3 protein-coding genes are annotated in these 54,812 nt (G+C 59.5%); all 3 read right to left on the bottom strand.

The genetic code is table 11. The features are described 5' to 3' along the window. Positions 1–53,747 (bottom strand): Ig-like domain-containing protein (locus tag ACFTOW_RS17435; RefSeq protein ID WP_379918076.1); only part of this gene is annotated, 53,747 nt, incomplete at its 3' end. Between the two features lie 42 nt (positions 53,748–53,789). After that, complete coding sequence (locus ACFTOW_RS17430) at positions 53,790–54,572, bottom strand: SapC family protein (protein ID WP_379918074.1); 783 nt, start codon at positions 54,570–54,572, stop codon at positions 53,790–53,792. A 26-nt stretch (positions 54,573–54,598) separates the two neighbouring features. Further along, the coding region (locus ACFTOW_RS17425) for a hypothetical protein (RefSeq protein WP_379918072.1) at positions 54,599–54,812 on the bottom strand (214 nt) is incomplete at its 5' end.

The raw sequence follows: 54,812 nt of genomic DNA, 5'->3' as shown, positions 1-54,812 counted from the left end.
GACCGCATGGTCCCGGTGCCCAGCGTGATCGACAGATCAGCCCCCGCCGTCACTGCCGTCTCACCCGCCAGCACCACGTCACCCGTGACAATCTCAAGCAAGAGCGTCCCTTCGAGCGCTTCAAGCGTGCTTGTATTTGTTAAACGGATATCTCCATCGTGGACCGCCAGCGACACATTTGCGCCCGCGCGTATATCGGTCACACCAGAAGCCGCAACACCGCCCGATGCGTCGAGCTGAAGCCCAGATGCCGCATTCATTATGCTACGCTGGCTCAGGGTGGCTGTGCCATCCAGCAGGCGGATCACGATATCGCCGCCCTCGGTCTGGAATTGCGTGGCCCCTCTCGACGTCAGATCGCCAGAGCCCAGCATCAGCGCTATATCTTCGCCGGCATTGAGTGTCGTGGCGCCGGCTACGCTGACATTGCCTTCTTGTATATCAAAGGCCACATCGCCCGACAGTGACCTGAATGTGCTGACGCCCTGAAGAGATACATTGCCCAGATCGTTTTGTGTAAGGGACAGATCACCTTCAGCTGTCAATGTACTGACGCCGGACGCTGCAAATGTGCCACCTTCCTGCACAAGGCCAATGTCGCCACTGCGCGCTGTGATCGTCGTGGCACCGGCCATGGTGAACGCCCGCGCGGCAGTCTCGAGGAGTATATCGATACCCTCGGCTGCGATCGTCGTCGTTCCTGACATTGCCAATGCACCATCGCGCAGGCGCAGCGAAACGTCGCCAGTCTCCGATGTCAGGCTTGTAGTGCCAGAAACGCGCATTTCGCCCTGCGCCAGATCAACTGCGATGCCCGCATTCCCTGACAGGGTGGTGCCCCCGGAAGCTGACAAACCACCACTCGATGTTGCATGGACCAGGATTTTCCCGGTCTCGGCCGTGATGCTGGTCGTGTCGGTCAGTGTCAGCCCGCCTGAAAGCGTGATCTGCACATTGCGTCCTGCCTGAATGTCGGTGGTACCACCCAAGATGACACTGCCCTCAGAGGTCAGCACGACATCTTTTCCTGCCTCCAAGGTGCTGCTGGCAGTCCCTGCAACGCCACCATCACGTAGCTTAACGAGTAGGTCGCCCGAAATTGCACGCACTGTGCTGTCAGCCAACAATGTCAGTGACCCGCTCGACAGTTCGATTTCAACAGTGTTTCCTGCGGAAACAGTCTGTGCATCCAGCACCTGCGTTGCACCGGAAATGACAAGGCTTACATCCCCTGCAACGGTAATGGCAGCAAGATCAAGGCCGTCCTTGTCGAACAACTCGGCATTTGCAGCTGTCAGAACAGTCAGCGTATCGAAATTATTCATCGCGTTGGTTAAAACGATGTCGCCGCCCGCAGACAAAGTGGTTATCGCTCCGGCCCCGTTTGCAGTGATCCCTTTATCCGAAATCTGCGTTATGTCGCCCGTTGTCGCCAATAGCGTGAGCGCGCTTTCAGCGGTGACATTCCCCAGTTCAATCCCGGTATCTTCATCTATGCCCGCAGCACTTACCGAAACATTCCCAGCGGCAAGAACCTCGCCCAGCCGGACACCGCCGCGGGTCACATCAAGGCGCAGGTCTGCGCCTTCGGATGGCGCACTGAGCCTGTCAATCGAGGCCACAGCCCCGTCAACACCAGTGAGAGTGACGAAACCGCCGCCAGCCTGTGCCGAAATCACACCGACATTCTGCGCAGCAACGCCAATTGCACCGCCCTCGAAACGCGTTCCGATCGTCTGACCTGACAGAGTGATTAGCTGACCATCACGGACCAAAATGTTTTCTTGCCCGTCGATACCTGCGGCAGGATCCATCGTGCGGCCGTTAACTATTCTGCCCAGTGCGCTGTCAACCGACAGATCGCCCCGCCTCACATCTACCCGCGACAGGGTGATATCGCGCAACGCCGTGATTTCCGAAACGTCGCCACTTTCGGCTAGGCTATTGAGAGTGCGGCCATCCGACTGGGTCAACCTCCCAAGGGCCACTGACAGACTCACGCGGCCCGCAGACTGGTCAGCAAAGAGTGTCAGATCACCCTCGTCGACATCGACTTGCAACTCGCCGGTGATGTTGATTGCGCCTATACCAAGCGCGCGCTCCGAGCGCAGATAGACTCCGTCAACGCCCCCCGAAATACCCGATACAGTTCCGATATTCAGGTTGATATCACCTGCGTTGGGCGAACCCACTATGATCTCGGAAATGTCAGAACTCGTGCCATTCACAAGCGCGCTGCGATCCAGCGTCATGACCGGCATCGCCCGATTTTCCAGACTGCCGCCGAAAGTCACCGCCCTGTCCGATACCGCGAATGCCGCCCCGAAATCGGCAAGTGTCTCTTGCTGACGGGTTTGGGAATTGAAGTGCGATGCTGCAAGAAGTGCGGCAGCAATCGTCGCATCATCAGCGTCCCAAGCGATACCTGCTGTCGTATAGACACGGGCATCCACAATAACGTTCAACCGGAAAGTGCCGCCCGTCACGCTGGTCAGGTTGATCTGTTGCTGGGCGGATGCAGGTGTTTTTGTCCCGACAGCCTTCGCTGTCAGCACAACCTTGCCCGCCCCACCTGTGTCGGAGATATTCGCCGTCTCTGCTGCGGTCACGTCCAGAATACGGCCATTTTCGCCTGCATCCAGTGTGACGGTCCCCGTCGAGGTGACCAAACGCGACAGCCCGATATCGCCATCTGCGCGCAAGGTCAGATCGCCCAAAGTGGTCAGGCTTGACCCGTCCCGCATCATGATCGTGCCCGCGGCAACATCAAGACGAGCGCTTTGCGCGGTGTTGGTGCCCTCAATCACCAGATCGCCCGTCCCAATGGTCGCATCCAGCGATTGGCCTTGCATATTGATGCCACGCAGCAAAATGCCCGTTTCATGCGCGGTTTCATCAAGGCGAAGCCAGACAGCCCCGGTCGATGCCAGCGTGTTTACCGTCCCCACTTGCAGCGCAACGCGCCCGTCAGTGCCGGAGCCTATACCCGCCGCATTGATGATCGTCTGCCCCGGCGCCACAAGGTTCCAAACCGTTGCATCCGAAAGACCATTCAGGATGCGGCCAGAGGCAGCCAGTCGCGCAGTCCCATCAACAGAACTGACACTTGCCTGCGTCAGTGTCAGATCGCCACGACCCGCAGTCAGCGCAAGCAACGTCTGGGCAGCGACAGTTGCGCCTGCGTCGATACCCAGCGCACCGGCGCTGGAGGTAAGGGTGATCGCGCGGCCTGTCACAGCGCCCGTTATCGACATTGCACCAACGCTGTTGGTTACGACCACATCATGGGTGGCGGATATATTGCCCACACTGACCACGCGATCAAAAGACAACGCAACGCTGCCCTGCGTCGCAACCGCGCTGACCAGCCTGTTCGATGCGATATCGATATCGCCAGCGCCGCCAGAGCCAATCCGCGCAGCATGCAAAGATACCGTGCCGTCAAGCGCAGCAGTGCGCAGCAGCGCTTGCTCGCTGTTGCTGGTGCCGTCAATCAATGTGCCGCCCGCGACAAGATTGATGTTCCCGGTAAGGCTGACCATCGACACAAGTGTAATGTCACCAGCAACCCACAGATCAAGATTTCCTGTCACAGTCAGTGTCGCCGCCGCCACCTGAGTAAGGTCGCCCTCGAATACTGATAGATCCAGCGCATTTGCATTGATGCGGCCAGCCAGAACCAGATCGCCCGTCTGGGCAAAACGTGCCTTGCCTTCAGTCTCCAACGCCCGCAATTCCGCCGCCCGCAGCGACGTAATGTTGATTTCGGCGGCCCGCAATTCGGCGATGTTCGCCACATCCATGACCAAGGCCGCGTTCTTAGTCCCGATCGCCTTAGCATTGAGGCTTAGCGCCCCGGTCCCAAGCGACAGGTTCGCCGCCGCACGCCCGGCACCACCATTTGCCACCGCGAGGATATCGCCCCCGGTCACAATGGAGAGCGCACCACTACCGCCTGACAGCCGCGCAATCGACACGTCACCCGAGGCAAGCAGAGTTGCAGATTCGATTGCGCTCAGCCGCGCTGTTGCAGCCTGCGTGATCTTCTGGCCTTCGCCCGACACAGATGGCCGTGCATCAAGAACAAGTGTGCGGGCATTGACCGTACCCGTCAGCGACAGATCACTGCCCGGCGTGGTGATATTCAACAAGCCTGTCACGGCCGCATTGTGCAAAACCGTCGTTTCAGTATCGAGCGCACGAATAAACGCAGCCCCCGCAGTGGCCGAAGTCGTGGTGACCGAAGCGATCTGGCCAGTAACGACATCGAACGCACCTAGGCCCGTACTGCCGATGGCCTGCGCCGAAAGCGTCAGTGCGCCCACCGTCGTGACATTAACCGTTGCATCGGCATTTGCATCGGTAATGTTTCCACCCGAAGCCGATAGAATGATGGCCTGCGCGTTGTTGTGGTTGCTGCCGGAGATCGTGCTGACCGACAGGCCAGCAGCGCCCGCAAGCTTTAAATCACCATCCGAGACAACAGTTGCGCCAGCAGCCATATCAAGGCGACCTGACTGCGCTTCGATATCAATCGTCGCCGCTTTGATCTCGCCCGCTATTTTCAGGTTTGCGCGAGAGGCGCTGATCTGCAACGAACCGCTTAAGTCCCAATCGTTTTCTTTCGTTCCCAATTCCACCGTCTGCGGCGTGCCATTGGCATTCAGCGCATTGACAACTTCTAGGTTCACATCGCCACTCAAGACAGACGTATCAATTTTTATCTTTCCGTTGACCGTCCCAGACAATGCGTTCACCGTCAGGGCCTGCGTGCCAGTGCCGATGCTTTCAGCCTTAAGGCTGATCACGCCACCCGTCACATTTGCAGCCCCGTTCGCATTGACCAGACCAGTCACAGCGCCCGTGGTCGAAATTGTCGCAATATGCCCTTTGCCTGCGGACACCTCGGACAGGACCATGTCGCCTGTGGATTCAAGGGTGATCGAGGTAGCGGACCGCAAAGCAGACCCGGCCTTCATAACAAAGTCCGAAGTGCCGAAGTTCAGCGACAGTGCCCCTTGCGTTTCCAGTATTCCGCCGAAATTGCCTGCGCTTGCACCATCGCCCAGCCCGATCGTGACACCATCAGGCGCAATCACATCACCGATGCTGTTGGCAACCACGTTGATCGTGTTGTCTTCGTCGCCCCAACCTGCCGCACCCAGATCGTTCCAAAGTATAAGGTTGATCGAGCCAGAAGCCGCCACAAGCGATGCTTGACCTTTGGTCGAAATGTTCCGCTCTTGTGTGCCCAACCCGTCGCTTATGGTACCGGTTGCGCTGGTCACTGTCACATCACCTGCATCGGTGCGCAGACGACCCAGCGTTATGTTGCCAACCGCCGAAACCGAAATCGACCCGGCCTTTCCAGCCCCTGTTGCGATTGCGCTAAAGCCCGCCATGTCAAGGAAGCTGTCAGAGACAAGTGAGATCGTTTCCCCTGTCACATTTCCGGTCATCGTGAAGTTCCCACGCGCCGACAGCACCCCTCCGACAGTTACATGCCCCAAATAAAGCTGTGTTTTTGCATAGATGTCCGCATTGCCAGCAATGTCGATCACACCGTCTGCACCTGTGCGGAAGGTCAGTACATTCTTGTCGCGCAGGGTGACATTCTTCGCCGCAATCACGGTCACTTCGCCGCTGAAGTCATTGATCAGCACTGAGTCAGCCTCAGTCCCGTTATTGGCAAGCGTGATATCAAAGCCAGCCGCATCAAGGGTGGTCGTGCCGGCTACGGTCAGCGCCAGACCAAGGGCGGATTGGGTAATATCCCCTCCGGCATTGATCGCAAGATCACCGCCAACCGCAGTTTCGCCCAAAGCGACAGCGCCTGTCGCAGTCAGCGACAGATCGCCCTCTGTCTGCGCCGTAAGCAGCAGCGCCCCCGCAGCTTTGATTGCTGCATCGGTGGCACTGACGATGATGACCTCGCCTGTGAATACGTTGTCAGCCCTCGTCAGGAGAATATCGTTGGCACCTGCCGTCAGATGCGTTTCCGCCCCGACATCAAGGGCTCCGGTCTGACTGATATTTCCACCCGCGGACAGGGCCAGTGCCCCGCCAATAGTGCTGGCGGCAAGCGTAACAGCCCCAGTTGCAGTCGCGGTCAGATCGCCGTCAAGGCTTGTTTTACCCAGTGACAGCGCTCCTGTTGCGCTGATAGCGGCATCACGGCCAGACATGATGGTTACAGTGCCGTCAAATACGTTCGCGGCCTGCGTCAGGACAATGTCATTGCCATCGCCGACATCTAGCGCAACATCGCCACCAAAGTGAAGCGCAGTTGCATCAGACTGGCTCAGTCGCCCTGTAGTGATCAGCGTCACATTGCCGGTTGCCGTAACATCGTCAAGGATCAGCGCACCTGCCGATGTCAGCGTCAGATCACCCGCCGAAACAACGCCCACTTTGCCACCAAAAATATTGTCAGAATCGAGTGTGACTGCCCCTGTGCCCGCCTCTAGCAGCGAGTCATTCGCAATTTCCAGAACACCAGTCGTTGCAATCGAGGCACCCTTCACAACCAGCCCACCGCCAACACTGCTGGCACCCAGATTCAAGCTACCACCAACCTGCACGTTGAGGTGACGGGCGGTACTGGCGCTCAGGTGCAAAGCGTCGAGGTCACGAAGCGTCGCGTCGTGTGCCGACACCACGCGCACAGCCCCTGTGAAGTTATTGCCTGCATGGTCGAGCGTGAGGTCGTTGGCACTGCCCACATTCAGGCTAGTAGTACCTGTCACCGTCAGCGCGCCATCCTGCGTCAGGGCGCCGGCTGCTGTGATAGTGAGGTTGCCTTGAATCGAAGAAGCGTCAAGTGCCAGCGCCGCTGTCGCGCGAAGCATGGCATGACCCGAGGCGCCACCTGTGGTGCTCAGCGCCACCTCTCCGCCAAAGCTGTTGGCCTGATCGAGCGTGAGGGCACCTGCGGTCAAGCTGCTGGAACCAGCCACACGCAGCTGCGTGTTGCTGGACTGGGTCAGTGCGTCGCTGCCAGCCTGCACTGTAAGCGCACCACCTGCCGCCGTTTGGCCGATGTGCACGCCCACCCCGTTCAGGTTCATGGCGCTGCCGCTGCTGACCGCTCCCACCAGGGTGAGCGCGCCACCTGCCTGAAGGCTGAGGCTGGCACTGGCCCCTACAGCAGCACCAGCAAAGCTGAGCGCGTTGGCATCTTGCAGGTCGATGCTGGCAGCATTCACGACGGTCACAGTGCCGGTAAAGTCGTTGGCGGCGTGCGTCAGGGTTACATCGTTACCTGCTGCATCGATTCGGGTGGCGCCACTGGCCATAACAGCGCCAGTGCTGGTTATGGCGCCAGCGGCGGTCAGGCTTAGGTCGCCAGCAGCGCTGACCGTACCCAGCTGCAGGGCGGCATTTTCACGCAGGGTGATGGCCGCGCCGCTGGCACTGATGGCACCACCCACGCTGTGGTTGCTGTCGTCGAGTGTGATGTTTTGGGCCAAGGGCGTTGCGGCTGCACTGGCCGCTGTCAAAGACAGATCACGGCCAATATTAAGGCTGCCACTGTCGGTGATGGCCGCATTGGCAAGCAAGGTCAGATCGCGGCTGGCACTGATGTTGCCTAGGTCGAGTGCTACATCGCTGCTCAGCTGGATGTCACGCGCTCCGCTGGCCACCGACACCGTGCCGCCAAAGCGGTTGTTTGCCGAACCTGTGCTGGAATTACCCAGCAACACGTCGCTGCCGTCGGCCACCGTGATCTCGCTGCGTCCGTCCACCTGCACACGGGCTGTGGCGCTGGCCTGCGTGATGCTGCCACCGGCCTCCAGGTTCAGGTTGCCGCTGAGCATGACGTCGCCGAGGGCGAGCGCATCGCTGTCGCGCAGCGTGAGATTGCGCGCACTGAGCACGGTAACCGAGCCGCCTAGGGTATTGGCGTTATCGAGCGCAATGTCGTGGTTGCCGGCGTTCAGGCTCAGGTTGCCGGCGATACTGAGGTTGCCGCTGTCCGACAACAAGCCGCCGGTGATCGCGGTAAAGTCACCGCTGATAGTCGAGGCCGCTAGCGTGAGCGCGTTGCGATCGCTCAAGCTCACATGGTTGCCACTGGTGATCGTGACCGCACCACCAAAGTCGTTGCGCGAGACAGCTCCGTTCATATTGGTCAGCGTTATGTCGTTGGCGCTGCCCACTGCCAGTGTGGTGCTGCCGGCGACGCTCAGGCCGGTGTCGGCAATTTGCGTGAGGGAGCCATCCAGGACCAGGTCAAGATGCCCGCTGAGGCTGGCACTGCCCAGGACCAGGCCGCTGGCGTCGCTGAGGGTGACGTTACGCGCACTGGTGATGACCAGCGTGCCCAGGTCATTGCTGGCATGGTCGAGTATGGCGTCGGAGCCGCCCAAATTGAGCGTGGTCGTGCCCATGACGCTGATTGCACCACTGTTGGTGAGCGCGCCTTGCGCGTTGATACTCAGCGTGCTGGCACTGGTGGTGCCCAAATCGAGTCCTGCGCCGGTGTTGAGCACCAGGGCACCGCTGACTATAGAGGTCAGAAGCGTGAGGGCATTGGCGTCGCTCAGCGTGGCGCTGCCCACGTTCAGGCTCACGGTGCCCACGAAGTCGTTACCTATGCTATCCAACGTGACGCTTTGGCCGGTGGCCAAGATGCTGGTGGTCCCGCCAATGCGCAGCGCGCCGGCATCGCTCACGGCACCGCCTGCGTTGAGGATGAGGTTGCCGCCCACCGCCAGGGTGTCACTGGCGTTGTGGGCCAGCACCACCGTCCCGCTGGCGTCAAGCGTCATATCGCTGGTGGCCGCCGTCTCACCCAGAGTGATGTCGCCACCGGTCAGGCTGATGGCGCCCGTGGAGCGCAAGCCAGCGTCGAGGGTGATGGCGCCCGCCCCCGCGTTGACCGTGGTGGTACCGCCGACCACGGTGGCACCACTATCGGTCACGACACCGGCCGCGCTCAGATCGAGATTCCCGCTCAGGCTCAGGCCGGCCAGATCGATGCCGTTGATGTCGTTGACGGTGACATTCTGCGCACTGGCAACAGACAGGCTGCTGAAGTCATTGCTACCACCCAATGTGATGTCCGTTGACGCCTGCAACAAGCTATGGCCCGCCACCACAATACTGCCCGTGCTGGTGATGCTGCCACCGGCCAACACCGTCAAAGTGCCGGTGATGTTGAGGTCACCCAGAATGATGTCATCGATGTCGTTGATAACCAAATTATGCGCATTGATGCTGACCGCGCCCACAAACTGGTGATCGGCGGTGAGCACCACATCCTGGCCAGCCGCCTCAATCTGCGTCGTGCCTTGTACCTCCCAACCGCCGCTGTTGCGCACGCCTTGGCTCTCGTCCCCTGATGCAAAGGCCTGGATGTGAAGGTTGTTGCCAATGCGGGCCGAAGTCATGTGCAGGCCGCCGATGGAGCTGAGACGGACGTCGCCTCCCGCATCGACGGTGAGATCACCCGCAAAGCTGTTGTCTGCATGATCCAGCGTGATGTGTCCGGTGTCTCCGGTGGTCGTCAGCGTCATGTCGCCACCGACCTGCACGGCGCCCGAGCTGCTGATGGCGCCGCCTGCACCTGCGCTCAATGCGACGTTGCCCGCGGCGCTGAGCGTGCCCAGACTCAGGGCATTGATGTCGTTGACGGTCACGTGGCTGGCATCGGCAATGGTGAGTGCGGCACCAAAGTCATTGGAGCCGGTGAGTTGTACCGCGCCGGCATAGGTGATGGTGATGACCGGATCACTGGTGTAGCCCGAGCCAGCGTCGACGATGCGAGCCTGTGGCTGTCCGTCGACAAAGTCCAGTACCACCTGCGCCCGGTAACCATTGTTCGGCGTTGAGACGTTGACGGCGATCCGGTCGGCATTGGCTGCCGTCAGCCAGTCCGGCAGGCTGTCGGCGAGCGTCAGCCCACTGAGGGAACCGCCGCTGACCGTGGCCGTGATGGCGGTGGTAGTGGTGGTGGCAGAGCTGTTGATGGTGGTGACACCGCCCACATTCAGCGCCTGCGTGCCGCTGACGCTGCCCGCAGCGGTGATGCTCAGCGCTCCGCTGGCCGCGAGTGTGGTGCTGCCCAGTTGCACGTCGCCAGCCGCATTGAGAGTGGCACCGCCTGCGCCGCCGCTCAGCGTGCCCAGCACCATGTCGCCGCCGCTGCTGGTCGTGAGGTTGATGGCGCCGGTGGAGCTGATTTCTGCATTGCTTGCCATGCTGATGCCACCGGCACCAGCGAGCAAAGTGATGGCGCTGTCGTTGCGTGATTCCAGCAAGGTTTCGGGGGCCAAGACAAGCTGGTCATGGGCGTCAAGCTGCAAGGTGCTGCCGCTGGAGACGGTGCCCGTGGCACTCAAGTCTCGGGCCTCCAGATTGACCAGCCCTGTGGTGTAAGCGCCCACCACAGCCAAATCCGCAGAATCCCATGTGACCCCTGTGAGGCTAGAGCTCACCAGATTGGTGGTGTAGTAGCCAGCCAGATCGTACTGCTGTCCAGTAGAGTTGATCAAGTCGGACTTTGAGAGGGTGCTGTCCCAGCCCACTTTGACACTGGTGGTTGCAGTGCGACGCAGGTTCTCCGAGAGCTCAAGACCAGTCACGGAGAGGATGCTGTTGTTGTAGGTGGAAAGATTTGTGGTGCCTGCCACCTGGTTGTAGGAAATGGTCTCGAACTTTTTGGCCACCACATCGGTACTGCGTGACCGATCGGCGGTGAAGTTGTCCCAAGCCACACCCTCAAATCGGTCGAACGCAGAGCTGTTGGGGTCTTCACGCACAGTGCCAGACGTGCGGATATAAATCTCCCCACCCGTGCCACTATTGTTTAAAGCCGACCCGGCGTACCCTGCATCCACATAATCAATGAACACGCCACCAGCGCCGGCTAGGAAATCCATGCGGTTGGTATTGAGGGCCGCGCCGCTAAAGCGGACATCGCGCAAAGTGAGCGTCTCACCCGTGGTGGCCAGCAAACGCCCGCCCCCCGCACTGGCCAGCAGTTCCAGATCATTGGCGTTGCGAATGGCGATGTTGAGCTCGTTGCCAGTGGCAGGGGTCGAGAGTTCGGCACGCCGCACATCGGTGAGCAGCCCAATGGTGCCCGCCGAATTGACCACCAAGGTGTCGGCAGTAAGCCTGTGGGTGGTATTGGTCACATGCCCCACCTGACCTGGCGACACAGTTAGCTTACCACCGGCGAGTGTTGGTGCCCCCGGAATGGCCAGACGAGCCAGGTCAAAGTCAACCGAGCGGGTTTGCGAAGTCTCCACACCTAGGCTATTGACCGCTCGGATGGTGACTGGGGTAAGGCCGGAGCCGATGGCTGCATAGTCGTCACCGCTGAGGGCGTAGGTCCATCGCCCATCGTCGATGCTGGCCTGGCGAGACACTCCGGCAAAAGACACAATCACCTGTGTGGCGCTATTGACACCACCCGCCAGCACCACGCCAGCATCGCGCTCTGTTGCCGAAACGATGTTGTCGCCCGCCACCGCACCCCAACTCAAACCGGGTGCGGCAGTGGCGATCGTCAAAGTCACTGGCGAAGAAGCCGCACTCAGATTGCCTGCAAGGTCCAGGGTCTTGGCCGTGAGCGTGTGCGCTCCTTCGGGCAGGTCCAGCGCAGGGATGAATTGCCACACGCCGGCCGCATTCGTTAGGGCCTCGCCGATCGCTTGCGCATCCGCATAGACCAGCACGCGTGAGCCCGGATCCGAGGTTCCCGAAAGCACCGGCCGGTTGTTGCCAACCGTGCCCGATGGGGTGGTGATCACGGGTGGCTGCACATAGGTGTCGACCACAAGCCGGTAAACCTCTGAATCGGCACCGACAACACCGCCCGCCACATTGCGCGCCACGATGGTGTAGTGGCCGGCACCTGCGGTGAGTACCGTACTCGAAGCACCGCCAAGCGGGGCCAATTCATCTGCCGCCTCATAAATGTTCACAGCCGCAATCGAAAGACCCTGTAGTGTTCCCGCAAACGTCAGGGTGAAGGCCCCGTTTGTGTGGGTTACCTGTAGGTCAACACCCGGGTAGGCCCCGAGGGCATCTTCGATCGCCAGCGCCAGCGCATCTGCTGTAATGTCCGAGGGCAAGCTGGCGGTCACAAACTCCGAGCCATCTAAGCTGACCCCCAAGCGGAAGTCCTGCCCTGCAGGCAGGGTGAGGGTTTGCACCGTGTTGTCGTTGGCCAATGCCGTACTGGTTTCCACGGTCCAGAAACCTGATTCGTTAGCTACCGCATCGCCCAGATCAGTGTAGCTGTAGGTGTTGTTAGCGGGGTCGGTGAGTGTACGGACAGACACCCGCACCGTGCTGCCCGCCGCAGCTGTGCCAAGGAAGGCGGGTGTGGTGTCGTTGGTGCGACCGTCGGCTGGACGCCCGCTGTCGACATCGATCGCCAGAATTGTGGGCAAGCTGCCTGCGGCTGGCGTGACGGCGACCTCATCGCTGTTTGCACCGATGGTGCTGTAATTCCCGAAGGCGTCCACCGAGACGGCGGCAAAACGGTAGCTGCCCGGCTGCAAGGGACTGGTCGTGATCTGCCAGCGCACGTCCGGTGTCAAGGTTGCAGTGCCCGTGCCGCCTGTCAAAGTGGTCGGATCGGTGATCTCCAGGCTGGCACCGGCTGCCGTCAGCGCGCGCGAGAGCACATAACGGCCATCTTGGTAGACCACGCCCTCGGCGCCTACCAACGACACCGCGTTGAGGGCTGCAACCACATCCTCGGGGGTGGCGTCGAAGGCTAGTGCTTCCGTCTGCTCGGTGTCGTTCGCGTTAGTCACGGTAATCGTGAACGTGCCGCTGGTGGCACCAGCAAGGTCGATGGCATAGGTTTGCAAGGCCACGCCCTGCCCCACAGCCCCAATAATGCCGCCGCCAGCGCCCTCGTCGCGGGCAAACAGCAGAACCTCGGTCAAGGCGGGCGCGGTCCCCGTGACCTGCACCGTCTCGCCATTGACGACCGCAGTGCTGATGGTCGGCACCGTGGTGGGCTGGGCCACCCGCACTTCGACCGTGCGCGTCAGCTCCATGGTACCGGCGTCACTGGTGGCGCTCAGGACGAAGTCGCGAGCACCATCGCCCAAGGATTCCAATTCGGCCAGGCTCAGCGTCAACGACCAGTTGGTGCCAGTCAGGCTTGGGGTGAGGCTGGCCTCTATAGGCGTCGCACTGCCCTCCACTGACAAGGTCACGCTGCTGACATCCTGGCCGGCCGTGCCTTGCAACACCACACCCTGACCAGCCTCGGAACGGGTGATGACATCATCGCCCGCCACCACGCCGAACTGCACTGCAGGCGCGCCGCTGGTGAAGGTCACAGCATTGGACGCCGCGCTGGTGAGCGTGGTGCTACGCGCCGTGGCCAGCAACACCGTGCCAGTGGTCAGACCGGGTTGACCTGTGAGATCAAAGGACCAGTGGCCGTCAGCGTCCGCTTTGACCGTGCCCCCCAACAGTTTGTTGTCTGGATGAACGCTGGTTTTGTAGATATCCACCTCAGCGCCGGCATCGGCACGACCCGCCACGCGGGCCACCTCGGTCGCCGAGCCACCGCTGATCAGCTCAATCTGGGGCGCAGCAGGTGTGCCCTCAAAAGCGCTGGTCGGCAGGGGAAGGTCAATCGTGCGGGTAATGGCGTTACCGCTGTCGAGCGTCTGAACGCTGTCGACCGTGATACTGGCCGTGGCAAACACCGCCGACAAATCTGCCCCTGTACCACCGTCGGGCGTGGGAATGGTCACTGTGGGCAATGCGTCATAACCGCTACCCGAATTCGAGACCGTGACTGCCGTGATCACCCCTCCAGCAACCGTGGCTTCTGCAGTGGCAGTTGTTCCGCTGGCGGGCGCCAACAGCGTAAGCCCCAGCGTGCCGCTGCCCCCACCAAGGTAACCCGTTCCGCCGCTGCGGATGTCGATGCTGCCGATGGTGCCCACCCGGCTGTCCAGCTCAACCTCCTGGGCTTCCGACAGCTCATAAGACCAAGAAGACTCGCTGCTGTTGAGCGTGACGGTGGCATTGCCTGCGGCGGTCACTACAGAACTGAGGGCCAGATCGAGCGTGTCGCCCACAGTGTAGCTGTGGTTGTTCGGCAGCGTGACCTCTATGGTGAGGATCGACTTGTCTTCGTTGAGCGTGGCGGTGGCTGTGGCGCCGGTGGCTGTGCCAAGCGAGCCATTGGTGAGGCTGATCTGAGGCACCAGAACAAAAGCCGTCTGGGAGGGCAACAGATCACTGGCCTGCAAATGGATGCTTGCTACTGCAACCCTGGCGTCAAGGAAGGCCCCAGTGGCACCAACTGGCAGAGCAAATGTCTGGGCAGAATCTTCCGGCGTGATTACGAGCTGGTCGTTCTCCACCGTCACCGCGATGGACGGACTCTTGTCCAACTCGGTCGCAAGTTCTGCCAGCGTGGAGACCTCACTGAAATCGACGTCTGACATATCGACATCAACCCCGCCCACAGTGAAATTGAGCGAAGCCACGGCCGCAGCCTGCGCGTCGGCCAGCGTAACCACGAGTTTCTTCTCACTGTCAGACAGCGTGAAGCTGCCCAGCTCCTGCGGGGCAGCGATCACGGGTACCTCATCGAGGTCGGGCAGCGGCTCGGGCGTGATCGTCAGAATCGGAGTAGAGCTAAAAGTGGTGGACGACGATGGAATCGACAGGATCCCCGTATCGCTCAGCGTCGCCATGCCAGTCAGGGTGTTCGTGCCATCAGTCAGGGTGAAGGCAGGTGCAACCGCGTACACGCCATCGCTGGCAAAGGTGATGGACTGTACTACGCGCTCGACTGGCGCGCTCTCGGCGTGACCGCCGTTGACCGACACCCAAACCTCGCTGCCGGTGGTCGTGCCCTTGAGGGTGATGGTGCCAGCACGCTCCAGTGCATCGACCACATCATCGCCCGTCACGGGCACAAAACTCAGACCCTCGCCAGTCACGGTGTGGTTGACTACAGCCGAGGCTACCCCGGTGTTGCCTGCCACATCGGTGGCCTTGGCGGTGATGGCGTAGTCGCCCGCTGCCAGCGCAAAGTCGGGCGTGAAGGACCAGTCCCCGTCTTCATCGGCCTGCGCCCGGCCTAGCAGACCAGCATCTGCAAAGACCGAGACCAGGCTGCCCGCTTCAGCGGTGCCTGAAACCGTGGGACGCCCATTGGCGCCTGTGATGTCAAGCACTTCAGGCGCCGCCGGCGCCGTGGCATCGAGCACGATGGCTTGGGTGGTGGTGGCAGACACCACACCCGCCAAATTGGTCGCCGTGACCTCCAGGGTCAATGTGCCATCTTCGGTTTGATCCGGCAGCTGCACTGTCCACAGGCCCGTCAACGGATCGAGTGTGATCGCGCTGGATGCGATCGTCAGCGCAGTGGTGGTGCCAGGAACGGCCGCCGCCACCCACGTGGCGGTGACGTCCAAGCTGGTGCCCACGGCCACGCTGCCGGTCACCACGAGGCTTGATCGGTTTTTGGTAATGAAGTCGGCCTGACCGCTATCGCCCAGCATACTGCCGATCACGGGTTGGTTGGGCGCCACGGCCTGGATGTTGACCCCCAGGACGCGCGTGATTTCATTGCCCGCAGCATCCACCGCCCGCACGCGGAAGGTGGTGGCCCCGTTGCCCAGCAGGGCGTAGTCGGCATCGGTCAGCGCATAGCTCCAAACGCCTGCGGTGACGGCAACCTCTTGCTCATCAGCACCACCGAGTTTGAGGAAGACCTCGCTTTCGTCGGAAGTGCCCTGCACCGTAACCCCGCTGCTACGATCGGCCACAGTGAGGGTGATGTCCGTATCGCTGGCCGTGCCAGAACCTATCGCGATGCCGGCCGTTAGCGTCGGCGCCACGATGTCCTTGGACACCGTCTTGGTGAGGGTGTAGGCGCTACCGCGTGCATCTTTCACCGTGATGTCTAGTGTGGCGCCAAGGAGCGCCATATCGGCAGCGGTAAGCCGGTAATACCAGTTGCCGCCCTCTACCCAGGCCTCGCGGAGGTTAGCGGTCGAGCCTGGGGTCAGGTTCAGGCTGACCGAAGCGCCGGGCTGCACCGTGCCGCTGAGCACCAGGCCTTCAAAACTGCTGCGCTGGTTGATGACGATCGCGGTTGCATGCCCGCTGAGGGTGATGGCGCTGGACGGCAAATCAGGCTGGGTGCCGATGGAGAGCTGGTAGGCACCAGACAAACCGCTTTCCACCCCGTCGACCGTGGCGGTGGCACGCAACTGCCACAAACCGTCGGCCAGCGTCAGGCTTGAGGTTGTCCATTGGCCGCTTTCATCGGCGGTGACCGTGGCCAACTCCGTGGTCGCGCCATCCAAATAGATACGGATGCTGGCATAGGCAGGGCCGGTGCCCGAGAGATTTCCACCCGTGGCAGTGTCACCAGAATAGTTCGCAATGGCTGGTGCATCGGGCACAGCGGTCGCCACCACGATCGTCGCGTCGGCCGATGTTTGGGCCACTGTGCTGTTTTCGTTGAGCACCTTGGCCACCAAGGTGTGGGTGCCCTCGGCCATGGTGGGCAGGGTGGCATTCCAGTCGCCGTTCTGGTCAGAGCGCACTTCCGCCAGCTGAGTGCTGCCAACAAACAGGGCCACGCGGGCAAAGGGCGTGCCGGTGACTTGACCTTGGATTTGGGGCTGAGCACTGTTGAAGGTACCACTGCTTGTGATGCTCACCGCGCTCCAGCCCGGTGTTTGCGCAGTGCCCGTACCCGTGATGCTGCTGAAGCTGCTGGAATACGAGACGTTGCCGGCCTCATCACGCAACACCGATTGCAGTGTCCAGGTCCCTGAGGGAATCTCGTTCAGGTTCCACGACGGTCCAGTACTCAAATCGGTGCCATCGGCCAAGACTTTCCACGCGAACACCCGCCCATTGGCATCTTCCAGCGTCATGAGCTGACCGGCTTCGGCACCGCCGCGGGTGGTGAGTTCAACGCGGCCGGTGGCCTCGATGGTCATGCGGTCCAGGTCAAGGGTTTGACCGGCGCTGACCGATACATGGCCGTTGGTGGTGCCGACAGGGCTTTGTGCACGAATGGCCACCTGGTTGTAAGTCACTGTGCCCTGGTTGAGCGTGATGGTGCCGCTGAACTGCTCCTCGCTGACTGGGCGCAGCGCATAAGCATGTACCGCCTGGCTATCGGCCGCGTTGGTTACGGTGGACAAGGTGAACATCTCGCCCAGGCTGCCAGCGACCTGCAGCGTGCCGCTGGCACTGTGGGTGAAGCCTGAAACCACGACGCTGCGGTTGTCACCGCGGGTCAGAGTGAGAGTGCCGGCCGGATCGCCCAATGATGCCGTAATGCCTGTGGTACTCGTCTTTTCGTTTATGGCGGCGACCAAAGCCGTGAGGTCATCAGGATCAGCGATCTCGGCCGATACCGTGGGCGCGAGCGCGTCAGACGCATCGGGCGCGCCCAGCTTGAGAGTGACGATGCCAGACTGCGACAGCGCAGACAACACCAGCTCTGCGCGCAAAGCGGCAATGGTGCCTGAGGCCACTTGGGTCAAACCCCGGTCCATGACCTGGACCACCTTGCCCGCGCTCACATTGGCACTTGAGGGCGTCGGGATCACAGTGCCGCTGGCATCGTCCAGCCGCAGCGTTCCGGTGCCACTGACATTATTGGCCAGCACCTTGAGCGCTGTGCCCGCTGGATTCGTCCGGAAATCCAGTGCATCAAAGACGTACCAAGTCTCATTACCGATCTTGCGGTGATCCACCCAATAGCTGCCTTCAGGGTCATAGGCCGCGCCGTTCTGTTCGGCAGGCGCCTGGCCTTCAAGATATCGCACCCCTTGAGCCGTCTCCACCACCCGCAAACCAGAGAGCGTATCGCGCACCTGAATTTGGCGTGGCGAGCTGCTATCGGCCGACAGCACGATGTTTTCAACGGCAACCACATTGCCGTCCACAAGCAAAGCTGTGCTGATGGGCGCATTGATCGTGATATCGCGGCCAGAGACCAGCTCGACCCGGGTGCCCGCAAGGACGGGTCTGCCTGAAAGGGTAGTGATGGCATCGGTCGCTCCTTGAGCAATGCGCAGCTCCCGCGACACCTCGATCGACTCGCCCGAAACCACCTTGAGCATTCGGGCCTGATAGGCCTGCTGGGTGGGCAAACTGAGGTTCTTACCAGCCAACAAATTGAGTGCCATCGGCGCATCTGTCCAGTCGCCCGAAGCGGTTGACAAGGACAAGGTCTGACCCGCATCCAGCGTGAGCGAGCCACCGCTGATGATGCGGTTTTGACCGTCGACCTGACCTGGCTGAACCGTCAAGTCACCCTGTGTGGACTGCAGCACGATGCTGGCACCCACAGTCTGCGCGTGAACTTTGCGCACATCCAACGCAGCGGTGGAGCGAATATCAATTGAACCCGCAGTGGCCACCACATCGGTCAATCGCAGCTGCGTGCGCCCAGGCAAGTTGCTGTCTGCAATCTGGATATCGCCGCTACTGGTCGTCACATGGCGCAGTTCAGCCAGGTTGGTGTTGAGTGAGGTGATGCCTGCGGTCGCCTGCAAACGGGCCGATCCGCCCACCAACGACACATCTCCTCGACCTACCACAGCCAGGTTCACGCCGCTGCCTAGACCACTGATGCGCCCAGCACTGGTTTGCACGTCGATGTCAAGGGGCAAGGCCGCCACCAAATCTTGCTGCGCACTGGTGGGGCTGATGCCGCGCAAATCGCTGCGCCCCGCCTCAACCTTCCCCAACGACAGGTTGCCTGCGGCATGCACCACGATGGCTCCATCATGGGTGGTGAGACGCTCTAGGATCACATCGCCCGTGCGCGTGAAATCCAATTGGATATCACCTGTATCCTGTGTATCGCCCAGCCGCCCGGCTGTCACCCGGCCATCGACAGCTGCCACATTGAGCTCAACCAGATCCACACCGGTACTGCTGGTGAAGGTCAATCGGTCGGCGGTGATGGTCTGACGGTCGGCCACCAAGTCGGGCTCCTGCCGCACCGCGCCTGCGGCCACCACGATCTCACCCCCTGTGAGCATACCCAGCTTGACCGCATGACTTTCGTTGGTCGCCAAGCTGATCAGATGGCGCGCCTGTTGTGGACCGGCCACCGCGTCCAGAACTGTCAGATGCCCAGTGCCAGTGATGCGGATCGGACCACTGGCTGTGCTCACCTGATTGACGACCGTATCACCATAGGTCAGCAGGTCGATCTGGCCCGCCAGACTACTGTGGGCGGTCAGCGTTTGAGCCTGCGCCAAGAAGGCCCCTGTAAAGGCGGCATCGCCACTGACATGGTGGCGGGCATTGAGCACCAAATGCCGCGCCACAATGGGTGCGCCGCGTTGTGCATCTTCAAACACCTCCCCAGGCGCGACCGTGGCCTGCGCGTTGTAGAGGCTGCCCCCAGCTGCGGTAAGCGTGATAACGCCAGCATCTTCGTCGCTGGAAGTGGCCTCAATCAGGCTTTGCGACAGCACCACATCACCCTGAACATCGCCAGCAATGAGGCTGATGCTGCCTGCTGTGCTGACCAAGCGTGTCGTCAGTTGACCGCTCAGCCCACCCATACCCGTGGTGCCGGTGCCAGCAGTGGTCTGCCCCGCCGCCAACGCGATGTTGCCGACGGCCAGCATTTGGCCATGGGCCGCCACTGATTGCCCGGCGCGCATATCCACCAGCCCCCCGGCTCGGATCAAACCCGCATGGCTGAGCTGACCTGCCACAGTCACCAAAACGTCGGCCTCACCGGCATTGGCCATCCCAGCGGCGGTTGTCGCTTCGCCATCAAGTTCATAACCCGCTGTGATCACCGAAGCACTGTCCAGAGCCAGATCGCGACCGACCTTGAGCGTGACGTCACCCGCCACACGCAGCTCGCTCATGGCCAGCAGCACAGCGCCCTCCACCGCTTTGCCTTGAACGGATAAATCGCGACCGGTGAGTATGTATGCATCACCACCCGCGGTCATGCGGCCCGAGAGCACCGCATCGCGGCCCGAGAAGATGTTCAGATCGCCCACGGCAATGCTGTCGCCACCAAATCTGCCGCTCGATTGGCTGGACTGGCCATCCAGGCGCTTGGATACGGTGTCGGTCCGGTCCTCGAGGGTGGCCACATCGGTATAGAGCGTGACCTGGGCCACTGTGGGCACCTTGGTTTCGACCTCAAAGGTGCGGAACTTGGGCTGGTTGGTGAACAGGTCGGTAACGGTGCTTGTCCAGTTGTAATGCAGCGTGCCACGCTTGTCAGTAATGGCGGTGTTGGTGCTCGTCCAGTCGTACTCGCGCACCTGAAAAGTTTCGTAGGTGTAGTAGGGCAAGGCCCCGCCAATGCGGCTGTCAAAGGCCTGCGATGCCACACCTTGGAAAGTACGCAGGACCTTGTAATTAGAACTGACGCTTTGCGCTGAACTCACAAACCCTGCCGGCGCAATGTTGAAGGCGGCCCCTAGCGTGTTGCTGGTGTTGCTGGACTGCTGGCTCCAAGCCGGGTCAATGGCCACCTTGGCCGGTGTGCCAGCGGCATAGTTCGCCTGGTCTGCGCCTGTGAGCACATAGTTTCGCTGCCCGGTTCCTGCTTGGTAGCTCACAGTAAAGCGTTGCGGCGAGTTGTCCACGTCCCGGTAGCCCGACAGGAAGAGCTTGTACGTGCCTGTTCGCCGACCGGATTCCTCCCATGGGTAGGAGCCTACGCTGATGTAGTGCACACCGGAGTAGCTGGGGGTGAAGGTCAGCTGCGAGTCATAGCCAATGCCACCGTCGTCATTGCGGGCGAGTTCCCTTCCGCTTGAGTTATGCACATAAAGGTAGGGGTCATAAAGGGTTCCGTTACCCGAAGCCGCGCCACCGAGATAAATGTTGTAGCTCAGCCCCGCCGTCAGCGTGACCTTGAACCAGTCCAGGTCACCGGCAAAATGCATCAGACCGGAGGCGTAGGAGCCGGGATTGATGAAGCCCGTCGTTCCCGTGTTTTGCGCCCCGTTACCCTCACGGCCAACAGCGGCCGACCCGCCACCGGTAAACGCGCTGCGGTCTTGTGTGTAGACCGCCTTTGCCGTGTCAAAGAAGTGGCCCACAGTCACTGTGGCCGTACTCGAAGGCTTCTCGCCGGTGACCACCTTGAGTACATCGGCCTCGGCACCCACTGGCAAATAGATCCACTTATCGCTCCAGCCGGGCACATTGATTTTCTGAATGTGCATGGCCGGATTGGCTCCCGACCACTCGGGCACCCAAGTTTCTTGTGTAGGATTGCCGTTGACCACACGCTTGGTCACAAAGTCGCTGGCCGAGAAGTTGTACAGCTTTTGAAAACCCAGTTGAGCCAACACCGCGTCACGGTGGGCATCGGTGGGCAACTGGCTGAATGTCGGCTGCAAGCCATTGATCAATGGCGGTGCACTCAAACCGGCTCGGCTCCAATTGATTACTGCACTGGTGCCGTTGCTGCTTGACGCATTGCGGTAGTCCACCCCCTCAACGAACCAGGTTCGAGTGGTTTTGGTGGCACCATTGTAATAGCCCGTCTGCGTCAGCGTCACCTTCATTTCGTTGTAGGTGTAGCCGTTTTTGATGCGCTCAAAACCGTCGGCCTCTGTCACGGTGGTCTTGACGAGCTTGGTCACTTCGACATCGATCACACGGTCCACCACTTGGGTGTAGCCTGTGACCACTTGGTAAGTGACTGTCTCGCTGCTGATTACGGGTACCGACACGGTACGGCTGCCGCCAGAAACAGCCCCGGCATCGAGAACCACATCCGTACCAGCCAATAAATTCAGGGTGCCTGTGCGGATGGTCTCAACCCCCGCAGTGCGCAATTGCGCCGCTTCAAGCATGTAAATGCTGCCCTGGCCCAGCGATGCGCGTAGCGCGTCGAGCGCCGTTTGATCGGCTTGAATGCTGCGGGCCGCGCTATTGTCGAGGCTACTAGACAAACCCGCACGTACATCTACACGGCCGCTGGGTCCTGCCAAGGTTTGGACCTGACCGCGGATGTAAATATCGCCTTCGGCATTGAGCCAAATTTGGTCATGGGCCGATAACAGGCCATCGGTGTGCAGCTCTTGTGCACGCAAATGCATCCAGTCACCAGCTCTTAGCTCAGCGGCATCCAAACCACCCGAGGCCCCCTGAACGTACAAGAGGCCAGTGGCCGCCAACTCCAGCTGGCCTGCCGAACCACGGGCTTGTAACAAAGCGCCCGCGAACACATTGAGGTCGCTTCCAGAGACCAATATCTGGTTCTGGGCATGGATATCAGCATAGATGTGAGTCTGCGACTGCGTACTCCCGTTGACCGTGACACTCGCCACGCGGGGGGACAAGATGCCGGGTGTTGGCGTCTCATACAACTGCCCAATAGCCCCTTCGAGCCGCATCAGCCCAGTCGCTGACAGGGTAATGCTGCCGCCCAGTGCCGTATCCACAATCGCTCCGGTCAAGCGGACCGGCGCACCACCAAACTGCGTCTGTGCTGGGTCGTCATTGGTGCTCACACGATACGCCTGCAGGAGGTTGTCCTCACGCACCACCTCGCCATTATCCGCGAGCACCACCCGGCCCTGGGCATCCATCCACTGGCTGTTTTCATCGACAAAATAAGTGCCAGACGCGGTGTTGCCACGCGCCGTATTCATACGATAGACGAGCGCCGATGTTGCAAGTGACAGACCGGCGCTGTCGCTCTGCCCACCCGTGAGCGAGACACTGGTGTGGCCAAGCACAATACCACTCAGACCGAGCTGGCGCCCTGCTGTGATTTGGACGGTACCACCGCTGGCCTCGGACTCCACAAATCCCTCAACCCTGAGGTCAGTAGCTGACGACAAGTTCAGCGAGCGCGTCACTGCACCACGCCCATCATCCACAACCGCCACTCGGCTGTTGGCGTCGATCCACAGGCCACGGCTGGCTTGGCTCAAACCACTGCCGCCCTCAATATGGATCTGACCTGTGGCCAACACGTTGGCACCGTTCTCCACCGTGGATGGAGAGGTGCTGCTGTTAGCTCCAACGCCCAAGCGAGCACTATCGGTGGCGGTGATGCTCAGCGAGGCATTGCTAGCGCTTACGACTTCCGCGGCGCTGCCAGCGGCATCGAGTTGGGCACCGGCAAAAACGGTGCCAACAAAGCGCGCGGTACTTGCATGCAAATCAATGGTGGAGGCCAAGCCTCGTGTCATCAGCAAAGCACCTGAATGAACTCCCAGGTCATCGGCGTAAATCAACAACGAGCGACCGGCCTGCAACACCGAACCTTTTTGTGAACCCGGTGCCGCACTAACGGGATCACCAAAATAGACACGCGCAGCGTCGATGCGTACCGTATCGGCCGTCAGGCGGTTGTCGTAAAAAAGCGCCTGATTACCGGCCTGCAGCCACACATCACCCGTAGCGCTCAGGTTGCCTCGTATGAGCGCATCGCGCTGGGCGATCACCCGGATTTCGTAGCTGTCGTCCGAGCCATCGGACAGGCCATTGTTGTAAGTGCTGGTGATGGGGCCATCGAGCAACACATCGACCCCCTTGAGTGTGAGGGCACCAGCCGCTTCGATCCGCCCGCTGCTTCGGTTGAGATTGAGCAGGCCCAGTTCGGACTCGATCAGGATCGGCTGCGAACTTTGTTGGGTCTGAACCGCACCGTCAATCAACACATGATTGGTGCCCACCAACTCAACCGCCCCGTCGGCATCGGTCGTCACAATGCGCGCGGTGTTTTGCACCACCAGGCTGTAGAAACCATCAAGTACAGTCTCAGCCTGGGTGACAGCGTTGGTGATGACCAGTTGACCATCCACAATGCGCTCGCCATTGCCGCCGCGCAGTTCGATGCGATCAGCGGCCTGGATCAGACCGAACACGGTGAGCGAGCGGTCGGCAGAGATCACCACATCGCTACCCGTCCCGCCGGCAATGATGCTGCCCTTGAGCACCGCCTCATCCCCCGCCGCAAAACTGACGCTGCCATTGAGTGTTTCGAGCACACCGGTGAAATCAAGATCCACTTGCTGGGTGTTGAGGTTCAGTGCGCTGTAGGCCCGCAGCTTGCCCGCAATATACTGCAAGCCATTGTCCGTGCTTGCGCTGCCAATGTTGATGACCGAGCCTGCACCAGCGGCATCCAATGAGAAACGGCGGCTGGACTGAAGGCTGGTGCTACCCGGTGCAAAACCCACACCAATAGCCGCCGCCTGGCTGGTCAGCGTGACACCATCTTGGACCGTCGAAGCCAGTAGAGCGATCTCATAGGGCCCAACCAAACGCAGACGACCATCGCGGAATTTAACGGCTACATCCGGCTGAGATTCTGAAAAATTAGGCACTGAGGCGAGCCCGGCGTAAAGGGTATCGAGCGCCGGCAACACACCGCCTTGGCTCTGGGTGACACGCCACTGCGCGCCCAAGAGCTTGGCGTTTAGGGCCGCCTGCAGATCCGAAATCGTAGTGAAAGCCGCTGTCTCTGCTGCGGCCAGTTCGACCACCGCCTGAATGTGGTAGCCGATCTTGTCGATCTCGACGATGAAACGGACATCGCTGTCGAGTTGGCCATTCGCAGAAACTGGCCATTCGGGCAGCAGCAACTCGTTAAGGTCGGCTGGTGCCAAGATATCGACACGACCCGGCGCATGCAGGTTGATCACGCTGTCTTCGCGCAAGGTCGTGACACTGGCCGAACCGAAAAGCACGAGTCCTCGGCCATCGTGAGGGAAACCAGCCGTCTGTGTCCGGGTGTCGACGCCACCCACCAAGTCAATTCGCTGACCCGCCGTGAGGTCTGTTCCGATGATGAGCTGACGGTCTGCGCGCACCTCGATCACCGAATCAACGTCGTAATACGTGAGCGAGCGGCCGATGTATTCACCTTGTCGCGTGACCATGTCACTGCGACCACCTGCAATCACCAGCCCGTCCATACGCACGTCATTGACACCGTACAAGCGTACCGTGCCATCAACATAGGTTTGACCTTCGTTCAGGCGGCTGCGACTGCCATCTGCGGCATATGTCCAAGTGCCCTCGACCACTATCTCCGAGGCACCGTAAACCCACAAACCTGTACCAGAGACATCGCTACCACCCCGCACATCGATCAGTCGGCTGGCATTCAAGTAGCCCGCTGCCTCGACCACATCACCCGCCTCGTTGCGAGTGGTGCCGCCCACAAAAACGCGACCGCTGGAGGTCACCAACAGATCGGATTCACGACCCGACCATGCAACCGACTGCGACACCAATTGACCGGACTCAAAGCTCTGAACCAAGCGGCCACCCGCGGTGATCGTGCCCATCAGTTCGATACGGCCTTGGCCCTCGACGGTCACAGTGCTGCCGCTGCCATTAGCCCCCAAACCCGCACCGGTGATGCCGCCTGCCGAATTGATAAGCACCGATAGTGGGTTATCCACATCGCTGACATCGCTGACAGCGCCCATCACCAGGCCGTTCCAGTGATCATCTGCGCCCGGTGTGCCACCCACCAGACGCACATTGCCGCTGGCCAGCAAACCCGACTCCAAACGCACTTGTTGATCCGCCTGAATGTCAATCGAGGCACCCCCGTTCCCAGCCGTATCGAGCGTGAAACTGGCGCCAGACGCACCATAATTGCCACCCGCCAGCACCAGGCCAAACACATCCACGTCTTGTTTGCCGCGAACAGTGATGGTGCTGCCTGCCTCAGAAGTCATCAGTTCAGAAATGGTGTGCACATAAACACTGGTGCCACGGCTATCGGCACCTGTACCTTGAGCGGCTGTGTCGGCCATGGCGTATCCACCCAAGACTTCAATGCCGCGCGTCGCACGCAATTTGGCTTCTACATAGACCCATTCATCTGACTGCAATGTGACACTGGATCGTGCACCCCGGGCTGCCACCTCGCCACGCACAATCAAGTCCTGACCCGATTGCAAAAGCAGCTGTTGATCGGCCCCCAGACTGATGATGTTGCCGCTCACCAATAAGCCATAGCCCCCGGTGTGGGTGGCCATATAGGGCAACTGGGCAGGGTTGAGGCTGGAGAAATACCCCGTCTTGTTGTAAATGCTGTATTGCGGCTTGTATCCAGGTGCGCTGGGGTCCACGCCGTCATGGGCGATGTCGTACGCCTGATCACCCGCCTCCACTGTCAGCTCACCGCTCAAAGTGATCAGGCCACCAATCAACATCTCCTGTGCTGATGCCAGCGTGACGCTGCCATCGGTGCCCGAAATCACTGTGGTATTTAGCACCGAGTCAAACCGCGTGCCGGCTTGGATGCTCGATCCGATGTTGAGCGCTAACACATCATCAGAGCGCAACCGGATATCTGTACCATTTTGTTGCCCAACGATGCTCGCGAGTTCGTGCAAGATGACTGGGCCTTGCGTCTGAACATCGAGCCGATTGTACTGGCCCCCCAACACTATCTGGCCCCGCTGCTCCAAGCTGCTGGGTAAATCAAGCGATACCGTGTTGTAGTCGCCTGTGACTTCAATACGCCCCAAAGTGTCCAGCGATAGGCTTGTGGCGCCATAAGGCGAAGCCGCTGCACCACTGAATATAAAGACTCGATGATCAAAAACCCCGAGATCCAGCGCGCTGGGTGCGGTCAAACCACGGTTCTGCAATTCCAGAACCGGGATATTGAGCCGCCCAGAAAGACTGCCGCCAAAGCGTACACCCAAGGCATCGTTGACACTGATCTCAACCCCTACAAGACCCGCCGTGCTGGCCGTTGAGTCAGGTAGCGCTGTGCGGCTACCCGTGTCACCCGAGAGCACGCCCTGCAATGCGCTTTGCACCCTGGCAGAGAGCACCGAGCGGTCGAGCGCCCACTCGATATTGGCGGTCTCATAACGCACGCCATCGAGATCCAGCCGCAGGCCAAATGTCCCGCCGGTGGCGCCCAGAATGCTCAGTGTCTGGTGCGTGTCCTGCATCACATCGGTCTCGACACCGCTGATGCGAATCCTGACGGCCTCAGCCGGTGCTTGGGCAGTGCCACTGGCCGTGCCCACGATCCAGCCACCCACAACCATTTGCTCGCTCACATCCATCACCACCTGGCGCGCTGTGACGCCAGAGTCGCCCAACTGCGTCGGCGCCTTAATGTTCGAGCCCAGCACATTGAGCTTGCGAGCATTGAAACTCAGCAGGTTGTCCGGCGCCTGCACATCGCCTGCGATGTAGAGTTCATCAGCAAAAAAGTACGCATCGTCCAAGAACTGCGATCGCTGGGCATCGGCCGAGCGACTCAGATTGGGGTTCATCTTGACGGCGGTGGTCTGCTTGGCATCCCCAATGAACATCAAGTTGCCAATGTCGGTACGACCGATCTCTATGCGGTCAAAACCATCGCGAAGCGCGTTGAGGTCGCGGGCAGACAAATACATGGCCTGCACGCCACGCTGGGTGGGGCTGGCTTCGGTGTAGTCAAAGCCATCCTGATCCTCCGCCGCCGTCCCCAGGTAGTATTGCCAAACGTCTTGGTGCGCACGCAGCTTGAGAGTGCCACTACCGCGCACGTTGTTCACACCGCTGGCAAAGTCAATATCGTCGGCCGTAAGCGTGATGTGCGCCCCAGTCTGCAAAGTGGTGATGATGCCGCTGTGTAAGGTCAGCAGCGCATTCGTCTGCACCAGATCGAGCTGCAAATTTCCCTTGCCCACCTGCACCGCCACATCACCGCGCCGATCCGAAACCGAGTCCTGATTGAATGAAATCAGACTGCGCCACGCATCTGCACCTGCGGCGGTGTTGCTGATCCAATTAACCGAGTTCTCCCACTGGCTCTCGGTTGGGGTTGTGACAAAAACAAGGCCCGGATTCTCTGGGCTACCAAGAACACGCTCTTCAACCATGGTCAGGTCATCATCCTCGCGGATGACGATATCGCCTTGGCCATGTGACGAGGTGGCCAGCGTGATTTCGGCAATCCGCGTCAGGATTGGCGCGGCGGTGGTGCCGATAGCATCCTTTGCCTTCACCAGAAGATAGGCTTCTTCGCCCCGAATATAGCTGCCATTGGCATTCACAAGACTGCCATCGGGCACGTGAATCCGGATCCAGCCGCTTCCGTCATCCACACGGTCCACCCGTCCACTGCCGGACAAGGAAGAAGAGGATAAAAGATCCGCATTCAGGACCACATCGGCTCTGTCCCCGAAGACGCGCAGGTCGATATGGCCATTGCCCAACGCCACAACGTCATGGGTAATGTTCAGTGTCCGCAAGGACTCAAGTACGACCGAACCGGCTTCCATCGCGCTCTCGGTAAAGATCGTGCGCCCGATCCCCCGGAAAGCAGTGCCGCCCAAATAGCTGACCTGCTCATCATCAACAGTCAGATTTGCTGTATAACGAATATCCCCACCAAATGCCTCGATTTGGCTGCCATTATATGACCCGCCCTTTCCCTTCAGCGTGACGCGGTCAATCAAGCCATTCTGATAGGTGACGACCTCGCGGCCATTGGTGATCGTATCAAGATCAAAAGCGATCGCATCTCCAGCGCGGGCGCGGCTTTGTTCAAGGATGATCTCATCAAAACCGTCTCCAGTTTCGATAATATTGATCGTGCCTGTCGCACCAGAGGCCGTTGCCCGACCCATCTGGATTCGATAATCGTCATCCCCACCAGCATCTTTGATATCAAGCTTCCAGCCGGGAAACTCGTTGACATAGACGGTGTCGGTCCACTGGGTGATGCGCAACTCCTCGACGGTTGCCCCGGACACGCGCAACTCCTGACCCAGCGCGTTGGTCACATTTACCGCGCGCTTGCCGATCGTTGCCGTTACGCCATCAGACATGCGGCTGAAATCCAGAACCGTGCCGTTTTGACGGTCGTTAAAGCTTACCTCTCCGAAATTGTTTTCAAAGACATAGGTATCTCGGCCCGGCCCCCCGCGCAGGTTTTGCACGCCGACCACCGCCGATGACGATGAGACACCAACCACAAAGGTATTGTCGCCGGCGGTCCCTGTCAGCCGGTTGGCACCACCGCCACCGATCAGCGTATCGTTGCCCAGACCACCTGTCAGCGTATCATCGCCGCTGCCACCTTGGATGGTATAGGCAGACGCTACTCCCGAAGCGACAGAGATGTTATTGTTCCCCGAGCTGGCGCGCGCGATACCGCCGCCCTGCCCCAATATGATCTTGTCGTTTCCAGCGCCGCCCTCGACATCGACGGAAACGCCGCGCAGGCGCGACATGTCAAGCACATCGTTGCCTTCGCCCATATTGGCAACGACCTTGCGTATTCCAGAATAGGACTGATACCAGCCGTCGAATTCGACATTCACCTGCCCGCCAGAACCAGACAGGATAAACTCTTCATTGCCATCGGTTGTATTGAAGTATTTGCGCAGCCCGGCACGCTCGCCCGCGTTCAAATATAGCGTATCACCGACCTTTTCGGCCAGATATGGCTGAACTTTCGGAGCCTCGTAGGTAAAGTCGAAAAGGTTAACCTTGAAGAGCGTGGCTTCAAAGAATGTGTATTGAAGCGTGCCCAAAAATCCGAGGTTCAACCTGAATTCAACGAAAATATCAGCTTTGAAATTGGCGTTGATCTCTATGTTGAAAAGGTTGGCAAAGCCGCCGCCCTCATAGGCGTACATCGTAGCAATTTCACTGCCACGGATCCGGCCATCACTGACCCAGTCGACATGCGTGACATAACCCGCATCATCTTTCGTCAGGACCTGTCTTTCAATATCCTGAAGGTCTAGTCCTGCGTAGAAGTTGATGCTGCCGCGACCACCGCCCTTGATCGGGCCAAGGCTAACGCCCATTTCCAACCCGATAGAAGCGTTGACGTAGAACTCGTCTTTCTCCTGCCCGCCGCTGCCTGCAACAATAGAGCCGTTTCTGAATGTCGGCAGCGTCACGTCAAAGACAAAAAAGCCATCGAAAGCATCAAGCGGGTTGCCGCTGCTTAATGCCTTGCGAATGCCATAGGTGTCATAGCCGAACGCAAGATCGGCGAAAGCCTCGAAACTGGCTGTCGCATCCAGACTTGCGATAACAGGCCCAAGCGGCACCCGCGCCAAAGGCACACGGCTGTTGAAAGACGCACCAAGAAGGGGCAATTCATAACTGAACAGAATCGCATCGCCACCAGTGAAAACGGCCTTCCAGTTGTCGATATCCTTCAGGTATTCGAGCATCTTGAAGCCCGACCGAGAGGGGTCCGAAGAGCCGCCGGTCGATTGCGCCTCAATCATTGCGAACTGGCCTTCTAGGGCACCGAAATCAATTGTACCGGCATTGGCCTGAACATCGCCTTCGCCAAAACCTTTCAGGTCACCCAGCAAAATCTCGCCAGAGTCACCCCAGCCGCGCACAGTTTCCGGCAGGCTTGCTGCAAATTGTACCGCCTTGAAGAACGACATCGGAATCTGTTTTTGTCCGCGTATCTTCAACAGGCCGTTCAACAACCCCAAAGGCGTGTTCTCCAAGCCCGCCGCACTGATAAAGCCCAGCCCGTCAATCGGGGTCAGCAACATATCAACGAAGGGTTTGAACGGGCTGATAGTCCCTGCAACCTGTTCCGAGATGGGCAGCAGGAAGTCATTGACCAACGAGCCGACATCCAGTCGCAACGCCTGCATCTCAATCGTCGGAGGCGGCATTGTCTGCCCAATGCGCCAATCCCAATCAACAACCAGATTGGCCTTTAGCTTTGGCAAGACAGCAGCGCCCTCTGCCTCCAGTGTCGTCAGAAGGTTTATGTCAGTGGTGACATTGAAGATCGTGCCCATTGTGCTGCTGGAAGACTGACCAAACAGCCGCGACAAGCTAAGCCTTCCTTTAGAATCGCCCTTCAGATCCAGACCCAGCACAACATCAGCGCCGCTTTCCCTGCCGCCGGGCATGGTATCTGTGACTGTGGCCTTGAAGAACAGCAATTTGCCTGTTGCTTCGAAAGGTGCGACATTGCTGCCTTGCAAATACGCCCGCGCAGTTACGCGGATTTCGGGTGTATCATCCGTATTGGTGGCCAGGTAAAAGCCGCTGGACATACTCAGGCCGAAGCCAAAGTCAAAGGCCCAGCCAAGGTCCAGCGCAAAACCGCCGTCAATATCCAGAGCAAAACCCGGCAGGTCAAAGGCGAGCGGAATATCCACATCCAAGCCAAACAATGTCTGACCAAGGTTCATGTCGAACTGCACCGCATCGGCGGCGTTCGGCGGCATCTCGCCCTGTATCCAGTCCGAAAGAACCACACCCGCGGCATCACGCCATGTGACGCTGATATCCTCGATGGTCACCTCTTTGTCGCCATTGGCATCCAGCACGATGTCCAAGCCATCCGTGCCAAATAGCGACCACAAGGACGATTGCATGATCCCGATCGCACCGCCTTCGGCTGTCAGCCGGTCGCGCATATCTGCCAGAAGACCCGTGCGAATATCGCGCACAAAATTGCCGGTTGCAGCCATCTTGCTGCCAATAATCGGGATATCGCGCGCCAGTTCAGAGCCAAGCGTGTCTTGCACCACACCAAGGGCACCATCGACACCATCGATAATGCGGCTTGGGTCCGCCAACATGCCCAGAAGGCTGAATTCCCCAAGGAAGTCATCCATCACACTCTGGACGTCAGGAACCTGCACATTCAGGATATTGCCTGTAACCACCGCACCCGATGCCGCGTCCATCAATCCGGCCAGACCAGCCTCTCCGGTCGACATGGTCATCGAGCCTACCGACTGGCGCCCAAGCGAGAAGTCGAGAACCATGGGCAAGTTCATACCCATCGCACCATCCACAGACGTAACAAGATTGTCCGAGATGCGTTCGCGGCTGAAATAGAAGCGTCCGTCGTCATCATCTGGCGAGATTTGATCCAGCATCACTGTCATGCTGGCAAAATCGCGCGTCGAGGCACGCCCGTCGCCGTCAATCGCGATCCAGCCCCCTTCTACACCGATCTTTGCAGGACCGGCATCAAAGCCCAGCTCAAGGTTTTCGCCCACAACCCGAAGGCCGACCGTTGCAAAGGTTCCTCTGGCCTTGTCGGGGGAGACAGCAACCTCGTATCTGGCGGTGATGTCGGTAAATGTGCGATGCCCCTCAGGGCTGGCAACGCCGGTCTGAGTACCGGCAAACAACTGCACCGATATGCCAAGCTGTTCTTCCAACCACGCGGCCAAGTCAACGATTGCTTCTTGGCGTCGGCCTGCAAGCAGGCCCTGACCATGCTCTGCATCAGTATTTAGCGCTTCGGTACCCGTCAGCCACCATGTGTTGACGCGTGCTGACACTTCTTGGACGTCATCGCCCAGCACGGACAAAGCGCTGCGGAAATCGGACAGGACACGCGCCTTTTCCCTGTCGTCCAGAACGCTAGAGCGGTTGGCAAACCCGACCGAGCCGAACGCGGCAAGCGCCACAGTCTGAAGCCGGGTAGGGTTATAGTCATACAGGAAAAATTCAGGACCATTGGCCCCCGCGAAACGAATACCGGCATTGATCTGCAACTTGGCCATTGCCGCCAGCGTAATGTCACCTGCGGCCCCCGGATTGACGACATCCGCCACATGGCCGACAAAATCAAAGCCAGCAAAAGCGCTAGGTCCGGCAATCTCTGCAAGCTGTTGCAAATCCAGACTAAAGCCAAATTTGCGTTCAAACATCTTTTCAAGGCTAAGATGAATATCAAGCACATCGCCGTTCAGAGTGAGCGCGAAAATTTGGTCTTCGGGCGGCAGGGTATTGTCGTCAACTATGCCAAGTGCTTTTTCAAAAATGGCCTCGACCTGATCAATAGCGCCAGCCGGATTGCTGGCGGCATCGCCGATCTGTTCAAGGAAACCATCCACGAAGGGGAAAACATCGGCCAGAGATGTTCCGATGATTGGCAACTCGGTCGAATAGAATGGTTGTTCGGCAATCGTATCGCGGATGAATTCAAGCCCGGTGCGCGTTGCTTCTACAATATCGGCAAAACTCAGGTTCTTGAAATCAAACGCAGCCCCAAGATCGGGCAACACAATAACCAGATCATTCGATGTAATCGTACCTGCGGTAATCAGACCCGCAATATCAACCGGATACATCGGGTTCTGGTCGATCACACGGACAGCGCCCATATTGAACGGGTCCAGCGCACGGATCGAGATTTCTGTGTTGGGTGCCAGCGGTATATCTGAACCCACACCCGCATTGACACGCAACCCGCGCAGCACCGCTTCAGCATAGGCATCTATCGACACCTGAATGTAATCGGTGTCAATTTCATCGAATGCAAAGCGCCTGTTACCGGCAACATAGGCTCCCGGGTTGCGGTCAAGTGCAATCTCGACCCCCGCGTTCATCCGAACGCCCGATCCCGTTCCAGCACCACCCGCGGTCGCACCCAGGAACCCAAGCTGGATTGCGACCTCCAGATCCTCGACAACCATTGAGATGCCAGCGCGCAGGGCCACATCCTCAAGGCCCAGTGTCAGTTGGCCTTCACGAAGTGTAAAGCCTGCACCCGTAACATCTGCTTCGGCTGCGCGGTCCAGAACAAGAGTGTGATCCCCACGGATCGAGGTGACTGTAAAGCGCTCTCCCTCCAACTCCAGAGAGTAGCCCAACATCGTACTATCAAAAATAAACGTCGAGGCAGAGAACAGGTTGCTGCCCGCCGAAACAGCCCCTTCCCCGCCAAACAGCGTCCGCCCGTCAAGATCGGCGAAAATGACCAATGTACCTTCCACAAAGGTCGTCAGCCCGCCAGTGGCAGAGGTGGTCAGCGAAAGTTCATCGGTGCCAAAGTCAAGGTTCAACGGCATATCGACAGGGGCGAATTCCTCACGGAAATGCAGAGGAATTCCGAAACTGCGCTGTACCGGATCAAATACAATCTGAAGCCCGGCTGGCAGAACACCCGAACGGTTAACGGCATCCATGAACTCTTGTAGGGTCGTAATCTGGGTGCGGGCTTCGTGTATAACCGCGCGCAGGCCGACAGCAGAGAAAGCGCTGCCCTGCAAAACCAGATTCCGCCCGTCCAGCACACTGTCAATCGTGTAGGTGCCAATCTCAGCACCTGTCGCCACGTGATAGAGGGTTACTTCATAGGGTGCGCCGCCCACGGGCGGGTTCAACGCATCTGTAAAGCCCCCCAGCGGCGTGGACAGAACCGATCTCATCTGCCCGTCAATCTCGGTCACGCTTACCGAGACGCGCGCGGTGCTCATCAGATCAACCCGCGGCTTATTGAAATCGATACGGTCGAAGACGTTTCTCTCAAAGGCCTGACCAAAAGCCAAAACCTGATCCATTGCCGCATCAACGAACGGGATATTCTGCAACAGCCGGTTGTCAGACAGAACCACCTCAAGCGTATTGAGGAATTCAGGGAACATCAGGATCAGGTCAACCACAGACATCTGGCTGAAATCGCCAATCGCGTCGAAGTTCTCGGTCTTGACCGAGATATCGCCAGCAAACGGGCTGCCACTGATGCGCATGGTGGGAACCGTGCTCTGCGCAAGATCAAGGCTGCCCAACTGGGCATAAACCGGAAGCACCACCTCGACAGCATCAACAGTCTTGACAAAACTCAGGCCGGTGGCTGTCTTTTGTAGACGTCCCCCAAGTTGCAGCTCCAGCGTGCCAGCCTGACGGGCTATATCGCCAACACGCACATCAAGTGGGCCAAAAGCGGCCCCTACTGCAATATCATCCGCCGACGCGCTTGCCAGTATGTCGAACCGACGGAGATTGAAATCAGACGTTCCTGCACTCCAGTCGATGGCCATGTCGAAAGCGACATCAAGGGCAACCGACAGGTCAATGGAAACATCCCCCTCCAGTTTCAGGCCAAGGGCTTCGACCTCTGCGCCGGGATTCAGCGTAAAGGTGTTGGCAATCACATAGGTGCTGTCAAAGACGATATTGATGCCGTTTTCCGACATCACCAAATCCAGTGCATCGGCTGGAAGGCCAAGCGTAGGCAGCCATGTCTCGCGCAGATAGCTTAGCAATCCGCGCACGGAAGGCAGGTTGGTTTCATCGTAAATCGGGGCTGGCAGCAAATCGAAGCTGTCATTTCCAATATACCGCTGTGTGTACTCCCCGATCGCAAGCAACCGATCCAGACCCGTCATCTCGGAGAGCGACATTCCGATCAACGGCAACCCGACTGCCAGCGGGTTAGCATTGATGTTATCGCCATTCGGGCCGATCTCAGGGCTGACTTCGGCCTTTAGTGTCGCCAGACCACTGGAAACCGAACTTACGGCATTGCCCAGAATATCTGTGAGAAGCGCATCCAGATTGCCCATGTCCACTTTAGGCTCGATCCGCGACCCGTCAAAGGACATGGACAGCGTCTCACCCGCCACGTTCACGCTGCGAGAGACAGCACGCCCGAGGGTATTTGCGACAAGCGCCACTTCGCCGGTCATGTCCAGAATCGGCGTATCAATCAAGATTGTCGCCAAACCTTCGATGGCATAGCCCGGAGTGCCATCGGCCCCCGCGCCCATAAGGATGAACAGCTTGCCCCCAAGCAGTTGCGCACCCGTGCCATCAACACCCACAAAAGCCTCTACGCCCGTTGCAACGACCTGCAACTGGCTGAAGGCACCAACCTTGACCCGTTCAACGACAAAGCTGCCCTCAAAACCCGCCATGCCAAGAATATCAAGCACCGCATCGCCCGTGACAGCCAACCGGCCATTCGGGTCAAAACTTGCGGTCAGCATACCGCGCATGGTCACGCCATCCAGTCCGGTCAGCTCTGCACTGCCTGACAATGTGCCAGCACGAGACCCGTCTGCGGCCAGAAGCAGGGTTCCCTCGATCCCGCTTAGGGCAAGTCCCACGCCCCCAACGGCAAGACCGATGCGCCCCTCACGCCCCTCCAGCTGCCAGCCGTCACCCGCAGGCCCCGTCACCAGCGTCAGGTCAAAACTGCCCCCCAAAATCGCCTCCCCAAGGCGCATTTCGGCGGTTGCAGCCAACACCAGCTGGCGCGTGCCGAAATCAATCTGCAACGGCGCATCGGCACCCATATCGCGGGCCAGCACTGCACCCGACCAATCGATCACGGCAGCGTTCAAGGGCGCTGCATTGCCGTCCACATCTGCAATCTGGCTGTTCAGTGCAAGAGTGGCCTCTTGCACCCGCGCCAGTGCATAGCCTGCCACGGATGCGCCTTCCAGCGTTGCACTGGCGGCCAGCCAGCGCCTTGAAGGGGCTACACCACCCGCTGCCGGCACTTCGGTGCTGACCACGGCCAGCAGGTCAAGACCGTGCATTCTGGCGTCAAGACCAGAACCGACATCAAGGCGCGCCTTGCTGTTTAGCCCACCGATGACAACCTGATCCACTGTGACGGTGCTGCCATCGCTAAGCGTGGCATCTTGATTGTTCAACAGCTCGATCGACAAATTGCCCGAGGCTTCCAGCAGCCCCGCAACCGAGATGCCCATATTGCCGCGCAGGCGGGATTCATTGTCCACCAGCGTGACATTGTATAGCCCGGTACCTGTGGCGACCGTTTCGCTGACATCATCGCCCCAACGGTTCAACGTGACCTGAAGCCGCTCTGCGGAAACCTGCACCGCACCGCCCGCATCAAACGCGACATCGCCCTCGGCCTCCACCGCGTACATCGTGCCGATGCCCGCTTGATTGCGCAGCAAAATCGCACCATCCCCGTTGGACAATGCAGTAGACATGCCACCGGCGTTCAATTCACCCGCGACATTCGATAGCCCGATCCGCATGTCGGTCGTATCAAGCCCGTCGACTTTGTGGTAAATGACGCGCAATGCAAGATCAGCGGTCAACTCGCCAATATTGGCTATGGCAAGCGCGCCTTGGGTGACCCGCACTTCGCGCAGATCAGTCCCATCTGCGAATGTCACCTCTCGGGTGCCTGCCGTCAGACCAGCGGGAACCGCCATGTCAATCCCACGCCCCAGCGTGTTAATGGCAATCCCACCTGTTGCATCCAAGGTCACAGCGCCACCAAAGCCCTGCAACGCGACACCCCCCTCGGCGCGCAGCGCATAGCCCGAGCTGCCGTCCTGCGCCCGCGAGATGACAAGGCCAAGGCTTGCATCGACCAGCGCCACGCCAGCGGCTGGCCCACCGACAATGCCGTTTACGCTATCTGCACCTATCAAAAGATAGTCAGGCGCTGGTTCCACATGGCGTTCAAGACCAGCAACCACGGTTTGCAGATCCGCCCCGACAAGCGCGCCTGCGCCAACCAGATGATATACCCCCGGTGTGCCAGAGGCCGTGACCTTTATATTGCCAGCACCAAAGGCCAGCGCTCCGGTCCCGTCGTGCAAGCCATCAAGACTTGTCTGCAACGCGGCAATAATCTGGTTTTGCCCCATGCCGCGCACATCCATGCCCGCGACATTCCACCCCGACGCGCCCGCGATACGCAGCGAAACCATGTCCGCAAGCCCGTCACGCAAGCGCAGGTCAAGGGTCTGCACTTGGCTGAACACGACCTGTTCAAGCTCACGGCCTGCCAGCGCACCTCGGAAGCTCAGTGTAAAACCGCCCCCCGCAGTGGCCGTCACGGCCACATTGCCCCGCCCGATCGTCGAAAGCGCTTCAAGCGCGGATTGCACCTGCGCGGCAGTCGCGGTGCCCGACAAGGGGGCCGTCACCTCGTTGCCAAAGCCCAGTGCAAAGGTGGTGTTCGCCGCTGCGACAGCGATGGTCTGTATTTCTGACGTGGTCGACCCGACAACAGTCTTTGACAGCGTCGCCTCTGGGGCCATTTGCAATTGCGTGATGGTACCGGCCATGACCGGGATATGGCGGCCCAGCGCCGCACCACCAAAAGTGACTTCCCATTTCTGGTTGCCCATCGCACCGACAAGGCTGACAGTCGCATCTCCGCCACGCGCCGCAAAAACTGCCCCCGTGCCATCGACCCGCGCCGCACGTATCGCGTCGGCAAGGGCTTCGGCACTTGCAGAAAAGGGAATGTCATCCGTAATATAGACTTCACCGCCAAATTTGAACTCCAACTCGAATGCGCCGGTAAGGGCATCGTCATAGAGATCTATCAACTGGACTGTGCCCGTGGCCGTGGCAGCATCGGACAATGCTGTAAGGCTGGCACGCACCTTGACCACGCCCGGATCAATGCTGCCATCCGTTTTCGTGGTGAAAGCCGCCACACTGACCAATTCCGGCGCGGCACTGGCCGCGAAAGTGATGAAAAAGCCCTGCCGGCTAACCCCGCCTGTCTCCTGATCGAACGAGACAGAGACACGCCCCGCACCGACCACAGATTCCAACGCTTGTTGAATGGCGGTCGCCTGACGGTTTACATCTGAAATATAGCGGATATCCGCGGTGGTCTGACCATCGACGGACAGCGCAAACTTTGCCCCTGCCACCCGGCTCGCAAGCGGGGTCAGCATCAGGTATTGACACGATTGAGCGGCGGCGCGCGCCGCCTCCAGCACGGTGATCGAGCCCCAGTCGGTCTTGTCAGCAGGATCGGCTGGTTGACCAACCGTCAAACCATCTATCCCGCGTCCATTCAACGCGCCAATAAGGTCAATAGAAAAACCGTCCGCACGGCTGCCCGAGACAGACACATTGCCAGCACCCAGCAAGAGCTGAAGACCTGAAAGCAAACGGCCGCGCAACGCATCATCAGAGACCGGCGCGCCAGCTTCGTCGGTTGTATCCAGCTCGATCACACTGGTTCCATAGCCGATGCGGTAAACGCCTTCGCGGAAGATTGCCGCGCCATCAAGGCCGGTGCCTGCGGCAGTCAGCAAATAGCGGGTTGGTGTCTGCTCTCCGCCGTTCACTACAGTTGCAACGCTGCCAGCGGTTTGGGTCGTGGCGCGTGAAACAGTTATTCCGGGTGCAACCTGCGGGCTTTGCTGGCGGGTTACGGCAAATTGCCCGTTCAGGTTGGCAAACCCTCCGACATCCAGCGTGATATCGCCCGCCAACTGGAAATTTCCCGCCTCGTCAAAACGGGTGGCAAGCTCGCCAGTCATCGTCAGACCGTCAATTCCGGTTACGCTGGCGGTCCCGGACACACCACCGGATTTCTGGCCTTCCGGACCGATCAGCAGCACGCCCGCGCCATTGCTAAGGGAAACTTTCGCCTGCCCTGCAACCAATTCGGCAAAAGCGTCCGACGCCGAGATGACCCAGAATTGCGCCCCGCCCTGTTCGGTCAGTGCAATGTCGAACTTCCCGCCCAGACGGGCAGGGCCAAAATTCAGAGCGCCCTCCAGATTGAGCTGGAACACCTGCCCCGCGGCGTCCAACGCAATCTCGGCACCACCCGAGACGGGCACAAGCGTTTGCCCGCCCTGTCCGGCCGACCAGTCGATAACCGTCGCGCCTGCCGCCAGCATCCCGCCGTCAGCCGACAGTTGCCGGTTGATCGCAACATTTGCGTCAATGACATCTGCGCTTACCCCGCCCGACAGGCTGGCACCACCGACATCAGCCTGCATAGTTAGCCATCGTTTGCCGGTCGTGGTATCTGTAGACAGGATAATGCCCAGATCGGTGCCGGTGAGGCGGGCACCCAAAGCATCTGTGCCCAGCGTCGCGGCCAGCCCTGCGCCGCCCAGTATCAACTGATCGACATTTGCGGTGCTGCCGTCGTCCAGCGTGACATTCTGGTTCGTGCGCGACTCGATGAAAATCTCGCCGCTCGCCCCTATCATGCCCGCGATATCCAGATCCATCAGGCCGCGCAGGCGCGTTTCGTCCTGCGCAAGCCCGAGGTCGAACCTGCCCGAAGCTGTCGCCACATCAAGCGCCAGATCACTGCCCCAGCGGTTTACTGCAATGCTCAGATCATTGGCGGTCAGCGTCAAACCGGGTACGCCGTTTATGGCCAGATTGCCGCTTGCCCCAAGGGCATATTGCTGGGAAACAGTGGTTTCACCCCCGACGGTTTCAGCCACCCGACGCAGCATTAAACCGCCAGTACCCTCACTGAGAGAGGCCCCGACACCGCCCGGCGCAAGCGCGCCAGCAGCATTCTCAATTCCGATGGAAAGCGTGTCTGTTGTTGTAGACACACCACCCGTCGCAGCCGTTTCGCGGATTGAGACGATCTTCAGGTCACCCGAGATGGACCCAAGCTCGGCGACGGTTACCGCACCGTCGGTGATCGTAACTTCGCGCCGTTCGCTGCCATCGTCGAAGCTGACGCTGCGCGCGGGCGTGCTGATCCCGGTTGGGACGTCTTGTTCCACTGCACGGCCAAGTGTGTTGACCTCTATCACCGCATTGCCTGACAGCGATACCGCGCTGTCAAAACCGCTAAGCGCAACCCTGCCTTCGGCATAAATCGCAAAGCCGGGTTGCGCAGCGATCACCCCTGATGCAGCGGGCGTCGCGCGCGAAATTACAAGCCCCACACTGGCGTCCGAAACAGATACACCAGCATCCGCACTGCCGATGGCACCATTTACATTCGCGGCACCAATCAGCAGGTAATTCTCTGGCTCTGCAACCGCGCGGGCCACCGCGATTTCCACAGATGGCAGCGCCTTGCCCGCAAGCGCGCCGCTGGCGCGCAGCGTATAAACACCTGACTGCCCCTCTATACCTTCCAGCACCGCGTTGCCACGCCCGATCCCCGGCAGCGCCACAATCTCGCGTTCAAGTTGGGTGGCAAGATCAGCGGCGCGCTCGGCTTCTGTGTCGCCGCGCACCTCTATTATTCGCGCCCAGTCAGCAGCTCCGGCAAGGCGCAGGTACACCATGTCGGCCAGCGCGGCATCAGCGGGAACATTCAGGTCATAAGTTGTCACAGCGGCCACTTGAAGGGCGGCAACATCCCGCCCGGCCTGCGCGCCACCAAAGGCGACGGCCCAGCCACCAGCCTCGGCCCGGGTGACGCTGACACTGCCCGCACCAAGGCCGGGCAGTCCCTCAAGCGCGGCCTGAAGCTTCTGCGCAGTCAGATCGTCGGCTTCCAAAACCCCGGTCCAGTTTCCGTTGAAACCAAGCTGGAACGCGCCCTGTCCTGCCAATGTCAAAATCTGTACTTCGGACGACACCGCACCGGTTGCGGTCTGGGTCAAACTTGCTTCGGGGGCAGCCACTGGCTTGACAGTGCCTTGCATCACCCCGATGCGTTGACCAATAGCGGTGCCGCCAAAGGCAACATGCCACTGTCCGGCTGCGTCATCCAGCGCGACGGAAACAGTTGCACCAGTATCAAGAAAGGCTGCGCCATCGGGCGTTGTCGCCCCCAATATGGCCGCGCGCAACACCTCGGCGTCGGAATTATAGTTGGCAAAGACCATTTCATCGGTGGTGTATGTGCCCGTGGCGCCGGTCAGGCCCGATGTAACAACCGACAATGCCGCCTCGGGGGCGGGTGCTGGCAAAATAGTGCGCGCAATCGGCGCGATTGTCTTGCCGACAGCGTTGCCACCAAAACTGATCTGCCACTGGCCCCGCGATGTCAGCACAACGCTTGCGGTTGCGCCGGTTGCAGCAAAGCTGCCGCCATCGACCCGCGTCGCCGCGCCAAAAGCGGCCTGCAACGCATCGGCACTGGCATGAAAATCCACCAAACCTGTGCTGTAGCGTGCGCCATCATAGTCAAACGCAAGCTTGAAATTCCCCCCCGTATTAGCGGCAAAACCCTCAAGCACATGCACTGCACCTGTCGCCACGCTGGGGGATGCACCACCATCGACAACCGGTGTCAATGCATAGCCCATGCCCGACGTCACACCGCTGTTCATAACCCCTAACGCACCAAGCGCCAGAACCTGATCCTGAATCGATGGCGCAAAGCTGATGGAGTATTCTTGCGCAATTGACGACGAAGCCAGCTGCCGGATCGTAAGCGTGTCCGAGCGAACCGTCTTCAAGCCTTGGGCGTTGATTGTTGTCGTGCTCGCACCCGAGGGCACAAGCTTTGCGAGCGCATCAAAAATATGGCGCGCCTGCGTGTCCTGAGCATTGGTGAACCTTGCCGTGCCTGTCTTTGGGCTGCCCGAAAAACCAAAAGTGAAGCTGTCTGAATTGCGCGTCGCTGCGCCATCCACGTCAATGACAAGTCTGTAAGCCGCAGCGATTGCGGCGGGTCTTGCCTGCGAAACGACCCCGCTTGTATCGGATGCCGCAAGCGTGGATGACAGATCTGTAGGCGCTTGCATCCACAGCCCGGTACCACCGGCGGCACTGTCCACCGACACCGAACGGCCAGCCCAAGACCCGATAAATTCAATCTCGTAGCCCTGCACACGATCGCCCGAAACCTGCACATTTCCCGCACCGAACAGGGTTTCAAGCCCGGCACGCAAACGCTGGGCAAGGTCGTTATCCGAGAAACTCAGACCGGCCGAAGACACAGTCGCAACGGTGACTGTGTTGCCCCCGAAGGAAAACCGATACGTTCCTTCCCGAAAGGTGCCCTCTGAATATGCCGTCAGTGACAGCCGCGTATTCGTGCGCACCTCATAGTCAAACGTCAGTTGATAGGTGCCGTCCACCCCTTCGGGCATCAGGTCCAGAAGGTGCTCGGCCCCGCTGGACGCTGTGGCTTGCCGTGCAATATAGGTACTGCCCCAATCGGCATCGTCGGCCGGATCGGCCGGAACGGTCATGGATAGGCCACTCACAGCCTCGCCAGCGCGCTGACCTGTCATTTGGATGGTAAAACCGTCGGCCTTGGTGCCCCCGACACTTGCATGTCCAAAGCCAAACAGCGCCTGCATCGCATTCTGCAACCGCTGACGCCACATTTCATCGGACTCTGCCGAACTCAGGCGCACCGAGGCCACGGCCCCACCCCGAGCGAATGCATAGACGCCTTCGCGCACAATTCCAGATTGCGTGACCTGCAACTGCAACAAGAAGCTTGACGCGGATATGACACCACCCCGCTGGCTTTCCACCAACGCACCTGTCGCGCCTTCGACGCCTGCCACGGCAACAACATCGGGGCTTGCGATTTCAAGCGCTGCCTTGGTGATGGCAAATTCGCCACCGAGAGAGGCGAAACCATCCACCCCGACATCGACAGCGCCAGCAAGTTGCAAATTCCCTGCACTGTCAAAGCGCGTTGCGAAAATGCCCGACAGGGTCAGCCCATCGACCCCGGTGACAGAGGCGGCACCAGTGACGACACCGCTTCTCTGGACAGCGCCCCAAGTGTCGTTGCTGTCGTCTCGGCCAATCCATAATGTGCCTGTCCCCTCATTCAGGCCAACGCGCGCGCCATTGGCCGATAGACCCACAGCCACACTGCCCGCATCTATCCGCCAGGCAATATGCGGCCCCGATTGCACCAATGTGATTTCAAACGCACCCGACAGGTCCGCCGCGCCCAGCAAGATCGCGCCATCGACTGCCAGTTTGAACACGCGCGCATCGCTTGCGAGTATCACAGTGTCAATCGGCCCAAGCGCAATCTGTGACCCTGCGGCAGGCGTGCTTTTGGCCCAGTCGATTACAGGGCCGGTCCCGCCCAAGACCAAGCTGCCGTCCAACAATTCCGAGTTAATCTGAACACGGGCAGAGGTGATATTCGCCAGCGCATACCCTTGCACCTGCGCGGCCCCGACATCTGCCGCCGCTGTCAGCCAGCGGCGCGGCGTGTCAGCGCCGGTTTCAGTGCTCAGAACAACTGCAATCCCGACATCCGACAGCGACGCGCCCACGGCAGCGGTCCCCAGCGATGCGGCAACCCCCACACCCCCAAATATCAGCTGATCAACCGTTACGGTGGTGCCATCGCTCAAGCTCAGGTCTTGAGCCATTGCACCTGTGCGGCTTTCAATAAACATATCGCCGGAAACCGACAGGATTCCCGCAACATCAGCCGTCATGATACCGCGAAGACGCGTTTCATCGTCCAGCAGGTTGACGATCACATCGCCTGCGCTGGTTGAGACAACGACATTCTCCAAATCGCGGCCCATGCGGTTATAGGCAACACGCAGCGTATCGGCCGACAATGTAATGCCCGAGATACCGGTCAGCGCCACACTGCCTTCCACCTGCACTGCAAAGCGCGAACTGGTCTCATCGCCCGTCGTCTCGCGTTCCAGCAAGACAGCCCCGGCACCCCCTGTCAGGTTGGCACCCACTCCGCCCGGCGCCAGCATGCCCGACACGTCGGACAGGCCGATTTGCAAGAAATTCTTCGTGGTTGGGCCTTCTGTGACAGTTTCGGACCGGATCGCCAAACCGCCCGACAGCACACCCAAACCATAAATATCCAGCAGCCCCGAAGCGATGACCAACTCTGCCAAGGCATTGCCGTTTTCATAGGTGATGGCAATGTCTGTGTCGCCAACGCGAATGGTCTGATCGACAGCCTGACCCATGGCGTTGACGCGCAGCTGTGCGGTCGCGTTCAGCGTGATTCCGGCAAAGCCCGAAAGGCCCGCAGTCGCGCTTGCAACCAGCGCATAGCCCGCATCGCCCAAAGCGTTGCGCGCAACATACAACGCCAGCGCACCATCAGACAGATCGACCCCGCCCATATCGGCATTGACATTGTCCAACCCAACCAAAAGCGTTGCCGCGTCGCCAATACCCGATTTCTCAACCGAGAAATTGCCCGAGACTGCGCCCAAACCCTCAATCTGAACAGAAACATTCGTACCCGAGATGGCGACATCGCCACCGCCGAATGTAGCGTTCAGCTGGCCACCAAGGCTTAGCCCAGCCAATCCGGTGATGGCAGCGTTGCCACTGACTGTGCCGCTGACAGTGCCACCGGCGATGCGCAGCGCCCCCGCGCCATCAATCAACGCGATACGCGCACCGGCTGCCGCAAGCGAAACCTCGACATCACTGGCCACAATGTCCCAGAAACGATCCCCGGCTTCGTCGGTGTTTGAAGCAAGTGTGAAATCACCCGCCAAACGCCCTGTGCCGACATCGATGGCACCCGATACAGGGATTTCCCAGCGCCGGTCGGCCATTTCCAAAAGCGCGCTCTTTCCAGCATCTACAGCTGAAAGCGCAATGCTGCGGGATTGATCCTCGGCCCAGTTGATGACGACAGCTTCCGTGTCGTCGATCAGATTACCGGCGGCATCCATCGCCTGATTCAAAACCAGTTGCGCGCTTCGCAAATCGGCAATCTGGGTGCCAAGCACCGAGATTGCGCCCAGATCGCCAACCCCGCTTAGCCATTTGCGCGCAGTTCCCCCCACTTCTTGAGAGAAGACAAGCGCCACATCCGCGCCGCCAATTTTGGCAAGCGTGGCATTGCCCGATCCAAAGGCCAGCGACAGATCGCTCCCCCCGACAGTTGTTTGGGAAAGCGACACGCTTTCGCCATCGGACAACACTTGCGACACGTCATTTGTCGCTTCAACAAACATCTCGCCCGACAGGGTCAAGCCCGCCACAGTCGCCGAGGCCTGACCGCTGACGCGGGTTTCGTTGTCGATCAGATCAACCGTATAGCTGCCCTGCCCAGTGGAAACGGTGCGCCCCTGCACAGCCTCGCCCAAGCGGTTATAAGCCACGCGCATATCGGTCGCCGTGACCGAAACGCCCGCACCGGCCAGCGAGACAGCGCCCTCCAGAAGCACAGCATGCGTGCCCGGCGCAGCGCCCGAGCGGTGCAGCAGGATCGCACCCTGCCCGCCGGTCAGCGTCGCATCCAGCGCGCCCAACGACAGCGCGCCCTCCACATTGGCAAGACCAATCTCAATATCGGTTGTATCAACACCAGCGACAGTGGCCGTCTGCGCGCGAATGGCCAGATCACCTGTCACGCTGCCAAGCCCTGCCACTGTCAACGTGCCCGAAGTGATCGCAACCTCTTGGATTTGGGCGCGGTCGGCAAAGACCAGATCGACCCCGCCGACAGACGTGTCGATACTGCGGCCCAATGTGTTGACGCGCACCGCGGCGGCGGCGTTGATCGCAACACCCGCAAAGCCATCCAGCTGTGCGTTGCCTGTCGCCACAAGGGCATACCCGGCTGTGGTTTCAGTCTGGCCAGCGATATACAAACCCAGGGCGGCATCTGTAACAGAAACGCCCGCACCAGACATCCCGAATGCGGCATTCACACCAGTGGCCGCGATCAGCACGGCACCGTTGCTGTCGCGCGAGACGACCAGATCACCTGTCAGCGTGCCAAAGCCAGCGATGTCAAGATCAAGATCAGTGCCAACAAATTGGATAGACGTACCGTCAAACACGGTGGAAAAGTCACCCGATACCGAGATACCGGCCAAGCCTTCAACGATTGCAGTGCCTGTCAGAGTGCCGGTTCGTGCATTTTCCGGCCCCAGCGTCAGGGTTCCGGTCGCGCCCTCAAGGCCCACATATGCACCGCCGCTGCGATACCCGACTGCGGCATCATTCGCATGGACAGACCAGACCGGAGAGTCCCCAGTGGTGTCCAGAATAACCGCAAAATCCCCCGACACCACCGCGCCACCGACATCTAGCGCGCCAGAGACCGGGATCTCGAAAACACCGGCAGCCATGTCCAGAACGCGCGCAGCACCGTTTTGCAGCGAAAATGACATGGGCGATTGTGACCAGTCGATTACACTGCTGGCCGCACTTTCAGCGGCCAGGGCCAGCCCGCCCGCAGCGCTCAAGGCACGGTTGATGCGCAATTCAGCACCGCGACTGCTCTCCAGCGCATAGCCCGCAACATTGGCCGCCCCGATGCTGGCATCAGCACTTAGCCATTTGCGCCCAACGCCGCCATTGTCCACTTCAGTGGCGAGAACCAGCGCGATATCAATATCGGCCAATGTTGCGCCCAGTTCTTCCCCGGCGGCGGCGATGCGCGCCGTAATCCCTGATCCGCCGATAACCAACTGGTTCGTGGTTACAGTGCTGCCATCTGCCAGCACAACGCGTTCATCCTGACGACTTTCCAGCGTCAGGTGACCTGACAGGGTTATCAGGTCCGCTATCTCTGCTTCGATCTGGCCCGACAGGCGCGTTTCACCATCGGCCAGCGCTACAGCATAATCATTCGTGGGCGTGGCAACGCTGGCGCTCAACGCAGCACCCCAGCGGTTATATCCGATACGCAAATCATTCGCGCTTAGCGTGACGCCAGCAACCCCACCAACAGCCACATCGCCGTCAGCCTGAACGGCGTAGCGTTTGGTCAATGTGCCGTCGGCGGCAACTTCATGGCGCAACATGATCGCGCCAATACCTTTGGTCAGCGACACATCCGTGCCGCCCAGTGACAGCGCGCCATTGGCGTTTTCCACACCGATTGTCATATCGGTAACCATTGCGCCCAACACATTGCGTGTGGTGCTGGTGATTTTCAGATCGCCCGAGATATCCCCAAGCCCAGATACCGATACAGTGCCGTTGGTGATCGTCAGTTCCTGCCGCGCGATACCGTCGGCAAACGTCAGTTGTGTCAGCGTGTCAACCCCAGTGGGGACAGAGACATTCACCGCCTCATGCATGGCATTTATGGACAGGACAGCGTCTGCTGACAGCGAGACAACCCCCTCAAAGCCCGTCAGCGCCGTCGAACCAGAGGCAGAAAGCGCGTAGCCCGTCGCGCCGGTTTCCGTCTTTTGCACCAGCATCGCCAGCGTGCCATCGACAAGCGTGGCCCCCGCGACACTACTGCCAACATTCGCAGTCACATTCGATGCGCCAATAAGCAGCTGCTCGGCGCCAATTTCTTCACCACGCGAGATCAAAGCCTCGATCCCGGGCAATTCTGCCCCGGCAAGGGCATTGACGAAGGCAATCTCGAAGGTCGCTTCTGCGCCATCCACAGCCGTGACAAGCACCTGATCGGCGTTCAGATCAGGCAAGGTTGCGACAAGGTTTTTCAGCACCAAGGCAATATCGGCGTCCGTCAACCCCGCAACCGACACCTCGGCCCCGAAATCAAGCGCACCGGCAAAGCGAAGGGCCACCGTATCGGGCCGCGCGCCACTGCCAAGCATCAGCGATATTTGTTGGACAGGCGAGACAAGTATTTCTGGCACCGCCCGTCCGGCCATAGCCCCGCTAAAGCCTATCGCATATATTCCGGCCTCTACCTCGGTGACCGTGATATTGGCAGCGCCACCAATCCCTGGCAAGGCGGCAAGGGCCGTGTGCAGCGCGTTGGGGGTCAGCCCGTCTGTTGCAAGGCTAACGGTGGTGCCCTGACTGCCCGCAAGAGATAGGCGGAACTGGCCAGAGGCAGCTGTCAAATCCAAGGTTTGTAGGGCATCCGTGCGCATACCGCTGGCCGTGACCGCAAGTTCGGCGTCAGGTGCGGCAACCGTGGTTAGAATACGACCCTGCATCAGCGGCACATCAACACGGGTCGCGGCACCGTCAAAGGTCACGCGCCAGACTTGTGTGCCGCTCTCATCCGCATCCAGCGCCACTGCCACTTCGGCCCCGGCAGAGGCCAGCAGCTTGCCCGACACTGTCTTGGCAGAAATCAGCGCATCAGCAACCCTCTGCGCTGTTGCGTCAAAGGCGATGGGGCCGGTGGTATACGTCTCGCCCGAGAAGACCAGCGACAGATCGAATGTTCCGGTAACGTTTTCATCGTAAAGCCGGATTGTCTGCACCGCACCAAGGGCCGCGCGCCCTGCGCGCGTGCTCTCAAGTGATGCGGTCAGCGTTGCCCCTTCAGAGGTGCTGATGGACAGCGCATCAAGCGCCTGCCCGCCAAGCTCGCCGGCAAACGAAATCGCATATTCCGGCGCATCAATCGGCGACCCGGCAACATGACTGACGCTGACATTGCCCGCACCAAGACTGGCCACAAGGGCGTCATTCAGCGCTGCGGCCTGTGTTTCAACCGTCATCCCCGGCCCGCCAACGCGCAGCGTCTGGACTGCGACTCGAATTGCGGATGATGATGTCGACGCACTCAGCTGTGGCACAGCCTGCCCTGCCAGAGCGCCCCTGAAATCTATGATATAGTCAATGCTGTTATGGCCGGTATAGCCTTGCTCATACCGAACAGTGACATTTCCATTCCCGAGAATGGCTGCAAGCGCCGTCTGCATTTGTCCGGCGTGAAAGCTGGGATCGGCAGAATAGCGGATGCGTGCCGTGCTCTGGTCACCCAATGCAAACCAGAACTGCCCCGATGCACGCGGGTCTGCGCTTAGTGTTACGATCTGACGGCTATTTTGTGCCGCCGCCAAAGGCAAGATGTCGATGGGCGCTGTTTGGATGTCGCCCAAACCCAGCGTAAGTGTTTCGCCGACTGCCGCAGGAGGGACAAGACGCAAGGTCTGTAGCGCATTTACAGCGCCAGTGCGCGCGCGCGTCTGCTCAATCACGCCCCAATCGGTCTTGCCTGACAGATCTTCTGGCTGTTCAACCCATAATCCAGCACCGTTCCGCGCTGTGGCGAGCTCTATTGCCTGACCGGCCAGCGCGCCGACAAATTCAATATCAAAGCCGGAAAAGCGATTGCCTGTGACGACAACGTTGCCAGTGCCGATAGCACCCAGACGTTCCAGCGCCGATTGCAACCGTGCCGCAACCATAACATCAGATACAGGCCGCGCCGAAAGCCCGGGACCATCCAATGTATTGGCACTGACACTCTGGCCATTCAGGGAAAAAGTATAGACCCCCTCACGATAGTAGCGGCCAGAGGTATCGGATACAGCCAAATGCAGGCGGGTATTCGTGGTCAGCCCGCCAATAACAGTTTGTGTGACAAGACCTGCCTGCGCCACTTGGGGTGTCGCCACTTCCAGCACCGGAACGGACACCTGCGCAGGCTGACGCGTGATGGCAAAATCGCCGGACAAATCGGCAACGCCGGCGATCGAGAAATCCAGATTGCCTGCAAGCGTTATCCGGCCATCTTCAAAACGCGCGGCCAATGCGCCCGACGCGGCCAGACCCTCTATGCCGGTTACGGTTCCCATGCCCGACAGCATGCCCAAAACCGACCCGTCCGCGGCCACGACCAATGCCCCCGTCACATCAAGCAGGGATGCACGCGCCCCGTTTGCAACCAGTGAGACAGCGCCATCGGCCACAAGAACAGTCCACACCGGCGCACCCTGCGCATCAGTGCCTTCCATAACATGAACGACACCCGATATTTCTGCCCCGCCCAAATGCAAGGTGCCTTGCATGGCAATCGTAAAGCGGTCTGCTTGCGTATCGAGGATCAGAGCGCGCGCGTCCGACAGCGAAATGGCCGCCGACCCGGTGCCAGACCAGTCAATCACCGCCGCGCCAACCGGCGCTAGCGTGCCATCGGCAGTCAGGGCGCGGTTGATGTCCAGCATCGCCATATCGACATCGGCCCTGGCCAGACCCAGAATTTCCGCATCCCCAACGATCGCATTTGCCGTAAGCCACCGTCGCGGGTCATTTGCGTCCCGCGCGGATGACAAAATCATGGCCAAGTCAACATCGGATAGCGCCACGCCTACCCCTGCGGTCAACCCCGCCGAAAGGCCCTGCCCCCCGATCATCAGCATGTCCACTAACACGTCTTCATTGGTGTCCAGGGTGACGCTGTGGTTTTCAATCAGTTCTACAAAAACGTCACCCTCAAGCGAGATGACGCCATCCAGCGCAACCACGGCATGGCCGCCAATCCGTGTCTCACCAAGGGTTTGTTGCAGTACCGTATAATCACTGGCGCGCCGTACCAGCGCATCCAGCGCAACCTCTGTCCTGTTCAGCGAAACAGAAAGCTGTTCGGCGGCGATGGTAACCCCAGCAATCCCGGTCAGTTCCGAGCGCCCCGACGCTTGCACTGCGTATCGAAGCACCTCGTCGTCGCCGACTGTTTCGCTAAACAGGATCAGCGCGCCTTCGCCATCGGCCAGCGCCAGACCCGCAGACCCCATAGTGACGTCAGCCGACAGATTATCGATGCCAATCTCGATCTGCTGGCGCGTTTGCAGACCTGTTGTGACAATGCGGCTGTCAATGCTGAAATTACCGCTAACCTGTCCCAGATCGGCAATGGACAGGCTGGCCCCGACAAGGCGCAGCCATTGTTGTTCGCGTTCGTCGTCGAATGCAACCAGAACGCTGCCGCCATCCGGGAGGGTGATGGTCTGATCGACCTCGGCCCCCAGACGATTGATTTCAATTCGTGCAACCTGCGCGTCCATTGCAACCGCGTCGCTGGCCAATGACAGCGCCGCCTGCCCTTGGGCCACAAGCGCATAGCCGGCCTTGCCAAGCGCATCGCGGGCGACAATCAAGCCCAGTTCCGCATCACTGACAATAACTTGCGCACCAGCGGCGCCGATGGTGGCCTGCACATCTTTCGCACCAATGATCAGCGCCTCACCGGCTGCCGTGACCTCGCGCGACATGGCAAAGGTTCCTGACAGAGTGCCGAAGCCATCGATATCGAATTTGGCATCCGTTGCATTGACTGCGAACACGCCGCTCGCGTCATCGATCACAACGGAACCTGTTGCCGACAGGGCCAAGCCTGCTGGTCCTTCCAGCGTCAGCGCCCCCCCGATATTTACGCTGCGACGGCGGTCTGCATCTATTCGGAGTGTTCCGCTAACATTGGACAGCCGCACGAAGGATGGACCCGCGCTCATTGCCCAAAAGGCATTCGTCAGCCCTATGGCCCATTCCTGGGTTGCGCGGTCATAGCCCAATGTCATCTCGCCTGACAACCGGCTGCCGCTGCCCATATCCAACGTGCCCTTCACTGGCAGGGTAAACACCTCGCCAAGCTGATCAAACACGAAATTCTGCCCTGTTGTCAGTGCAAAGCGGCGAACATCTGACCAGTCAATGGTGACGGCATTTGCCGCATCCGCCAGCTCTCCTGCGTCCAGCACGGCACGGTTGACTGACCACTCCGCAGCGTCCAGCGTATCGAAGGCGTAGCCCGCGACAGACACCGCAGCGGCGCTACCACGCGTCGTCAACCAGCTTCGCCCATCGGCGTCGCGCGCGTAAACCAATGCAAAGGCACTGTCGCGCGCAGACATCGCAACACCGCCGCCTGCGCCCAGGAAGCTGGCAGAAACGCCTGCTCCTGTAAGGGCGTATTCCGTCAGTTCGACCGAAGTGCCATCGGACAACAGCCGTATTTCGGTTGAGACATCCAGCGCAAGCGTCCCCTCGAACGCCACCACACCTGCGATGGTCGCGGTAAACCTGCCTTCGATTTGCATCTGTCCTGCGCCCAGATACACCCGGATCGGACTGCCAGAAACCGTGGCCACTTCGCGCGCCACATCCACATCAGCGCTGTTGTAGGCAAGACGGACGCCATGCCCGCGCAGACTTAGGGCGTCATCAATGGAAATATCTACATCAAGCGCGCCAAACAACGCAATCTCGGTGCTGATCTGCGCACCGCCAACCCCGCCGCCGCTTGACGAAAGGACAACCGCCAGCCGCCCGGCAGAGACGTCCGTTTGCACACCGCCAACGTTCAAAAAGGCCTGCGACACCACAGCCCCGATTTGCATTTCGTGACGTGGAACCCCGTCTATGGTGCCGGACTGGCCAACAAAGACAAGATCACCAGAAACCTGCCCCAAATCGCCCAAGGAAAGAACAGCATCGCGCGCTTCTAGCCGTGCGATGCCAGTCGCACTGTCCGCCACATAGGCCAGAGCGCCTGAAAACCCGGTTGCCGCTACGCCAGCCAGCGCCCCGGTTCCTGAAACATCTATGGCATATGCATCTGCGCCAATACTAAACGTACCCGCGCCACCCGTGAACCCGACCGATGGCCCGGCCGCAGGATCACCCAAGCGCACCCCTACATTGCTTGCCAAAACATTTAGCGTTTGCGAAGCAGCGTCATGGGAAAAATCGAATTGGCCCGATAGAGCCGCCCCACCACCAACCGACAGCGTCCCGCGCCCTGATAGCGCCAGATCGGCACTTCCCTCTCGCAAGGTTAGCGCGCCCGTGATCGCGCTGACCCCACCCGCCAGCCCTTGCGCAGACCAGTCTGCGGTTACGTCCAATGCTGTCAGCCGCGCCCCCACGCCCGCCTCGGCTGAAGCAGGCACCACTTCGGCCAACCACGCGCCCGAAAGACGCAGACCGCCCACGTCGACAGAGGCGCTAAACGTGGTCGAAAAGCTCACGTCCTCAGTGGCGAAAGCCGACATCCACGAATCCAAAAGCGGTGCCGCATTCGCCGCCACGCTCAGGGCAGACAAACCAGGCAACGGCGTAGCGACAAGGCTCAGCCGATCCGCATTATAGACAGGCTTAAGGTAAATTCCATTTCCGGTTAAAAGCCCTGAGTAGGAATCAAACTTTCCAATCCGGTTTTGCCAGCGCAAAACATCAAATACTTGCCCTGATGTCGGCTGAAAGTCATCCAGCAACTTGACATTCAGAAGACCGGCCAAATTGGCAGACCCTTTTGAAACGATCTGGTCATACCCGGACGACGCATTTTCGCCTGTCCCAGCCAGCTCGATAATTGATATACCAGTTTCAGACTGTGTGAACGCATCAACTTGCAAAATACCGGGCGAATTACCCGGGGTGACAGCACCATTATTGATAAGCGCGCCACCGAAATGCCCGGAACCTGACAGCGTATCACCGGCATTCAACGACAATGCGTCAAACGTGCCTGCTGTAGCCGACAGGTCTTGTGTCAGGCCGCCACTCAACTTCAGAACCAGGGAAGACGCACCAACCGGCTGGTCCTGTACCAATGGCGCAGGTTGTTTGTCCTGCGTCAAAACCTGATCATAGGACACGCCAAGGTTATCTTGATCCAGCGGGTCATCTAGCCCCGAAACAGGTAGATCTGCTGACAGGACGATACGCTGTTCAAGCGTTTCCAGCTTGCTGGGCTTCAAAGGCGTTGCTTTGACATTTAAATCTATCGGCTTTGTCATTTGTGCGGCTTCGCCGTGTAGTACCTGATTGTGCAGGGATTGTTATTCAGCAGTCAGCATATCGGCTGCGCCAGCGGCTTCGGCGTCAGCGACATCCGATAGCGTAGGGGCCAAGCTTTCAGTCCCGAATGCAGCAGATAACCGATCCATGTTGCGCAATGACGCTAGGTGCAAAAAGCATGCCTCCATAGACCCATCACGGTACATCGCGCTAACTTCGGCATCTGACAAAGCCGCAAGACGCTGGCGGCTAATGATTGAAAACCCCGTCAATGCCCGCGACTGCCCGTCAGGAGCGGATATTCTCGCGGTCGCAGGCTCCAGCAAGTCCAGACTGCGCAGCCGATCGCACAGCACCCGGGTCAGACGGTAGTTTTCCTGATAAGCGGTCGCAAATTTGAGAACCTCTTGAAGATAGAGCGTACGATTTCCCTCTGAATCGAACAGCCGCTCTCCTCGCCCATCCCGATTGACTCCGGTGTGCCCCTCATCGACACAAAGCGTTAAAGTATCATCAGAATCCGTCGAGAAAACGAAAGGGTACCGACGGAAAAACCCCGGAATGTATCCACCCGTCCATTGCCCTGCGGCATCCACAAAAACATTTTCATTTTCGCGCAGGCCCAGAAGGGCTACAGGCAAGGTAGCCTCTGTTTCACCTGTGAAAACGATCGGAAACTGCAAACAAGCAGGCTCGAATTCTCCGAACAAAACAGGCGAAAGATTTGACTCTCGGGCAAAACTGAAGTCCGGTTGCCGCTGAACGCATACATCGAAATGTACATCTTGGCGTATCGCAGCGGGCTTTTGATAAATCTGGAGCATCACTTTCCCCTTTTTATATTTACAGATCAGATGTTTGAAACAGTTCGCGCTACCGCACAAGGAAAGAAAAATGAACTATTGTTTAATTTTTCAGAATTCTGAACATTATTCAGATTAACTATATGAAATTGCGTCGAATTAACTGGATAAGCCTGGCCACTAGTCACCTGAATCTGAAGTTCCTGCCAGTGTTTTCTGGCAGAACCTTTTGACGGAGGCGAGGATTTCGTCGGCGGACTT

It is taken from the genome of Lacimonas salitolerans (assembly GCF_042677865.1).
Lineage (GTDB): Bacteria > Pseudomonadota > Alphaproteobacteria > Rhodobacterales > Rhodobacteraceae > Lutimaribacter > Lutimaribacter salitolerans.
Note: the sequence above shows the minus strand (reverse complement) of the source record. Positions and strands in the feature narration are given on the sequence as shown.

Excerpts from the sequence above, each read along its gene's own strand:
- ACFTOW_RS17430 (WP_379918074.1), bottom strand. The coding sequence starts at position 54,572 with ATGCTCCAGATTTATCAAAAGCCCGCTGCGATACGCCAAGATGTACAT.